A 57,671-nucleotide genomic window follows, 5' to 3' on the forward strand; every position below is an offset into this window, starting at 1 on the left:
TCGCTCGCGTTCTTCGACTACGACCGCTGGGCGAGCCTGCTGCTGTTCGTCCTGCTGCAGGTCGTCTTCATCCCCACCATCGGCGGCAGCATCGGGCACCGCCTGCTCGGGATGCGCGTCATCCGGCTCGGCGGTGGCTGGGTCGGCGTGTGGCGCCCGATCGTGCGCTCGGTGCTGCTGGCCGTGCTGGTGCCGGCGCTCGTCTGGGACTCGGATCAGCGCGGCTTCCACGACAAGGTGGCCGGGACGGTGCTCGTCCGCTACTGAGGGTGACGCAGACGGAGCAGGCCGGTCGGGAGCGATCCCGACCGGCCTGTCGTGTCGTGCGTCAGCGCGAGCGCTGCGGGCGCACCTTGAAGGGGTCGACGCCCTTCGGGATGGGCAGCGACGTGTTGAGCGAGGAGAGCCGGTTCTTCACCGCGAGGACCTCGGCTTTGGTGAGGACCTTCTTCGTCTTCGAGAGGCGGCTCGGCACCTTGTGCAGCGGAGTCGCGTCGGCGTCCGAGCCGACGTGCACGAAGGTGACGGGGACGTTCGGCAGGATCCGCGACACCTTGCGCCGCTCGTCCTCGAGCATGCGCTTGGTGCGGGAGGCGGGGCCCTCCGCGATCAGCACGACGCCTCCGCGGCCGACAGCACGGTAGACCGCGTCCTGGGTCTTGCCGTTGACGGCGACGGGCATCTCCCCGCCGGTCCAGGTGCCGCGCAGGCCGCTGCGCAGTACGGCGCCGACCGCGCCGGGCTGCCCGGCGATCTGGCCGTAGGCGGCGCGCTCGGCGCGACGCGAGAGCACCGCGAGTCCGGCGACGAGTCCGGCCATCACGCCCACGACGATCCACAGCGCGATCACGAAGCCGTTGCCGTTGCCGAGCAGGACGCCGAGGAGCACGCCGAGCAGGATCGGGAGCAGGAGCGCGAGGAGGATGATCCAGACGGCGCTGCTGTCGTAGCGGCGGGTCATCTGGAACACCTGCCACATCTGCTTGAGACGTCCGGGTTCCTTGACCGCCTTCGTCGACGGTTCCGTGCTGCGTGCCATGATGTCAAGGATACCGAGCGGGAGCGCGGCGGCGGACCCCGGACGCGGATCCGGCTCCTCCACAGAGGGCGCGTGCGCCGATCCCTCCACTGATCGGGATCGGCGCGCATCCTCCGCCGCGGTCTGCGGTCAGGCTCCCCTCATGACGAGCAGCGGGACGGTCCAGCGCCGGAGGAGCGGCGGAGTGCGGACGGGGAGGCGGCGGACGCCTGAGCCGGACGCCCCACCGGCGGTCGAGAGGACGATGCGGCCCCGGGACGGCGAGGCGCTGCAGGCCTCGCCGGTGGCTCGTCTCGCCGAGCACCGCCACCGCGAGCGCATCGTCCGAGTGGAGTCGTCTCCGAGGAGGTGCGTCGTCTCGACCGCTCCTCCCGTCGTCGCCACGCTCGAGAGGTTCCTGCGGGTCGAGCGGGGGATCGGACTCGGCGCCGCGGTCACCCTGCTCGCCCCCGTGGTCGGAGCCGTCCGCTCGGCCGCACTCGAGGGAGCCTGGCTGGGTCCGACGACGGACGACATCGGCCTGACGGAGGAGGGCCGGCCCCTGCTGCTGCTGACGACGTCCGCCGTCGACACCCCGCGTGCGGCGCGCGACGCGCTGCAGCGGGTCCTGGAGCGCCTCGGGATGCTCTGCCCGGAGCTGCCGGTCGCCGCACTCGCGCGGCACCGCGACCTGCTGGCGCTAGAGGGCGGCCTCTACGGACTCGCGGATCCGCAGGGGATCGGCGAGGCGGTCCGGGCGCTGCCGACGTCCGGAGCGGATGCACCTGGTCGGGAGGCGGTGCTCACTCCTGCTGCCCGGCATCGGCGCGTCCATCCGCTCGACGGATGGCAGGACCGCCTCCGGGTGTTCGTCGTCCGGCGTCGGGGACCGCTGTCCGTCGGGACGGCGATCGTGCTGGGAGCGGTGCTCGCCGGTTCGCTCGCGGGCGGGCCCGGTCGGCAGGTGCAGGACGCGGAGGCGTCCACCGGAGCCGCGCCCGTCCCGACACGGTCGACTCCGCGGGCGGAGGCGACGACCGCGGCATCGCCGGCTCCGGTCGCGTCGGCCTCGCTCGACGCCGAGCAGGCGGCGGAGGTGCTGATCGACGCGGTGCGCCTGTGCGGTGACCGGGAGTGCGCCCGCGGGCTGGTCACGGCGGACTCGCCGCTCGACGACGCGGCTGGCGGCCCCGCCTCCGCTGTCCCGACGACGGGAGAGGTCTCGGCGGTCCTCGTCGACGTGTACGGGGCGTCGGCCGTGGTGCACCTCCGGACGACCCCGGGAACGACAGCGGCCTCCGTCCTGATCATCAGGACGGAGGCCGGCTGGCTCATCCGCGACGTCTACGCCGGAGCACCCTCGTGAGAGGCGCGCTCAGGAGGAGCGGCTCAGATGCCGAGGTCGTTCTCGAACGAGCCCTCCTCGAGGCGCTCCTTGATCGCGACCAGGAAGCGCGCCGCGTCGGCTCCGTCGACCGTGCGGTGGTCGTACGAGAGCGCGAGGAAGACGGTCGAGCGGATCGCGATGGCGTCAGCGCCGTCCACCTGCACGACGGCCGGCTTCTTGGTGACGATGCCGGTGCCGAGGATCGCGGTCTGCGGCAGGAACACGACGGGCGTGTCGAAGAGGGCTCCGCGCGAACCGGTGTTGGTCAGCGTGAAGGTGCCGCCGGCGAGCTCGTCCGGCTTGAGCTTGTTGTTGCGGGTGCGCTCGGCCAGGTCGCCGATGGTGGAGGCGATCTGCGCGAGGTTCAGCTCGGAGGCGTTCTTGAGGACCGGGGTCAGCAGGCCGCGCTCGGTGTCGACGGCGATGCTGATGTTCTCGTGGTCCGGGTAGACGATCGACTCGCCGTCGAGCGTCGAGTTGATCACCGGGTAGGCCTTGAGTGCCTCAGCCGCTGCGAGGGCGAAGAACGGGAGGAAGGACAGCTTGGCGCCGGTCTTCTCCTGGAAGCTCTTCTTGACCGAGTCGCGGAAGCGGGCGACCGCCGTGACGTCGACCTCGATGACCGAGGTGAGCTGAGCGCTCGTCTGCATGGACTCGACGGCGCGCTGAGCGAGGACCTTGCGCAGGCGCGACATCGGCTGCGTGGTGCCGCGGAGGGGCGAGGTCTCGAGCGGGGTGCGCGCGGCCTTCGCGGCTGCGGCGGCGGGCGCCGAGACCGGGGCGGCCGGAGCCGACTTGGCGGCCTCGACCGCGTCGAGGACGTCCTGCTTGCGGATGCGGCCACCGACTCCGCTTCCCGTGAGGGTGGAGAGGTCGATGCCGTTCTCGCCCGCGAGCTTGCGCACGAGCGGGGTGACGTAGCCGGGGTTGGAGTCGGTGGGCTCCGGGGAGGCGGCGGGCGCGGCGGCAGCGGGGGCCGGCGCGGCGGCGGCCGGCGCGGGAGCCGACGGAGCGGGGGCCGCGGCCTCGGGCGCGGCGGGCTTCTCGGCGGCCGGGGCGGGCTCGGGCTCGGCGGGGGCGGGAGCCTCGGCGTCGCTCTCGGCGTCGACCGACGGGGTCGCCTCGTCGGTGGGCTCGGTCTCGGCGGCCTGGACCTCGGGGGCCTCCTCGGCGGGAGCCTCGGGCTTGGACGCCGACGCCGCTCCGGAGCCGTCGCCGATGCGCACCAGCTCGGCGCCGACCTCGACGGTCTCGTCCTCCTGGACGAGGATCTCCTCGATCACGCCCGCGACGGGCGACGGGATCTCGGTGTCGACCTTGTCGGTCGAGACCTCGAGCAGGGGCTCGTCCACCTCGACGCGGTCCCCGACGTTCTTCAGCCAGCGGGTGACCGTTCCTTCCGTGACACTCTCTCCGAGTGCCGGGAGGCTGACGGATTCGCTCATGAGCCTGTCTCCTTAAGACGCTTGTGTTTCGATGTCCAGCTTACTGATGCGGAAGCGGCGGGTCGCCGCACCGCAGTGGTTCTACAGGGCGTGCAGCGGCTTCCCGGCCAGAGCGAGGTGCGCCTCGCCGAGCGCCTCGTTCTGAGTGGGGTGCGCGTGCACGAGGGGCGCGACGTCCTCGGGGTGCGCCTCCCAGTTCACGATGAGCTGAGCCTCGCCGATCAGCTCGCCGACGCGGGCTCCGACCATGTGCACGCCGACGACGGGGCCGTCGACCAGGCGCACGACCTTCACGGAGCCGGTGGTCCCGATGATCGTGCTCCGGGCGTTGCCGCCGAGGCCGTAGTCGTGCACGGCGACGCGCTCGGCGCCGTACTCGGCGATCGCCCGGGCCTCGCCGAGGCCGACGGAGGCCACTTCGGGGTCGCTGTAGGTCACCTTCGGGACGTTGACGTCCGAGACGACCTGCGGGCCCAGGCCGGCGATCTCCTCCGCGACGAAGATCCCCTGCTGGAAGCTCCGGTGCGCGAGCTGGAGTCCCGGCACGATGTCGCCCACGGCGTACACGCCGGGGACGGAGGTCTGCAGGCGCTCGTCGGTCAGCACGTAGCCGCGGTCGAGGCGGACCCCGGCCTCCTCGAGGCCGATGCCCGCGGTCACCGGGCCGCGGCCGACGGCGACCAGCAGGATCTCGCCCTCCGCCGTGGCGCCGCTCTCGAGCACCACGGAGACGCCGCCCTCGCTCTGCGAGACCGACGCGACGCGGGAGCCCAGCTGGAAGGCGATGCCCCGCTTGCGGAAGGCGCGCTCCAGCTGCTTGCTGACGCTCTCGTCCTCGTTGGGGACGAGGTGGGGGAGTGCCTCGATGATCGTGACCTCGGCGCCGAACGAGCGCCAGACGCTCGCGAACTCGACGCCGATCACGCCGCCGCCGAGGACGACGACGCTCGCGGGCACGTGGTCGAGCTCGAGAGCCTGGTCGCTCGTCAGGATGCGGCCGCCGATCTCGATCCCGGGGAGGGTGCGGGAGGCGGACCCGGTGGCGACGACGACCGATGCTCCGTGGAGCACGTGCTCGCCGACCGTCACCGTGCCGGGCGCGGTGAGGCGGCCCTCGCCCGCGACGACCGTGATGCCGCGCGAGGACACGAGGCTCTGCAGCCCCTTGTACTTGCCGGCGACCACTCCTTCGCGGTAGCGCGTGACGCCTGCCATGTCGATCCCGGCGAAGCTCGAGAGCACGCCGTACTTCTCTCCCTCACGGGCGCCGTCCGCCAGTTCGGCGGCGTGCAGGAGTGCCTTGGTGGGCACGCACCCGCGATGCAGGCAGGTGCCGCCGAGCTTGTCGCGCTCCACGAGCGCGACGCTCATCCCGAGCTGCGTCGCCCGGAGGGCCGCCGCGTACCCGCCGCTGCCACCTCCGAGCACGACCAGGTCGTAGCGCTCTTCCGACACCCAGTGACTCCCTCGCGACGTGCGGTCCCGCTTCCCGGCCGACCGGCTCCGGCGCTGGGCGCCGAGCGGATCGGGAGGGGGGACGAGGCGGGATCTCCCGCCCCGTCGACCCTACTACGCGCTCGCGAAGCCCTCGGCCAGAGCGATCAGGGCGCGCACCGAGACGCCCGTGGCGCCTGCTCCGGTGAAGCCGTGGCCGGCGCCGCCGTTGCTCGACGGACCGGCGATGTCGAGGTGCGCCCACGGGATCGTGGCGGCGTCCTCGCCCTCGCCGCGCTTCCCGACGAACTCGCGGAGGAAGTGGCCGGCGAGGAGCATGCCCCCGGCGGTGTTGCCCGGCTTGACGTTCGCGATGTCGGCGATGTCGGAGTTGAGCAGCGGCCGCAGCTCCGCGGGGAGGGGCATCTGCCAGAAGGGCTCTCCCGCCGCGCGGGCGGCGTCGAGGACGCGCGAGACCAGCTCGTCGTCGCCCAGGGCGCCGACGGTCCGGTTTCCCAGGGCGACCACGGAGGCGCCGGTCAGCGTCGCGACGTCGATGATCGCGTCGGGCTGCTCCTCGCTGGCGGCGACCAGGCCGTCCGCGAGCACCAGCCGGCCCTCGGCGTCGGTGTTCAGCACCTCCACCGTGGTCCCGCCGCGCACGGTCAGCACGTCGTCCGGGCGGATCGCGGTCCCGGAGGGGAGGTTCTCGGCGATGCAGAGCCAGGCGGTCGCGCGGAGCGGGAGGCCGAGCTCGGCGATGGCGCGCACCACGGCGAAGACGGTCGCCGCGCCCGCCATGTCGGTCTTCATCCCGATCATCGAGGCCGGCGGCTTGAGCGAGAGTCCGCCGCTGTCGAAGGTGATGCCCTTGCCGACCAGGGCGAGGTGGGTGCTCGCGCCCTCGGGCGCGTAGGCGACCTTCACGAGGCGGGGCGGACGGGAGGAGCCGCTGCCGACTCCGAGGATGCCCCCGAACCCCTCCTCCGCGAGGGCCTTCTCGTCCCAGACGGTGACCTCGAGGGGCAGGCCCTCTGCGCCGGTCTGCACGGCCTCGGCCAGCGTCTGCGGGTAGAGGTGCGACGGGGGAGTGTTGACGAGGTCCTTCACCGTGCCGACCGCGCGGCCGAGCACGAGCGCGCGGTCCAGGACGGCGGGGTCGGCCGACTCGCCGCCGCCCAGCAGGACGACGTGCTCGACGGGCGCCTTCGCGGCGGCGGCGGTGCTGCCGCGGAAGGCGGTGAAGGAGTAGGAGCCGAGCGCGGCGCCCTCGGCGACCGCGGCGAGCGTGCCGTCGGAGCCGGCCGGGAGGGAGAGGGCGACGGAGGCGGACCCCGCGAGCAGGCGGACGGCGGCGCCCGCGGCGTTCCGCAGCGCGGCGTCGTCGGGCTCCGCCGAGCCGAGGCCGACGAGGACGATCACTCCGGCACGGACCGAGGACGGCACGCGCACGAGCGTCTCGGCTGCGCCGGTCGCGCCGAGCGCGCTCAGCGCGGGGGCCAGCTCCTCGAAGCCCTCCGCGCCGACGAGCCGGGGACCGTCGGGTCCCGGTGCGACGCCGAGGACGAGGGCGTCGGTGTCGATGTCGGAGGCGGGAACGGTCGAGTACTCGAGAGAGGAGAGGGGCATGGCGGCAATGCTAGGCGCTGTTCGCTGAGGGCTCAGCGGACCCGGCCGGGGCGCCGGGACCCCCGTTTAGACTGGACGCATGCTGGATCCGGAAGACCTGTTCGAGATCCCGCGCGGGCTGCACCTCGTCGCGGGCCTCACCGGCTCGGCCGACGCCGGTGGAGCCGTGGGGCAGCTGGGCGAGTACCTCTTCGAGACGCTCGAGCACCGCGACGTCGCGGTCTTCGACCAGGATCAGCTGCTCGACTACCGGGCCCGCCGCCCCATCATCACGTTCGACCAGGACCATCTGACGGACTACCGTCCGGCGATGCTCCGGCTCTCGCTCGCACACGACGAGCTGCACCAGCCGTTCCTCCTGCTCACCGGCTTCGAGCCCGACTTCCAGTGGGAGCGCTTCACCCGCGCGGTGGTCTCCCTCCTCGAGCGGCTCGATGTCGCCTCGACCACGTGGGTCCAGGCGATCCCGATGCCCGTGCCGCACACCCGGCCGGTCGGCGTCACCGTGAGCGGCAACCGCGAGGACCTGATCGAGGCGATGTCGGTCTGGAAGCCGCACACGCAGGTGCCCTCGAACGTCCTCCACCTGCTTGAGCTGCGCCTGTTCGAGCGCGGCCTGACCGTGGTCGGCTTCGCCCTGCTCATACCCCACTACCTGTCGGACACCGAGTACCCGCAGGCGGCGGTCGCGGCGCTCGAGAGCATCTCGGCGTCGACCGGCCTCATCTTCCCCACGGACCGCCTGCGCGAGAGCGGGCGGGACTTCCTCGGCAAGGTCGACGAGCAGGTCGGCGGCAACGACGAGCTGCGGAAGCTGGTCTCGGCCCTGGAGGCCCGTCACGACACCTACATGGAGGGGACGAGCCTCCGCTCGCCGCTCACCGACGAGGACGGCTTCGTGCCCAGCGCCGACGCGATCGCCGCCGAGCTCGAGAAGTTCCTCGCGATCCGCCGCCCGGGCGAGGAGCCCACCGCCCCCTGAGCGGCCGTAGGATCGGACGAGTGCGTGATCGTCGAGCCTGGTTCGTCTTCGGTGCCGGAGCGTTCGCCTACCTCGTCGCGGTCCTGGACCGCACGACGCTGGGCGTCGCGGGAGTGGACGCCGCGGAGCGGTTCGGAGTGGCGGCCGCCGTCCTCTCGTCGCTCGCCGTCGTCCAGCTGATCGTCTACGCCGGGATGCAGATCCCGGTCGGGATCCTCATCGACCGGTTCGGCCCGCGGACCCTGATCCTCTCGGGCACGGCCCTGATGATGGCGGGTCAGATCGTGGTCGCGATCGCACCGAGCATCGGCGTCGCGATCGTCGGGCGGATCCTGCTGGGAGCGGGGGACGCCGCGATCTTCACCTCCGTCATCCGCCTCACAGTCACCTGGTTCAGAGGACCGATCGTGCCGCAGCTCTCGCAGTGGATCGGCAACATCGGCCAGGTGGGCCAGATCCTCTCCGCACTCCCGTTCGCGGCGATCCTCCACACGTTCGGCTGGGAGCCCGCGTTCCTCAGCGCCGCCGCCCTCGGGGCCGTGTCCTTCCTCGGCGTGCTCCTCCTGGTCGCCGACGTCCCGCCGCGCACCGAGCCGATCACCGTGGTGCCGCCGACGCTCCGGGCGACGATCGCGCAGCTCGGAGTGAGCCTGCGCCGGCCCGGCACGCAGCTCGGGTTCTGGTCGCACTTCGTCACGCAGTCCTCCGGGACGGTCTTCACCCTGCTCTGGGGCTACCCCTTCCTCGTCTACGCGATCGGCCTGCCTCCGACCGTCGCCGCGCCGACCCTCACGATCGTCGTCATCGCGGGGATCGTCGTCGGGCCGGTGCTCGGCGTCCTGACCGCGCGCCACCCCATGCGCCGCAGCAACCTCGTGCTCGGGATCGTCTCGGCGATGGCGGCCGCCTGGACCGTCGTGCTGCTCTGGCCCGGCGTCCCGCCGTACTGGCTCGTCGTTCTGCTCCTGATCGTGGTCGGAGCGGGCGGCCCCGGCTCCATGATCGGATTCGACTTCGCCCGCACGTTCAACCCCTCGCGGAGCCTCGGCGCGGCCAACGGAGTCGTCAACGTGGGCGGGTTCCTGGCCAGCTTCACGATGATGTTCGCGATCGGCCTGATCCTCGACGCGCTGGCCGGTCCCGGCGCCTCCTCGGAGCAGACCTACTCGCTCGAGCACTTCCGCCTGGCGTGGTGCGTGCAGTACGTGGTGGTCGGCGCCGGAGTCGTCGGACTCGTCGTCGCGCGCCGCCGGACCCGCCGCCGCCTGGCCGAGGACGAGGGAATAACAGTGGCCCCCCTCTGGGTTGCACTGAGTGACCGGATGCGCCGCGGCCGCGCGGGGCGCTGACGGTCGTCCCCGTCGATCCGCCCTTCTGCAGACGCGATGTCCCAGCTGAGCGGCCCGGATCCCGTCGGATCGAGCCCCACTCGCACCGCACCGCACGGCTGCACTACTCAGACGTGCAATAATTGTCAATAGGACCCGTTCGGGTCGAGGAGCACCAGGCCCACGTCGGGCGTGCGACGTCCTCGACTTGACATGGGTCCTCGTAATGCCCACCGACGGACGACGCCCTCCCGCGCCGCCCGCCCCCGGGACGCAACGGATGGAGAGGTGCCGCCATGGCCACCAGAGCTACCAAGACCGCAACGCTCGACGCCGTCGACGACGACGTGACGACGACCACCAAGAAGCCCGCGACGCGCAAGCCCGCGGCGAAGGCCACGGCGGCCAAGACCACCGCGGCCAAGACGACCCGCTCGCGCGCCACGACCAAGGCCGCCGCTCCCGCCGACACCGAGGAGGAGCCGACCGACGCCGACGAGGCCGCGGAGGACGAGGAGACCGAGGTCGTCGCCGAGGACACCGAGACCGACGCGAAGGACGACGCGGAGACGCCGGAGGCCCCGGCCGCCGCTGCCGTCGCCGCTCCGGCCGAGCCGCTCCCGAGCGGCGCGCTCGTGCTGTCCTTCGGCGGGGAGGACGACGAGGTCCCGGTCTACTCGACCGCGATCACCGGCGCCACCGCCGACCCGGTCAAGGACTACCTCAAGCAGATCGGCAAGGTCGCGCTCCTGAACGCGGCCGAGGAGGTCGAGCTCGCGATGCGCATCGAGGCCGGCCTGTTCGCCGAGGACAAGCTCGCCAACTCGACCGACCTCAGCCCGGAGCTCGTCCGCGAGCTGCGCTGGGTCGCGAAGGACGGCCAGCGTGCGAAGAGCCACCTGCTCGGAGCGAACCTCCGCCTCGTCGTCAGCCTCGCCAAGCGCTACACCGGTCGCGGGATGCAGTTCCTCGATCTCATCCAGGAGGGCAACCTGGGCCTCATCCGTGCGGTCGAGAAGTTCGACTACACCAAGGGCTTCAAGTTCTCGACCTACGCGACGTGGTGGATCCGCCAGGCGATCACCCGTGCGATGGCCGACCAGGCGCGCACCATCCGCATCCCGGTGCACATGGTCGAGGTCATCAACAAGCTGGCCCGCGTGCAGCGCCAGATGCTGCAGGACCTGGGCCGCGAGCCCACGCCCGAGGAGCTCTCGCGCGAGCTCGACATGACCCCCGAGAAGGTCATCGAGGTGCAGAAGTACGGGCGCGAGCCGATCTCGCTGCACACGCCCCTCGGCGAGGACGGCGACAGCGAGTTCGGCGACCTCATCGAGGACACCGAGGCGGTCGTCCCGGCCGACGCCGTGGGCTTCACCATGCTGCAGAAGCAGCTGGAGTCGCTGCTCGACTCGCTCTCGGAGCGCGAGGCCGGCGTGATCCGCATGCGCTTCGGCCTCGGCGACGGCATGCCGAAGACACTGGATCAGATCGGCGACACCTTCGGCGTGACGCGCGAGCGCATCCGTCAGATCGAGTCCAAGACGATGGCCAAGCTCCGCCACCCGTCCCGCTCGCAGTCGCTCCGCGACTACCTCGAGTAGGCCGGTGATCCGCTACGCGCCGGCGGTCCTCCTCGGGAGGGCCGCCCGGTTCGCCGCGCGGGTCCGGAAGCCCGGCGGGGGATCCGCCGTGCCCGGACTCGTGGTGAACCGCGTCGCGCCGGGGTTCCTGCCCGCGGTGCTCGACGGGTTCCGGGATGGCCTCGTGGTCGTCACGGGATCGGCGGGCAAGTCGACCACGACCAAGATGCTGGTCGCGGTCCTCCGCGCGCACGGGCTCCGGGTCTTCACCAATCCCTCGACGGCCAACATCGCGCAGGGGCTGACGTCCGCGCTGCTGGAACGGGCCGACCTCCGCGGACGGATCGACGCGGACATCGCCGTTCTCGAGATGGACGAGGGTCACGGCGCGCGCCTCGCGCCCCGGATGCACCCCCGCGTCGTCCTTCTGACGAACGTCGTGGTCGACCAGATCGACCGCTTCTTCGATCCGGCGATGGTCGCCCGGATGCTCGGCACCATCGCCTCCCGCGCGACCGGTCCCGTCGTGCTGAACGCCGACGACCGCCACGTCGCCGACGTCGCGACCACCCTTCCCGACGAGCGGATCCGCTGGTACGGCGTCTCCTCCTCCGTCCGCGAGTCCGCGTCCGGTGGCCTGGGCTACGCCGCGGAGGCGGAGGCCGGAGCCGACCGCGCCACCACCGTCGTCGAGAGCACGACGGGAGCGGCCGCGCGCATCGTCAGCGACGGCGACCCGCTCGAGGTCCGGCTCCCCGCACGGGGCGTCCACTACGCGGTCGACGCCGCGGCCGCCGTCTCCACGGCCCGCGCCGTACTCGCCGAGCGTTTCGACCCGGCTCTCGCCGCCTCCGCGCTCTCGAGCATCGACCCCGTCTTCGGGCGGGGCGAGATCGTCACGGTGCGCGGCCAGGAGGTCGAGTTCGTCCTGGTCCAGAACCCGGCGAGCTACCGTCTGAACATCGCGGAGATCCCCGAGGGGACCGATCAGATCATGCTGGCGATCGGCTCCGACGTCCGAGACCCCTCCTACTTCTGGCCCGTGGACACCTCCGTGCTCGGGCATGTCAGGGTCGTCTCGGGGTCGAAGGCGCACGAGGCGGCGCTGCACCTGCGCTACGACGGCGTGCGCGTCGATTCCGTCGACGAGGACCTGGGTCGCGCGCTCGACGCGTTCCTCGCTCTGCCGACCCCCGCCTCCGGCCGGAAGACCATCGTCTTCTCGGCCGATTCGATGCGCCGCACGCGTGCGCACCTGCAGCTCGTCACCAACCGCGAGGAGACCGCGTGACCACCCTCCGCATCGCCGTGCTCTCTCCCGATGTCCTGGACAGCAACGGCGACGCGGCGAACGCCCGGGTCCTCGCGGCTCGGGCGCGCTGGTCGGGCGTCGAGGCGGAGGTCGTGCCGCTGGCGACCGCCTCCGACGCCGAGGTCCGTCCGGACGTCTTGGTCGCCGGAACCGGAGCGGACGAGGACCTCCCGGGCGTCCTGGCGCTCCTCCACCAGATCGCGCCGACGCTGCGCGCCTGGGTCGATCGGGGCACCCAGGTGATCGCTGTCGGAGCCGGTTGGGAGATGCTGGCCGGCGCGATCAGCACGGCCGCGGGCGGTGCCCGGGGGATCGGACTGTTCCCCGGCGACTCGGTCACGGGTGAGCGCGCGACCGACGACCTCGTCGTCGAGACTCCGGGCGGCGTCCTCGTCGGCTTCGAGAACCACGAGCGCCGGATGACCGGGGTCGCGCCCGAGCATGCGCTCGGCCGAGTGCTGCACGGCACCGGCGACGGTGCCGGCCACGAGGGCTACGCAGTGGGGGGCCTTCTCGGCACGCACCTGCACGGCCCCGTCCTCGCGAAGAACCCCTCGCTCGCGGATGCGATCCTGCGGCGCGCCCTCGGCGACGCCTACTCCCCGTCGGACGAGCGGTTCCGCCTGGTCGATGAAACGGCACGAGCCGCTCGCGAAGTGATCGCGAAGCGGCTCGGTGTCGGTCGGTAGGGCGCTGACGCGCCGTCCGGGCTGATCGGGGACGCGCTAGGGGCGCTGCTCCTCGAAGAGCCGGGCGGACTCGTCGTGCCAGCTCTGGGCGATGCTGGAGAGCTTCTCCTGGTACTTCTTCCCGTGGTGTGCGCAGAACAGCAGCTCTCCGTTGTTCACGACCACTCGGATGTACGCCTGCGCACCGCAGCTGTCGCAGCGGTCGGCGGCGGAGAGCTGGTGGGCACCGGCGAGCTCGTCCACGCCGTTCTGGGTTGCTGTGGTCGACATGACTTGGCCTCCTGCACTCGGTCTTCGATCTCTGCTTAGTGGAACCCATCCAAGCACGCGATTGTTTCCGCACGGAGTCGATCGGTCGGCATTTCGCTCTGCGCGTAGGGGCCCCGCGCCGAGCGGCCATCGTGCTGTCGCCGAGTGCCGCGCCACCGCGGCCGGAGCGGTTCCCGAAAGTAGACTGGGCGGATGGCCTCCACCGACTACAACGCCCGTCACCTCTCCGTCCTCGAGGGTCTCGAGGCGGTCCGGAAGCGGCCCGGCATGTACATCGGGTCGACCGACTCGCGCGGCCTCATGCACTGCCTCTGGGAGGTCATCGACAACTCCGTCGACGAAGCGCTGGCCGGGCACGGGACCGAGATCAGCGTGCTCCTGCACGCCGACGGCAGCGTCGAGGTGCGCGACCGCGCCCGCGGGATCCCGGTGGACATCGAGCCGAAGACGGGGCTCTCCGGAGTCGAGGTCGTGTTCACGAAGCTGCACGCGGGCGGCAAGTTCGGCTCGGGGTCCTACGCGGCGTCCGGCGGTCTGCACGGCGTCGGCGCCTCCGTGGTCAATGCGCTCTCGGAGCGCCTGGACGTCGAGGTCGACCGCAACGGCCGCACCTACCGGATGTCGTTCCACCGGGGGGAGCCCGGTCGCTTCGCGGACGGGGGCGAGCCCACGCCCGACGCTCCGTTCACGCCGTTCGAGAACGGGTCGGAGCTGACCGTCGTCGGCAAGGTCGCCAAGGGCGTCACCGGCACGCGCGTGCGCTACTGGGCCGACCGGCAGATCTTCACGAAGGGCGCGTCGTTCCAGACGGACGACCTCGTGACGCGCGCCCGGCAGACCGCGTTCCTCGTCCCCGGCCTGACGATCGACATCGTCGACGACCGCGCGGACGAGCGCCGCGCCGAGATGTTCCGCTACGACGGCGGCATCTCGGAGTTCGTCGAGTTCCTCGCCCCCGACGCGCCCGTGACCGAGGTGCTGCGCCTCACCGGCTCGGGCACCTTCACCGAGACCGTGCCGGTGCTGACCCCCGGCGGCGCGATGGTGCCCACCGAGGTGGAGCGCACCTGCGAGGTCGACATCGCCCTGCGCTGGGGAACCGGCTACGAGACGGTGATGCGCAGCTTCGTGAACATCATCTCGACGCCCAAGGGCGGCACGCACCAGACCGGCTTCGAGCAGGGCCTGCTGAAGCTGCTCCGCTCGCAGGTGGAGGCGAACGCCCGCCGCCTCAAGGTCGGCTCGGACAAGCTCGAGAAGGACGACGTGCTCGCCGGGCTCAGCGCCGTGCTGACGGTGCGGCTCCCGGAGCCGCAGTTCGAGGGCCAGACGAAGGAGGTGCTGGGCACGCCCGCGGTGCGCGCGATCGTCGCCTCCACCATCGCCTCGACGCTGGGCGCTGTGTTCTCCTCGACGCGCCGCGAGGACAAGGCGCAGACCTCGCAGCTCCTCGAGAAGGTCGTCGCCGAGATGAAGTCGCGGATCTCGGCCCGTGCGCACAAGGAGACGCAGCGCCGCAAGAACGCGCTGGAGTCCTCCTCGCTGCCGGCGAAGCTGGTCGACTGCCGCAGCAGCGACGTCGAGAACAGCGAGCTCTTCATCGTCGAGGGCGACTCCGCCCTCGGCACCGCCAAGCTCGCCCGCAACAGCGAGTACCAGGCCCTGCTGCCGATCCGCGGGAAGATCCTCAACACGCAGAAGGCGAGCATCGCCGACATGCTCTCGAACGCCGAGTGCGCCTCGATGATCCAGGTGATCGGAGCAGGCTCCGGCCGCTCCTTCGACCTCTCGGCCGCGCGCTACGGGAAGATCATCCTGATGAGCGACGCCGACGTCGACGGCGCCCACATCCGCACCCTGCTGCTCACCCTCTTCTTCCGCTACATGCGGCCGCTCGTCGAGGCGGGGCGCGTCTTCGCCGCCGTGCCTCCGCTGCACCGGCTCGTGGTGATGAACGCGGGGAAGAAGCCGAACGAGACGATCTACACCTACTCCGAGAAGGAGCTGCAGAGCGTGCTCGCGGCCCTCGGCAAGGCGGGCCGCCGCTACCAGGACCCGATCCAGCGCTACAAGGGGCTCGGCGAGATGGACGCGGACCAGCTGGCCACGACGACCATGGACCGCTCGCGCCGCACCCTCCGCCGGGTGCGGGTCGCCGACGCCGAGAACGCGGGCCGGGTGTTCGAGCTGCTGATGGGCAACGACGTGGCACCCCGCAAGGAGTTCATCGTCCGCGGGTCGGAGTCGCTGTCGCGCGACCGCATCGACGTCTGAGACGCGGGGCTCAGAACACCTCGGGCGCCGCTCCGATCGTCGCGATCGGCGCCGCGAGCGCCACTCCGGAGCCGTCGCGCTTCATCCCCGAGTCGGGCAGCGCGGCGACCGAGCCGTCGGCCTCGAGGGCGTGCGCGGGACCGGGGCCGACCCAGGCCACCCCGAGGGCCGTCTCGCCCTTCAGGAAGCGCTGCGCACGGACTCCGCCGGTGGCCCGGCCCTTGGCGGGGAACTCCGAGAACGGCGAGACCTTCGCACTGCCGGTGTCGGTCCCCGAGAGGGCCCAGCTGTCGACGGCGACCGTCGCCACGACGGCCTCGTCCCGGTCCTCGGCGGCGACGACGGCGAAGTGCACGACGTCGTCGGTCTCGGCGAGCTTCACCCCGGCCATCCCCGCGGCCGTCCTGCCCTGAGGGCGGACGGCGGACGCGGAGAAGCGCAGCAGCTGGGCCTCGCCGGTGACGAAGACCAGCTCGTCCTGCTCCGCCGACGCGGCCGCGCCCACGACCGCGTCCTCGGGCTTCAGGGCGATGAGCTCGATGTCCGGGCGGTTGGGCAGCTCGCCCGGCGCGACGCGCTTGACGACGCCCTGCTGGGTGCCGAGGGCGATCGGCCGCTCGTCGTCGAGAGCGACGAGCGCGAGCACCCGCTCGTCCTTCGCCAGGTGCGGGAGGTAGTCGCTCATCCGCACGCCCGCCCCCAGCTGCACCGAGGAGGAGGGGACGGCGGGGACGTCGACCGGCGAGAAGCGGAGGAGCCGGCCGGCGCTGGTGACCGCGCCGATCTCCGTCCGGCTGGTCGTGTCGAGCACACTGAGCACGGCGTCGTGCTTCGAGCGGCGCGTAGCGCGCTCGGGGTGGGGAGCGGCCTCGGGGTCGCGGTCGACCCGGACCATGCGGCCGGTGGTGCTCAGCAGGACCCGGCAGGGCACGTCCGCGATCTCGAGGACCGCGGAGGCCTTCCGCCCGGTGGTGGCGACGGAGGGGCGCGCCTCGGTGAGCAGGGTGCGCCGCGGGGTCCCGAGGCGCTGGGCGACCTCGTCGAGCTCGTCCGAGACCAGCTCGTCGATCCGGGAGCGGCTGGCGAGGAGGGCCTCGAGCTCGGCGATCTCGGCGAGGAGGGTGTCGCGCTCGGTCTCGAGCTCGATGCGCGAGAACTTCGTGAGCCGGCGGAGCTGGAGCTCGAGGATGTAGTCGGCCTGCAGGGTGCTGAGGTCGAAGACCTCGATCAGCCGGGCCCGCGCCGCCGCGGTGTCGTCGCTCCCGCGGATCAGCTGGATGACCTCGTCGATGTCGAGGATCGCGATGAGCAGGCCCTCGACCAGGTGCAGGCGCTCCTGGCGCTTGCGCAGGCGGTAGCGGGTCCGCCGGGTGACGACCTGCACCCGGTGGCCGATGTAGACCTGCAGCAGCTCCTTCAGGCCGAGGGTGCGCGGGCCGCCGTCGACCAGCGCGACGTTGTTGATCGAGAACGCGTCCTCGAGGGGCGTGTAGCGGTAGAGCTGCTCGAGGACGGCGTCCGGGCTGAAGCCGGTCTTGATCCCGATGACGAGCCGGAGGCCGTTGTCGCGGTCGGTGAGGTCGGTGACGTCCGAGATGCCGCTGAGCTTCTTGTTCTGGACGCCGTCCTTGATCTTGTCGATGACCTTCTCGGCGCCGACGAGGTAGGGCAGCTCGGTGACGACCAGGCCGGACTTGCGCGCCGTGATGCTCTCGACCGAGACGCGGGCGCGGGTCTTGAAGCCGCCCCGCCCGGTCGCGTAGGCGTCGCGCACGCCGGCGAGGCCGACGATCGTGCCACCGCTCGGGAAGTCGGGGCCCGGGACGAACGACATCAGGTCGTCCAGGGACGCGTCGGGGTGGGCGATGAGGTGCCGGGCCGCCCCGACCACCTCGACGAGGTTGTGGGGCGCCATGTTCGTCGCCATGCCGACGGCGATGCCGCTGGCGCCGTTGACCAGCAGGTTCGGGAACGCGGAGGGGAGGACCTCGGGCTGGTCGTGCGAGTTGTCGTAGTTCGGGACGAAGTCGACGACGTCCTCGCCGAGGTGCTCGGTCATGGCCGTGGCGGCCGGGGCGAGGCGGGCCTCGGTGTAGCGGGACGCGGCCGGGCCGTCGTCGAGGGAGCCGAAGTTGCCGTGCCCGTCGACGAGGGCGACCCTCATCGTGAACGGCTGGGCGAGGCGCACGAGGGAGTCGTAGATCGAGGCGTCGCCGTGCGGGTGCAGCTTGCCCATCACCTCGCCGACCACGCGGGCCGACTTCACGTGGCCGTGATCGGGCCGCAGCCCCATCTCGCTCATCATGTAGAGGATCCGACGCTGCACCGGCTTGAGGCCGTCGCGGGCGTCGGGCAGGGCCCGCGAGTAGATGACGGAGTACGCGTACTCGAGGAAGGACCCCTCCATCTCGGCCGAGACGTCGACGTCCTCGATGCGCTCGGTGAGCGAGGATCCGGAGGAGGGGGCTGCAGCGTTCATGACTCGATTCGGTGGCGGGCGCGGGACGGCGGCGGGGGACTGCACCGCCCTGCGGCGCCCGGCGGGACGGGCGGAGCGGGGACGGCGCCTCGCGGACGGGACCGGCCCTCCCGTGCACGCGGACGCTCCGCTGCACCGGCCCGGCGGGGACGGCGGCGCTGTGCGAAACTGGGCGCGATGACCCACATGCTACCGCCAGCCCCCGACGGGCGGCGGAGCCTCGCCGACGTCCTGCCGGGCGCCCTCGACGCGCTCCTCGGCCGCCCGGGCCTGTTCGGCTCGCCCCGCGTCGAGCGGATCGTGGTCGTCCTCGTCGACGGACTGGGAGCCGCGAACCTCCGCCGGCGCGCCGGACACTCGCGCACGCTCGCTCCGGCCCTCAACCGCGGCACCACGCTCGTCTCGGGCTTCCCGACGACCACCGCTGCGGCCCTCGCGAGCCTGACGACGGGCCTGCGCCCGGGCGGGCACGGGATGGTCGGCTACCGCGTGCTCGACCGCGCGTCCGACCGCCTGGTCAACCAGCTCTCCGGCTGGGACGAGGGCATGGTGCCCGAGACGTGGCAGCCCCACCCCACGCTCTTCGAGCAGGCCTCGGCCGCCGGTGTCCGGGCCGGAGTGATCGGCCCCGCGCGGTACGCCCGCTCCGGTCTCACTCGGGCGATCCTGCGCGGCGCCGAGTACCACTCCGCCGGCGGCGTCGCCGAGCGCTTCACGGCCGCGCGCGCCCTGCTCGACGAGGGCGGCCGCCAGCTCGTGTACCTCTACGTCCCCGAGCTCGACCAGGCGGCGCACGCGCGCGGCTGGGAGTCGCCGGAGTGGACGGCGGCGCTCGAGCTCCTCGACGGCGAGATCGGCGGAGCGGTCCGCGGGCTCTCCGCCCGGGAGAGCGTGCTGGTCACCGCCGACCACGGCATCGTGGACGTCCCGGCGTCCTCGCACGTGCTCGTCGAGCGGGGACCGCTGCTCGAGGGCGTCCGGCACCTCGGTGGAGAGCCCCGCTGCCTGCAGCTGCACCTCGAGCCGGGCGTGGACCCCGACCAGGTGGCGCGGCGGTGGATCGAGGCGGAGGGCGCGCGCGCCTGGATCGCGACGAGCGACGAGGTGGCCGCGAGCGGCTGGTTCGGCGAGGTCTCGCCGGCGGCGGCCGAGCGGATGGGCGACGTCTTCATCGCGGCACGGAGGACCATCGCGTACTACGCGGCGGACGACTCCTCCGGCCGCTCGATGATCGGGCAGCACGGGTCGCTCACGCCGGAGGAGACGCAGGTTCCGCTCCTGCGCTTCGGCGCGCTGGCCTGAGCCGCGCCCGAGGGCCTGTTTCCGACCGCACGGTCCGCCTCGGCGGAGCCGCGCGCCCGCGGAGGGTCAGTCGTCGCTGCGCGCCCCGAAGACGATCTCGTCCCAGCTCGGCATCGACGCCCGTCCCCGGCGGAGGCTCCCGCGCACACCCGACGGCTGCTCGGGGACCGGGGGAGCGGTGCGCGGCGGCTCCGGCGCCTTCTCGACCGGAGGAGCGGCCTCGGCCTCGGGCTCCGGCTCCTCGCGGACGCGGAGGCTCGAGGCGTGGTCGCGCTCGCCCCGGCGTCGCCGCAGGGCGTCGAGCAGGTCGGCGGTGTCGTTGAGGTTGCGCTCGCGCTGCTCCGTCGTGCTGGTGACGGGGCGGGGGAGCGTGGAGATCGGCCGCGGGGAATCGGAGAGGGCCGGCTGCGGCTCCGTGTCGGAGGGGCGGACGGCGGCCGGACGGGCGTGCGGCATCGCGGCGGGGCGGCCGGCCGTGGGGTGGTCGGCCCGGGCGGAGCGGGTCGGCGCCTCCGCGGACTCCGGGTCGAAGCGCGTGGCGAGCTCGTCGACAGCGGCGGGGATGACGGCGCGCAGGCGCGGGATGAGGGTCGGCCGGATCTCGCCCTGCTGCGAGAGCGTGATCGCCTCGGAGGTCAGCGGCGACAGCAGTGCCTTCCGCGGGTCGAAGCGCCATCGGGCGTCGTGGTCGATCTCGTCCGAGCGGAAGAGGAGCTTGACGACCCAGCCCTCCTCCTCCTTCCAGCTCGACCACTGCTCGCCCTCGGCGCCGAGGGACGCGAGGCGGTCGCGGATGACGTCGCCGAACGGCGTGCCCTCCTCGAGGGGATCGGGGTCGGTGGTCGTGTAGACGCGCACGGCGAGAGCCGAGGCGACGATGTGCTCGCGCTCGGCCGTGACGGGTCCCTCGAAGCGCTGGACGTAGCCCAGGTCGGCGCCCGTGAGCTCGGCGACCTCCTCGGCGGAGAGCCCGGAGCGGATGTGCGCCTGGATCTCGCGGGGGGAGACGCGCTTCTCGCGCGGCGGGAGGGTGTGGACCCGGGGCCGCAGCTGGCTCTGCAGCGTCTCGTCGATGCGGACCGAGAAGCGCTCGCCGCCCTCGGACACGAGGACGAGCGATCCGCCCTCGACGCCGATCACCTTCAGTTCCATCATCGTGGGGACCCTCCTTCTGGACGCGGACCGGGCAAGGATGCCACGCGCCCGGGCGATCGGCCGGGAATACCCCGGGCGGGTCGAAAGTTGGTGCGGAAGGAGGCGGGGCGAGCGGGTGTCAAGAGCCGTTCGAGGTGGTTTGCGAATCGATGCGTCGTGATGCACACTGACCCCGCCGATTTGTTGAACAGCAGAAATAAGAAGTGGATGGGAATGGCTACGGACTACGACGCCCCCCGCAAGACCGATGACGACTCCGAGTCGATCGAGGCCCTGAAGGAGCGAGTCCCCGACAAGATGTCCGGAGTCGTCGACGTCGATGACGCCGACAACCCGGGCGGATTCGAACTGCCCGGTGCCGATCTGTCCGACCTCGATCTGGACGTCGTGGTCCTTCCGCCCCAGGCGGACGAGTTCACGTGCGTGAGCTGCTTCCTCGTGAAGCACCGCTCGCAGATCGACCACGAGGAGAAGCTCGGACCGATCTGCCTGGAGTGCGCCGCTTAAGCGCCTCCCGGCCCCGAAGGACGACCGCTCCGTCGCCGTGATCCCCGGATCGCGGCGACGATGTCGTCCGGGCGGCGGGTCGAGACCAGCCAGTACGGCGTCGGGTCGGCCGGATCCTCGATCGGGACCCGCACCACGTCCTTCACCCAGCCGCGGATGACCAGGTAGGCCCGCGCGTCCAGGCGCGTCCCCCGCTCGGCGAACGCCTGGTCCCCCGTGTAGGAGGACGGCTCGCCCACGAGGTCGAGCGGGATGTGAGCGCGGCCGGCGCGCAGCTCCCCCTCCGCCACCTCGATCACGGGGGAGAGGGCGAGCAGCGACAGCACGCAGCCCGCGTACAGCACGACCGCGACGATCACCCCCACCGCGAAGTCGATGGGCGCGAACACCAGGATGCTGGCGGGGATCACGAGGGCGGTGGCGACGAAGAGCCAGGGCGCGGGCCACAGCCTCTCTCGGTAGGACGGCATGACCCTATTGGATCAGACGTTTGGTCTACCCTCGTCACGTGCCTGCAACCGTCGACGTCCCGATCACCGCGGACCGGCTCCCCTCCTACGCCCGTCCGGGCGACGCGGGAGCCGATCTCCACTCGACGGAGGACGTGGTGCTCGCTCCTGGCGAGCGCGCGTCCGTCGGCACCGGAGTGGCCGTCGCCCTCCCGGACGGCCACGCCGGCTTCGTCGTCCCCCGCAGCGGGCTCGCCTTCGCGCACGGCATCACCGTCGTCAACGCCCCCGGCACGATCGATGCCGGCTACCGCGGCGAGATCCGGGTGGCGCTGCTGAACACCGACAGCCGCGAGACGTACCGCGTCTCGGCGGGGGACCGGATCGCGCAGCTCGTGATCGTCCCCGTCGTCCAGGCGAGGTTCACGGCCGTCGACGAGCTTCCCGAGTCGGTCCGCGGTACGGGCGGCTTCGGATCCACCGGGTACGCCGCCGGCGCCCAGGAGACCAGAATCCACGAGGAGAGCGCATGAGCGACATCCAGCCCACGGCCGGCGAGGCCGCCGAGCCGGTCCAGCAGGACTACGAGAAGTCGGCGCCGGAGGACCGCGCGGAGGCCGGGCCCCTGGACGAGCGCGAGGCCAACCCGGTCCGCCCCTACATCGACCTCGGCGGAGTGAAGGTGCTTCCCCGCGAGGGCATGCACATCCGCCTCGAGGTCGAGGAGGGGACCAAGCGCGTCATCGCCGTCGGCCTCGACTACGCCGGATCGACGCTGCAGGTGCAGCCCTTCTCCGCGCCGCGCTCCTCGGGGCTCTGGCACGAGATCCGCGGACAGATCGCCGAGCAGATCGGCCGTCAGGGCGGATCGACGACGGAGCGCGACGGCGTCTTCGGTCCGGAGCTCGTCGCCGAGCTCCCGATCGCCGGCGGCCAGACCCGCGTCGCCCGGTTCGTCGGCGTCGACGGTCCGCGCTGGTTCCTCCGCGGCGTGATCGCCGGAGCCGGAGCCGTCGACGAGGAGGCCGCGGCCTCGGTCGAGGAGCTCTTCCGCAGCATCGTCGTGGTCCGCGGCAGCGGCCCGATGCCTCCGCGCGACCTGATCCCGCTGAAGGTGCCGACCGGCAGCCAGACCCAGCAGAGCGCGAGCTGACCGGCATGGAGCCGGTGCGGCCCGAGGACCCGGCCCGCCCGGAGGAGCCGGTCCGGCCCGAGGTGGGCGACGCGATCGCGAAGGCCGCCCGCCGCTCGGGCCTCGGCGCGGTCGCCGACGGCGAGCCGTTCGACGGGAAGGCGCTGCTGCGCACGATGGGCGGCGTCCGCGGGATCCTCGAGGCCGTCGTGCCCGGCATCGCCTTCGTCCTGCTCTACACGGTCACCTCGGAGCTGGTGCTCTCACTGGTCGCGTCCGTCGGGCTCGCCGTGGCGTTCACCGTGGCGCGGGTGCTCGGCCGGACACCCGTGATCCAGGCCGTCGGCGGACTGCTCGCCGTGGTGGTCTCGGCCGCGTTGGCGCTGTTCACCGGGCGGGGTGTCGACAACTTCGCCCTGGGGCTGCTCACCAACCTCGTCTACGGGCTCGTCTTCCTGATCTCCGTCCTCGTGCGCTGGCCCCTGATCGGCGTCGCCGCCGGCTTCCTGATGGGGGACGGCACCTCCTGGCGGTCCGATCGGCGCAAGCGCCGCCTCTTCGGGGCCCTGACCCTCGCGTGGGCGGGGCTCTTCCTCCTGCGCCTGGCCGTGCAGTACCCGCTGTTCCTCGCCGAGGACACCACGGCGCTGGGCATCTGGAAGCTGGCGCTGGGCCTGCCCTTGTACGCGCCGCTGCTGGTGCTCACCGTGCTCGCCGTCCGGGCCGAGTACCGCGGGGCCGGCGAGCGCGCCGATGCGGGCGATGCTCCGGATCGGGCATAGAATTGTCTCGACGTCGAGATAAATAGCGCTCGCCTCCCCGCACCGTCGCGGCGAGGTCGACCGGGCGCCTCGGCGTCGAGGAGTTAGGTCCTCCTTGGTGGCAGGCCGCTGTGCGCGGTCGTCAAGATGAGGACGGAGAGCGGCTCCGCCCGTCGGCGGACGCTGCAGTCAGCGAAGGAGAGGGCGACGTGTCCGCGGTAGACAGCTTTGGATCGAAAGACACCTTGAAGGTCGGCTCGACCGACTACGAGGTGTTCCGCATCGACCGGGTCCCCGGTCACGAGAAGCTCCCGTTCAGCCTCAAGGTGCTGCTCGAGAACCTCCTCCGCACGGAGGACGGCGCGAACATCACCGCCGACCACATCCGCGCCCTCGGCGAGTGGGTCCCGGAGTCGGAGCCCGACACCGAGATCCAGTTCACGCCGGCCCGCGTGGTCATGCAGGACTTCACCGGCGTGCCCTGCATCGTCGACCTCGCCACCATGCGCGAGGCCGTCGCGGCCCTGGGCGGCGACGCGAACCGGATCAACCCGCTCGCGCCCGCCGAGATGGTCATCGACCACTCCGTCATCGCCGACCTCTTCGGCACCGAGGACGCGCTCGAGCGCAACGTCGAGCTCGAGTACGAGCGCAACGGCGAGCGGTACCAGTTCCTCCGCTGGGGCCAGACCGCCTTCGACGACTTCAAGGTCGTCCCGCCCGGAACCGGCATCGTGCACCAGGTCAACATCGAGTACCTGGCCCGCGTCACCATGACCCGCGAGGTGGGCGGCGCGCTGCGCGCCTACCCCGACACCTGCGTCGGCACCGACTCGCACACGACGATGGTCAACGGCCTCGGCGTGCTCGGCTGGGGCGTCGGCGGCATCGAGGCCGAGGCCGCGATGCTCGGCCAGCCCGTCTCGATGCTCATCCCGAAGGTCGTCGGCTTCAAGCTCACCGGCTCGATCCCGACCGGCGTGACCGCGACGGACGTCGTGCTCACCATCACGCAGATGCTGCGCAAGCACGGCGTGGTCGGCAAGTTCGTCGAGTTCTACGGGGCCGGCGTCGCCGCGGTGCCGCTCGCGAACCGCGCCACCATCGGCAACATGAGCCCCGAGTTCGGCTCCACCGCCGCGATGTTCCCCATCGACGACGTGACCCTCGACTACCTGCGCCTCACCGGCCGCAGCGACGAGCAGATCGCCCTCGTCGAGCAGTACTCCAAGCTGCAGAAGCTCTGGCACGACCCCGCGGTCGAGCCGGTCTTCAGCGAGTACCTCGAGCTCGACCTCGGCACGGTCGTCCCCTCGATCGCCGGCCCGAAGCGCCCGCAGGACCGGATCGAGCTCTCGTCCGCCAAGACGCAGTTCGAGTCGGACCTGACCAACTACGCGGACGTCTCGCACGACATCGTCGATCTGACCATCGCGGAGTCGTTCCCCGCCTCCGACCCCGGAGAGCTGCAGCCGCAGGACGAGCACAGCAGCCACGAGCACACCCACCGCTCGCACGCGCCGTCGACCGCCTCCAAGCCGACCACGGTCGAGCTCGGCGAGGGCGGGACCTTCACCATCGACCACGGCGCCGTCGCGATCGCGGCGATCACCTCGTGCACCAACACGTCGAACCCCTCCGTCATGCTCGCTGCCGGCCTGCTGGCCCGCAACGCGGCGCAGAAGGGCCTGAAGGCCAAGCCGTGGGTCAAGACCACGCTGGCGCCCGGGTCGAAGGTCGTCACCGACTACTACGAGAAGGCCGGCCTGACCGAGTCGCTCGAGGCGCTGGGCTTCTACACCGTCGGCTACGGCTGCACGACCTGCATCGGCAACTCCGGCCCGCTGCTCGAGGAGATCTCGGCCGCGGTGCAGGACAACGACCTCGCCGTGACCGCCGTGCTCTCGGGCAACCGCAACTTCGAGGGCCGCATCAACCCGGACGTGAAGATGAACTACCTGGCGAGCCCCCCGCTCGTCATCGCGTACGCGCTCGCCGGCTCGATGAACTTCGACTTCGAGGTCGACGCGCTCGGCACCGACTCCGACGGCAACGACGTGTTCCTCAAGGACATCTGGCCCGACGCGGCCGAGGTGCAGGCGACCATCGACTCGTCGATCGACAAGTCGATGTTCGACACGCAGTACGCGGGCGTGTTCGACGGCGACGAGCGCTGGCGCGCGCTGCAGACCCCCGAGGGCTCGATCTTCGAGTGGGACGAGTCGTCGACCTACGTGCGGAAGCCCCCGTACTTCGACGGCATGACGATGGAGACGACCGCGGTCACCGACATCGCCGGTGCGCGCGTGCTCGCCAAGCTCGGCGACTCCGTCACGACCGACCACATCAGCCCCGCCGGCTCGATCAAGGCCGACAGCCCCGCCGGCCGCTACCTCGACGAGCACGGCATCGACCGCAAGGACTACAACTCCTACGGCTCGCGCCGCGGCAACCACGAGGTGATGATCCGCGGCACGTTCGCGAACATCCGCCTGCGCAACCAGCTGCTCGACGGCGTGGAGGGCGGCTACACCCGCGACTTCACGCAGCCGGACGCCCCGCAGTCCTTCATCTACGACGCGTCGCAGAACTACCAGGCCGAGGGCACCCCGCTCGTCATCCTGGGCGGCAAGGAGTACGGCTCCGGCTCGTCGCGCGACTGGGCGGCCAAGGGCACGAGCCTGCTGGGCGTCAAGGCGGTCATCGTCGAGAGCTTCGAGCGGATCCACCGCTCGAACCTCATCGGCATGGGCGTCGTCCCGCTGCAGTTCCCCGCAGGCGAGAGCTGGGAGTCGCTGGGCCTGGACGGCACCGAGTCGATCAGCATCTCGGGCATCGAGGAGCTGAACGAGGGCGTGACCCCCAAGACGGTGCACGTCGTCGCGGAGCCGACCGAGCACTCGGCCGAGGGCAGGCAGACTGTCGAGTTCGACGCGGTCGTCCGCATCGACACCCCCGGTGAGGCGGACTACTACCGCAACGGCGGCATCCTGCAGTACGTGCTGCGCTCGCTCGTCTAGATCGGCCGCAGAACGTGTGCGCCTTCCCTCCGGGGGAGGCGCACACGCGTTCCCGGGGGCCCCGTGCGTAGACTCGGAAGACGTCCTCACCTCGCTCACGACCCCGGAAGGCGGCGCGCATGGCTGTTCTCGAGACCATCGGCGGTCCTCGCGATCTCGATCGCCTGACCGCGGCCGAGCTCGAGACGCTGGCGCAGGAGATCCGCGACTTCCTCGTGCGCGAGGTCTCGAAGACCGGCGGCCACCTAGGCCCGAACCTCGGCGTCGTCGAGACGACCATCGCGATCCACCGGGTCTTCGACTCGCCGCACGACGCGATCGTGTTCGACACCGGCCACCAGTCCTACGTCCACAAGCTGCTCACCGGCCGCCAGGACTTCTCGAAGCTCCGGCAGCGCGGCGGCCTCGCCGGCTATCCGCAGCGGCGGGAGTCGCCGCACGACATCGTCGAGAGCTCGCACGCCTCCAGCTCGCTGTCCTGGGCGGACGGCATCTCCCGCGCCTTCACGATGACCGGCCAGACCGACCGCCACGTCGTCGCGGTCGTGGGCGACGGCGCCCTCACCGGCGGCATGACCTGGGAGGCGCTGAACAACATCAGCGACGACAACTCCCGCGGCCTGGTCATCGTGGTCAACGACAACGGGCGCTCCTACGCCCCGACCATCGGCGGCATGGCCCGCTTCCTCAACGGCGTCCGCACGCGGCCGACCTACCGCACGATGCACCGCGGCTCCCGGGCCGTCTCCGAGCGGCTGGGCGGCCCCGCCGCCGCCGTCTACCGCGGGGTCCGCGGCGGTCTCCACGGCTTCCTCAGCCGCTTCATCAACAACGAGGCGCTCTACTCCAATCTCGACATCAAGTACCTGGGTCCGATCGACGGGCACGATCTCACCGCGATGGAGGAGGCACTCCAGCAGGCGAAGGACTACGGCACGCCGGTCATCGTCCACGCGATCACCCAGAAGGGCAAGGGCTTCGGCCCGGCCGTGCACGACCTCGCCGACCAGTTCCACGCCGTCGGGCAGATCGACCCCGAGACCGGCGAGCCGCTGAGCGCGGCCGGTGCCCGCTCGTGGACGTCGGTGTTCGCCGAGGAGATCGTCACCCTGGCCGACGAGGACCCGACCATCGTCGGCATCACGGCCGCGATGCTCCGGCCCGTCGGTCTCGACCGCCTCGCCGAGAAGTACCCGGAGCGCGTCTTCGACGTCGGCATCGCGGAGCAGCACGCCGTGACCTCGGCCGCCGGTCTCGCCTTCGGCGGGCTGCATCCGGTCGTCGCGCTGTACGCCACCTTCGTGAACCGCGCCTTCGATCAGGTGCTCATGGACGTCGCGCTGCACCGCGCGGGCGTCACCTTCGTGCTGGACCGCGCCGGGGTCACCGGGCCCGACGGTCCGAGCCACCACGGCATGTGGGATCTGGCGATCCTCCAGGTCGTCCCGAATATCCGCCTCGCCGCTCCGCGGGACTCCGTGCGCCTGCGCGAGGAGCTGCGCGAGGCCGTCGGCGTCACCGACGCGCCGACCGTGGTGCGCTTCTCGAAGGGGAGCGTCGGCGACGAGATCGACGCCGTCGAGCGCCTCGGCGACGGGGTCGACGTGCTCGCCCGCGCCGAGCGCAAGGACGTGCTCCTCGTCACGGTCGGGCCGATGGCCGAGATGGGCCTCGAGGTCGCCCAGCGGCTCGCGGCGCAGGGCATCGGCGCCACCGTCGTCGACCCCCGCTGGGTCGTGCCCGTGCCCACCAGCATCATCGAGCTCGCCCGCGAGCACCGCATCGTCGTCTCGATCGAGGACGGGGTGCGCGTGGGCGGGATCGGCACGCGCATCCGCCAGGACCTGCGCGAGGCCGGCGTGGACACCGCGGTGACCGAGCTCGGGCTGCCCGATCAGTTCCTCGACCACGCCAAGCGCGAGGAGATCCTCGAGGACGTCGGGCTCACTCCCCAGCACATCGCCCGCGACGTGGTCGCGCAGGTGCTGGGCAGCAAGATCCCGGTCGCCCGTCCGCTCCCGGACGAGGTCGAGGCCCGGGACGACGCCCGCAGCGACTGATCGGCCGCGGTCGGTATGCGGGCGGCGGGTGGACCGGGCCCGGTCGCCGGGCGCGCGCGCTGAGGGCGGACGCTGAGGCGGCCGGTCGCGAGCGGTTTGCAGTCCCGGGTGTCCTCTGAAGGCGCGTGTGCGATCTGCAGGGGTTTGTGCCGCCCGCAGGGGATTGGTCCCGTCCGCAAGGGACCCTGCCGTCTGCAGGGGACCGTCTCGTCTGCTCGAGTCTGTGCCGTCTGCAGGGGTCTGTGCCGTTTGCAGGCGGCCGTCTCGTGTGCAGGTGCGATCTGCAGGCGTTCCGGGCCGCAACGGAGCTTCTGCCGCGCGAACCGATCGCTACAGGGTCGATCCCCTGCATACCGAACGTTCCCCTGCAGATCGCACGGCGGCCTGCACACGGCACGTTCGCCTGCAGATCGCACGTGTCCCTGCAGACGGAACGGTCCCCTGCAGATCGAGGGGGCGGCACGAGCGGGCGGGCGGCGATAGGGGCGGACGCGGAGAGGGGGACGCGGACTGCGGGTCGGCGTCCCCACTCCGCGTCAGTCGACGCCGCGGATCGCGGGGTGGTGGAACGTGTCCCCGAACGCCCGCTCGCTCGCACCGACGCGGTCGAGGTAGGGCGTGAGCCCGCCCATCTGGAACGGGTAGCCCGCGCCGAGGATCAGGCAGAGGTCGATGTCCTCGGCAGCGTGCACGACGTCGTCGTCCAGCATCCGCTTGACCTCGTCCGCGAGACCCGTCTCGACGCGCAGCCGCAGTTGCTCGGCCGTCATCGGCTCCGTTCCGCCGGCGACGATGGCGACCGCGCGCTTGTCGACGCCCTTCACCCGCCCCTTCGCGTCGCGCTCGAAGACATGGCCGAGCTCGGCGAGGCGGTGCAGGTTGGGGCTGTCGAAGAAGCGGTCCGGGAACGCGGCGTGGTGGGTGTCGAGCACGTGCGCGCCGACCTTGAGGCCCACCAGCTCGAGCAGCTCGAACGGGGTCATCGGCAGGCCGAACGGAGCCAGCGACTGCTCGACGACCTCGAAGGGAGTGCCCGTGTCGACCGCGTGCATCGCCTCGCCCAGGACCTTCGCCAGCACGCGGTTCACCACGAAGCCCGGGGTGTCGCGCGTGATGACGGCGTTCTTCCTGAGCTTCGCGGCGGTGACCATCGCGGTCGAGAGCGTCTCGTCGTCGGTGTGCGGCGTCCGGACCACCTCGATCAGCGGCATGACGGCGACCGGGTTGAAGAAGTGGAACCCCACGAGGCGCTCCGGGTGCTGCAGCCGCTCGCCGATGCGCTCGACCGAGAGCGACGAGGTGTTGGTCGCGAGGACCGCTGTGGGCGAGACGTAGCGCTCGATGTCGGCGAACACCTCCTGCTTCACCGACAGCTCCTCGAAGACGGCCTCGATCACCCAGTCGGCGTCGGCGAAGTCGGAGCGGTCGGTCGTGCCGGTGATCAGCGCGCGGAGGCGGTTCGCGTCGTCGGGGGAGACGCGTCCCTTCGCCAGCAGCGCGTCGATCTCGGCGCGGATGCCCGCGACGCCCTTGTCGACCCGCTCCTGGTCGAGGTCGGTGATGACCACCGGTACCTGGAGGCGGCGGAGGAAGAGCAGCGCGAACTGCGAGGCCATGAGGCCCGCGCCGACGACCCCGACCTTGGTGACGGGCTTGGCCAGCGCCTTGTCGGGTGCTCCCGCGGGGCGCTTGGCCCGCTTCTGCACCAGATCGAACGCGTAGATGCTCGCGCGGAACTGATCGCCCGAGATCAGATCGGCCAGCGCCTCGTCCTCGGCGGCGAAGCCCTCGTCGCGGGTGGTGTTCTTCGCGGCCTTGAGCAGATCCAGCGCTCTGTACGGCGACGCCGCGACCGTGCCGATCCGCGACTCCAGCTGCTTGCGCGCGATCGAGATCGCGACGTCCCACTTGACCAGCCGCTCCAGCTTGCCGGGCGCGTTCGGCCGCTCCACCTTCACGGAGCCGCCGATCACGCCGTCGGCCCAGCGGAGGGAGTCCTCGAGGAAGGCGGCGGGCGGGAAGATCGCGTCGGCGATGCCGAGGTCGAACACCTCCTGGCCCTTGAGGGTGCGGTTGTTCTTCAGCGGGTTCTCGACGACGACCGTGAGGGCGTTCTCGATGCCGATCAGGTTCGGCAGCAGCCACGCGCCGCCCCAGCCGGGGATGATGCCGAGGAAGACCTCGGGGAGCCCGAGCGCGGGGATGGAGGAGTCGACGGTGCGGTAGTCGGCGTTCAGGCCGATCTCGGTGCCGCCGCCCAGGGCGAGGCCGTTGATGAAGGCGAACGACGGCACTCCCAGCTCGGCCAGCATCCCCAGCGTGCGGTGGCCCAGGCGCGCCAGCTGACGGCCGAGCTCACGGCTGGGGATGGCCCCGACCTTGCTGAGGTCCGCTCCCGCGGCGAGGATGAACGGCTTGCCGGTGATGCCGACCGCCTGGATCTCGCCGCGCGAGGCGCGCTCCTTCTGCGCCAGGAGGACGTCCGCCAGCTCGAAGAGCGACGCCGGCCCGAAGGTGTTGGGGCGGGTGTGGTCGCGGTCGTTGTCGAGCGTGATCAGGGCGAGCGTGCGGCCGCTGGGCAGCGGCACGTCGCGGACGTAGGAGTGGGTGACGACCTCGCCCTCGGCGAGGTCCACGAGGTTCTCGAATCCGTCGAGCATGGGTCAGCGTCCCTTCCGTCGTCCGCGCTTGCCGTCGTAGTGGGGGTTCTCCCAGATCACCGTGCCGCCCTGGCCGAGGCCGACGCAGAGGGCCGTCACTCCGTAGCGCACCTCGGGGTGCGACTCGAACTGCCGCGCCAGCTGGATCATCAGCCGGACCCCGGAGGAGGCGAGCGGGTGCCCGATCGCGATCGCTCCGCCGTACTCGTTGACGCGCGGGTCGTCGTCGTCGAGGCCGAAGTGGTCGAGGAAGGAGAGCACCTGCACGGCGAACGCCTCGTTGAGCTCGAAGAGCCCGATGTCCTCGATGCCCAGGCCCGCCTTGCGCAGGGCCTTCTCGGTGGAGGGGACCGGGCCGAGCCCCATGATCTCGGGCTCGACGCCGGCGTACGCGAAGCTCACCATCCGCATCTTCGCGGACAGGCCCAGCTCCCGCGCGGCCTCGGCGCTGGCCAGGAGCGACACCGTCGCTCCGTCGTTGAGACCGGAGGAGTTGCCCGCGGTCACCCGGCCGTGGGGGCGGAACGGGGTGCGCAGGCCCGCGAGGCCCTCGAGGGTCGTCTCGGGGCGCGGCGCCTCGTCGGCGGTCGCGAGCCCCCAGCCCGCGGCGCTGCGCGTGGCGACGGGGACGAGGTCCGGCTGGATGTCCCCGGCGGCGTACGCGGCGGCGAGCTTCTGCTGGCTCCGCAGGGCGTAGTGGTCGGCGCGCTCCTTCGTCAGGTGCGGGAACCGGTCGTGGATCCGCTCGGCCGTGCGGCCCATGTTGAGCGCGTCCTCGCCGACGAGGCGCTCGGAGAGGAAGCGCGGGTTCGGATCGGCGCCGAAGCCCATCGGGTGCCGGCCCATGTGCTCCACGCCGCCGGCGAGCACAACGTCGTAGGCGCCGAACGCGATGCCGCCCGCGGTCGCGGTGACCGAGGTCATCGCTCCGGCGCACATGCGGTCAACGGCGAAACCGGGCACCGACTTCGGCAGCCCGGCGAGCAGCGCCGCCGTGCGGCCGAGGGTCAGGCCCTGGTCGCCCTGCTGGGTGGTGGCGGCGATCGCCACCTCGTCCACCCGCTCCTTCGGCAGCGCGCCGTTGCGCTCCAGCAGACCGATCATCGCCTTGACGACGAGGTCGTCGGCTCGGGTCTGCCAGTACATGCCCTTCTCGCCGGCACGCCCGAACGGAGTACGGACTCCGTCGACGAACACGACTTCGGATCTCTCGGCCACAATGCCTCCCAGGAACTCACGGTCGCCGTCGATCGTAGGAACCGGCACCGCGCGGCCGGAATCCTTTGCCGCTTCCTACGAAGGGGTTTCGGTGCCCTCGGCCGCCGCTTGGGCCGCTTCGACAAACGCGGTGGCGATCGAGCCCGATGTGGCCTCGACCTGCCAGGCGCGGGCGCCGGCGCGGGTGAGCTCGGCGGCGACCGAGTCACCGGTCAGCGGCTCGGGTGGGTTCCAGGCCACCCGGCGCAGCAGCTCCGGCGTGAGCAGGTTCTCGACCGGGAGCGAGAGCAGCTCGGCGATCTCGGTGACCACGGCGCGTCCCGCCTTCAGGCGAGCGTCGGCGGCCGGGTTGCGATCGCCCCACGCGCGTGGCGGAGGGAGCGTGTCGGCGGCCGGGCGGGTCGGGCTCGGCAGGTCCTCGGTCGTCGTCCCGCGCTCGATCGCGGCCCACCAGCGCTCGACCTCGCCGCGGCTGGCGCGGCCGGTGAAGTCGCGGCGGCCCGAGAGCTGGCCGATGCTGGTCGGGATGTTGCGGGCGACCGCGATGATCGAGGAGTCGGGGATGAGCCGGCCGGGTGCGATGTCGCGCTCGCGGGCGAACGCGTCGCGGGCCAGCCAGAGCTCGCGCGCCACGGCGAGGGGGCGCGGGCCGCGGAGCGAGTGCATGCCGGAGAGGCGGCGCCACGGGTCCGGGGGGACCGCCTTGGGAGCGCGCGCGAGCGTCGCCTCGAACTCCTCGCGGGCGATGCGCGTCTTCCGCGCGGCGATGAGCATCTCCTCCATGCGGTCGCGGAGGTCGACGAGGAGCTCCACGTCCTTCGCGGCGTAGACGAGCCAGCTCTGCGGGAGGGGGCGGGTCGACCAGTCCGCGGCCGAGTGCTCCTTGGCCAGGTGGATGCCGAGGAGGTCCTCGACGACGGCGCCGAGCCCCACCTTGGGCAGTCCGAGGAGCCGGGCGGCGAGCTCGGTGTCGAAGATCCGCACCGGGTTCAGGCCCACCTCGCGCAGGCAGGCGAGATCCTGACTGGCGGCGTGGAGGATCCACTCCTCCTGGCCGATGACCGCCTGCAGGGCGTCCATCCGGCCGATGGCGGGGGGATCGAAGAGGAACGCGCCTGCGCCGCGCCGGTAGACCTGGATCAGGTAGGCGCGCTGCGAGTAGGTGAAGCCGGAGGCGCGCTCGGCGTCGACGGCGACGGGACCCTCGCCGGCGGCGAGGGCGTCGACCGCGGCGAGGAACTCGTCGGGCGTGGAGAGGACACGGTAATCAGTCACGGTTGTTCCGTCGGAAGGCGAGCGGGGTCACACCGTCGCTCGATACGGGCGGGAGACCCGCGAGCATGCACAACAGCTCCCCCCACCCTTCCACGTGAGCGGCGAGCTCCGCATCATCGGGACTCCAGGAGGCGCGGATCTCGATCTGCGCACCGTCCCCCTGAGCGGCCAGCTCGCCGAAGCCGGTGGAGAGCACCTTGGTGGCCGTGCCGGACGCGGCCGAGTAGGAGGCGCCCCGCGCCCCGAGGGCGTCGATGAGCCAGGACCAGGCGACCTCGGCGAGGAACGGATCGGTGCCGATCTCGACCTCGAGCGGAGCCTGCGCGAAGCAGACGACACGGAAGGGGCCGCCCCACTGCTCGGGCTCCTCGGGGTCGTAGAGCAGGATGAAGCGCCCCGTGCCCAGCTCGGAGTCGCGTCCGTGCGCGTGCGGCGCGACGTCGCCCGACAGGGCGAGGGCCCAGGGCGCGAGACCCGACGGCGAGGCGATCTCGGACACGGTGAGCTCGTCGCGCGTGGCAGCGGCGCGGATCGACTCCGTCGCGACCCGGAACTCCTCGGGGAGCTGGGACGACGCTGGGAATTCGGGCACGATCGCAGACTAGGGTTCCGACGCGCCCGGGACGCGGAGGCACGCCGGGTGGGCGGCTCTCAGCGCGTGCGGCTCCACCGGGTGTACACGGCCCCGGAATCGTCGGCGGCCAGCAGCGTGAGGGCGTAGGCGTCGTCGACGACAGCGGTGCCCGTCGCGACCGGGAGGCCCGGGAGGACGACCCGCGGGGAGGTGGTGAGGCACAGCTCGTCCACTCGGCCCGAGGCGAGGAACTGGCCCGAGAGCGAGGCGCCGCCCTCGCAGACGACGCGACGCAGGCCGAGCCCGGCGAGAGCGTCCAGGAGCTCGTCGACGCCGATCCGCTCCGAGGAGGACGGGATCCGGACGACCTCGACGCCGGCGGGGAGCCCCTCCACCGCGCCGCGCGACTCCGGCACCAGCAGCAGGACCCGGGAGCCCTCCTGCAGCTCCAGGCGGTGCCCGGCGAGATCGCCCGAGGCGGAGACGACGGCGAGCGGGACCCGCCGGGGCACGCGGTAGCCCTCGGCGCGGACGCTGGCGGCTCCGACGAGGACGACGTCGGCCTGCTCGCGGATCACTCCGAGGATCGTGCGGTCGACGCGGTTGGTGAGCGTCTCGCTGGTGCCGTCGGAGCCGGTGCTGGAGCCGGTGACGCTCGCGATCATGTTAAGGCGCACGCGCACCGCCCCGTCGGGGCGCCAGGCGTCCGCGACCGCCGCTCGCGCACCGTCCTCACCGATCACGATCGGCGGACCGGGGGGGACGAGCGGCCGGAGGATCATGCGGCCAGGTGCGCGCGGACCTGCCGCTTGGTGCGGCCGAGCAGCGCGGTCATGCCGCGCAGGCGCAGCGGCGAGACCGCCTCCGAGAGGCCGATGGTCTGCGGGAAGTCGTCGGGGACGGCGAGCACCTGCTCGGGGGTGAGCCCGGCCAGGCCCTGCGCCAGGATCGACGCGAAGCCGCGCGTCGTGGGCGCCTCGCGGGGAGCCGTGGCGTGCAGGTGCACGATCCCGCCCTCCACGTCGACGACGATGAAGACGGGCGCCTGGCACTCCTCCACGCGCTCGAAGAGGTCCGGGTGGTCGCGGTAGCGCTCGGGCAGGTCGGGGAGCTCGTTCGAGAACTCGAGCAGGAGCTGCAGGCGCTCCGGCTTCTCGAGGGCGAGGAACTCCTCGCGGATGTCGCGCAGAGCGTCGGGGAGCGTGGTGTCGGTCATCGGTTCCAGTGTCTCATCGGGAGTCGGTCGGAGGGCCCTCACGACGAAGGCCGAGAGCCCCGATCCGGGCCCTCTCGGGGCCTGTCGGCGCTCTCGGCCTTCGTCGTGACGGTCAGCGGGCGGCGGGGGCCTCGCCGGCCTCGGCACCCTGCACGATCGGGACGCGGACGGCGCTGCCCCACTCGGTCCAGGAGCCGTCGTAGTTGCGGACGCCCTCGAAGCCGAGGAGGTGGGTCAGCACGAACCAGGTGTGGGCGGAGCGCTCGCCGATCCGGCAGTAGGCGATGACGGAGTCGCCGTCCTTCAGCCCCGCGCCCTCGCGGTAGACGCCGTTCAGCTCGTCGAGGGGGCGGAAGGTGCCGTCCTCGGCGGCGGCCTTGCCCCAGGGCACGTTCTGCGCGCTCGGGATGTGACCGGCGCGCAGGGCGCCCTCCTCCGGATAGGCCGGCGCGGTCGTGCGCTGCCCGGTGAACTCCTCCGGGGAGCGGACGTCGATCAGCGGGTTGCCGAAGTGCGCGAGGACGTCGTCCTTGAAGGCGCGGATCTCGGCGTCGCTGCGCTCGACGACCGGGTACTCGGCGGGCTCCGGGGAGGAGGCGTCGGTGGTCGTCGGGCGGCCCTCGGCGAGCCACTTGTCGCGGCCGCCGTCGAGCAGACGGACGTCCTCGTGGCCGAAGAGGGTGAAGACCCAGAGCGCGTAGGCGGCCCACCAGTTGTTCTTGTCTCCGTAGATCACGACGGTGGTGTCGCGGGCGATGCCCTTGCCGCCGACCAGCGCGGCGAACGCGGCGCCGTCGATGTAGTCGCGCTGCACCGGATCGTTGAGGTCGGTGTGCCAGTCGATCTTGACGGAGCCGGGGATGTGGCCGGTCTCGTAGAGCAGGACGTCCTCGTCGGACTCTACGACGACGAGACCGGGAGTGCCGAGGCGCTGCTCGAGCCAGTCGGCGCTGACGAGCCGTTCGGGGTGCGCGTAGGAGGCGAACTTCGGCGACGGATCGGTTTCGACGGACAAGGAGGACCTCCAGGATGGTGCGCGGAGCGCGGGCGTGATTCCACGGCGGGCTACGCTGGAGCCCGCCCTTCAGCGACAGTACGCGTCCGCGGACGACGCCGCACGGAGGGCGCCGTAAGAGTTCGACACAGAACCGCGGCGGGTCCGTTCCCGGTGCGGCCGCCGCCACTGAGCGCACAGGCCCCCGCCGTGTGCAGGATGCGAGACGCGAGTGAGCCCCGACGACGTCCGATCGACGAGCAGCCTGACCGCCCGCTCGCCCCAGATCAGCGGGCACGAGATCGCGTCGACGCTGGTGCCCCCGCGCCAGTTCGAGGGCGCCACCTTCGAGAGCTACCGTCCCGACCCGGAGTACCCCTCGCAGGCCGACGCGGTGGAGGCTCTCCGCGCGTTCGCCGCCGGCGGCGGGTCGAAGGGCGGCGGAGGCGGCTTCCTGGGCTTCGGCCGGAAGAAGGCCCCGGCGGTCAAGCCGGGCGTGTACCTCGACGGCGGCTTCGGCGTCGGCAAGACCCACCTGCTCGCGGCGATCTGGCACGCGGTGCCGGGCCGCACCTACTTCGGGACGTTCATCGAGTACACCGCGCTCGTCGGCGCCCTCGGCTACGCGGCGACCGTCTCGCTCCTCAAGGGCTCGGCGCTGCTGTGCATCGACGAGTTCGAGCTGGACGACCCGGGCGACACGATGCTGATGACCAGGCTCCTCGGCGAGCTCGTCGCCTCCGGGACCCGCATCGCCGCGACCTCGAACACCCCGCCCAACGCGCTGGGCGAGGGGCGCTTCGCCGCAGCGGACTTCCTCCGCGAGATCCAGTCGATGGCCGCCCACTTCGAGACGATGCGGATCGACGGCACCGACTACCGGCGCCGCGACATCGAGGGCCACGCCGTGGTGCGCAGCGACGAGGAGATCGACGCCCTCGTCGCGGCCGCCCCCGCCGGCTCCGTCGTCACCGACGACCCGTTCGCGGACGCCGTGCACCACCTGGGCACCGTGCACCCCTCCCGGTACATCAAGGTGATCGACGGCGTCGACACCATCGTGCTCCGGGGCGTCACCGCTCTGACCGACCAGACCGACGCCCTGCGCCTCGTGGCCTTCATCGACCGGGTCTACGACGCGCAGATCCCGGTCCTCGCCTCCGGGACGCCCCTGGACGAGGTCTTCGGTGGCGACATGCTGAGCGGCGGCTACCGCAAGAAGTACCTGCGCTCGATGTCGCGGCTGATCGCGCTCACGTCGATGGCGCCCCGCTCCTAGGAGCCGATCCTCCGAGGAGCCGATCCTCCGAGGAGCCGATCCGCTCTCCTCCCGGCGTTCCCGGGGTCGTCGTCGTGCCGTTCGCCAGCGTGCCGTAACGCGCTTTTTACACAGGGGCCTCGGCCGTAACCTCCCCGAAACGCGGTGCCTCACGGAACGAAACCTCGCGCCACCAGACTGTCGGCTACCCGAGGTGACCCGACACCCGCGTGTCTCCAGGCCGTGCTCCGACGCAGCGTCCTCGCTCCGGGCTTTTCTCTGCACACTCACGAGAGGTTCAACAATGGATCAAGGCAATACCGCGTTCCTGCTCATCGCAGCCGCGCTGGTCCTGCTCATGACCCCCGGGCTCGCCTTCTTCTACGGCGGCCTGGTGCGTGCGAAGAGCGTCATCAGCATGATGATGCTCAGCTTCGGAGCCATGGGCCTCATCGGGGTCCTCTGGGTCCTGTACGGCTACGCGATCGCGTTCGGCAACGGCCCGTCCGGCCCCGCCGGCACCGACACCTTCGTCGGCATCGACGGCGTCCTCGGCATCGACACCGCTCAGATCGGCCTGCAGGGCATCTACAACGACGCGCTCGGCGAGCAGACGTCGGCCTACCCGACGCTGGCCTTCGCCGCGTTCCAGGCGACGTTCGCGATCATCACCGTCGCGCTCATCTCCGGCGCCATCGCGGACCGCGCGAAGTTCGGCGCCTGGATGGTCTTCGCCGGCGTCTGGGCCACCGTCGTCTACTTCCCGGTCGCCTCGTGGGTCTTCAACTTCACCCTCGGCGACGACGCCACCGTCGTCGACGGCGGCTGGATCGCCTACAACGTCGGAGCGATCGACTTCGCCGGAGGCACCGCGGTGCACATCAACGCCGGTGCGGCGGCCCTCGCCCTCGCCCTGGTGCTCGGCAAGCGCGTCAACTTCACGAAGGGCGCGCACCAGCCGCACAACCCGCCGTTCGTGCTCCTGGGCGCCGGACTGCTCTGGTTCGGCTGGTTCGGCTTCAACGCCGGCTCCGAGCTCGCCGCCGACGGCATCGCGGCCGTCGCCTTCCTCAACACCATCGCCGCTCCGGCCGCCGCGATCCTCGGCTGGCTCGTCGTCGAGAAGATCAAGGACGGCAAGCCCACCTCCATCGGCGCCGCCTCGGGCGCGGTCGCGGGCCTCGTCGCGATCACCCCGGCCTGCGCCAGCCTGTCGCCGTTCTGGGCGATCGTCCTGGGTGTCATCACCGGTGCCGTCTGCGCCCTGGCGATCGACCTCAAGTACCGCCTCGGCTACGACGACTCGCTCGACGTGGTCGGCGTGCACCTCGTCGGCGGCCTCATCGGAACGCTCTACATCGGCTTCTTCGGCACCGGCGTGGGCCTGTTCCTCACCGGCGACGCGAGCCAGCTCGGCAAGCAGGCCCTCGCGGCCTTCACCGTCCTCGCCTACTCCTTCGTCATGACGCTCCTCATCGGCTGGATCATCCAGAAGACCATGGGCTTCCGCGTGAAGAACGAGGACGAGATCGCCGGCATCGACACGGCCATCCACGGCGAGGCGGGCTACGTCCTGGCGGACTGACCTCGCGCTCCTCGCAGCATCCGACGGGGTGCCGACTCTCCGGAGCCGGCACCCCGTCGGCGCGTCCGCGAGGCACGGGCACTCGGGGCGGCGGGGACCTGATCCGGGCTAGGGTTCCGGGGTGCCCTCCTCGCGCTCGGTCGTGTCCCTGCTCCTCCGACTCCTCGGCCGCGCGGTCGCCCCGCGGCCGGACGCCGGGCCCCGCCCGCAGCGCCCGTACCTGAGCACGACGGCGCCGACGCCGGGCGCGAGCGGAGTGGGCCGCACCGTCGAGGTCGACCCGTCGCGGCTCCGCGGCGTCCGCCTGGGCTACGCGCCCACGCCCGACGGCGACCCGGACCCGGGCGAGGTCGTCTGGACCTGGGTGCCCTACGAGGAGGACGACGGCCGCGGCAAGGACCGCCCGGTGCTCGTGCTCGCGGTCGAGAAGTCGGGGACGGTGCTCGCCGTGCGGCTGAGCTCGAAGGAGCACTCCGACTACCTGGCCGTCGGCACCGGCGGCTGGGACCCGGACGGACGTCCCAGCTGGGTCGACCCGGAGCGCGTGTTCCGCGTGCATCCCGCAGGGATGCGCCGGGAGGGCGCCGCCCTGGATCGTCCCCGGTACGACGCCGTCGCCCGGGTGCTCTCGGCGCGGTACGGCTGGCACTGAGCGCTCGACGCCGCCGAGCCGCCGCGAGAGATCGCCGCTGAGCGCCTCAGGAGGAGATCCCGGCCCGACGGACGTGGGCCGTGCTCCTCGGAGGAGGCGTCAGGCCGGGTCGATCGGCACGAAGCCCGCGTACTTCGCAGCGCGACCGTCCCCGGAGGACGTGCCCGTGAGCCTGCGCTGCACCCATGGCGCGACGTGCTGCCGGTAGTACTGGACCGTTCCGCCGTGCCGGAGTGCGGTCTCGGGGGCGTCCGGCAGCGCGGCGGGCGGCGTGAGCCCGAGCGCCCGGAGGACCCGGTCGGCCACCCGCCGGTGCCCCCGCGGGCCGAGGTGCAGGCGGTCCTCCGACCACAGCGCGGGATCGGCGAAGGCCGGGTCGTGCCAGTTGTCGGCCACCACCACGTCGGTCCGGTGGCTCGTCCGACGCAGGACGGCGTCGGTCAGCGCGTCCCCGCGGCGGCGGATGAGCGACCCGAGCGGGAGCCGGGGGGACGGGTCCGCGCCGGCCAGGGCGATCAGCACGACGCCCTGCTCGTCGCAGCGCTCGAGGACGCGGAGGTAGGCGTCGGCGATCCGCTCGATGTCGGCCCGCGGGCGCAGCATGTCGTTGCCGCCTCCGTTGAAGGAGAGGTGGGTCGGGCCCAGGGCGAGCGCGGGCTCGAGCTGCTCGGCGAGGATCGGCGCGATGAGCCGGCCCCGGATCGCGGTATTGGCGTACTCGACCCGCTCACCCGTGGCCGCCGCCCATCCCGCGGCCGTGAGGTCGGCCCAGCCTCGCGGGGTGCCGTCCGGCCGCTCGTCGCCGACCCCCTCGGTGAAGGAATCGCCGATCGCGACGTAGCGGACGGCCGTCATCGGCGGGTTCCGGAGGTGCGCATCGTGGCACTGTACCGCTCCGCGGCAGGGCTCAGGCGCGGCGCCTCAGGGGGGTGACCGGTGCCGAGCGGACGCTGCTGAGGCGGGCCGGCGTCGTGGCGCCCGGCGCTGCGGCGAGCAGCTCCTCCTCGGGCCGGGTGCCCGGACGGGGGTCGCGCTCGGGACGCGGGGCGGCCCGGAACCAGGCGCCCAGCGCGGAGGACCGGCGGTGCCTCCGGTGATCGCGGTCCAGCTCCGCGGTGCCGCGGTAGCCGGAGCACCGGGCGATGCGGTCGAGGCCGCCGAGCCCCACGGGGGTGCTCGCCATCAGGACGGCGGCCAGCTCGAGTCGGCGGAGGGCGAGGTGCTCGTCGAGGCCGAGCCCGTAGCAGCGGCGGAACCGCAGCCGCAGCAGCAGGGCGGGCATCCGCAGCTCGGCGGCGAGGCGGGGGACGGTGAAGCGCCGATCGAGGTAGCGCTCGTTGACGAGGGCGGCCGCCGCGATGGCGAAGACGTCGAGCGGCCGGCGGGACGCGGCGGGGCGGGGGGCGGGGGTTCGGGTGTTCAGGGTAGGCATGCAGAGGAGACGCGCGAGGTCCCTGTTCGTGACGCGGAGGCGCGGAATGCGCTCGGGTGGCGCGGTGATCGGTGTCGGAGAGGCTCGACCGTCGGGGGCTGTGCCATCGTCGGGTGGGAGCGGACTCCCCGCCGATCCGGAACAGACACCCCAGGAGACGACCGCATGGCGCACGCCGCGCTGATCATCCACAGCGCACGGAAGGTCGACGCGGCCGGGTCGGTGGAGGACCACTGGCTCCTCGCGCGGGACGGCGCGATCACGGCGACCGGCACCGGCTCCGGTTGGCGCCGGTCCGCGGAGGGGGCGGAGCTGCACGACGCGCGGGGCCTCACCGCTGTCCCGGGCTTCATCGACCTCCACGTGCACGGCGGCGGCGGTCACGGCTTCGACGGGGGAGTGGAGGCGATCCGCGCAGGCCTCGCGCTGCACCACTGCCGCGGCACCACGCGCTCGCTGGTCAGCCTGGTCTCGGCGCCGCTGGAGCAGCTGGAGGCCTCGCTGGACGCCGTCTCGGCCCTCGCGGCCGTCGACCCGCTCGTGCTCGGCGCGCACCTCGAGGGCCCGTTCCTCGCGCCCTCGCGCAGCGGTGCGCACGACCCCGCGGCTCACGCGCACCCCTCCTCCGGCGCGGTCGACCGGCTGCTGGACGCCGCCCGCGGACGGCTCGCGCAGATCACGCTCGCGCCCGAGCTGCCGGGAGCCCTCGCAGCAGTGGAGCGGCTCGCCGGCGCCGGCACGGTGGTCGCGGTGGGCCACACCGAGGCGGACGCCGACCAGACGCGGGCCGCGTTCGACCGCGGAGCCCGGCTGGTCACGCACGCGTTCAACGCCATGCCCGGGATCGGCCACCGCTCCCCGGGCCCGATCCCGGTGGCCCTCGGCGACGAGCGGGTCGCGCTCGAGCTGATCCTCGACGGCAGGCACGTGGACGTCGAGGTGGCGCGGCTCGCGTTCGCGGCGGCTCCCGGGCGGATCGCACTCGTCACCGACGCGATGGCGGCGGCAGGGGCGGGCGACGGTGCGCACCGCCTCGGCCCGCTCGACGTCGAGGTGCTCGGCGGAGTCGCCCGGCTCGCGGGCACCGCCGTCCTCGCCGGATCCACGCTCACGCAGGACGAAGCGCTGCGGCACGCCGTCGGGCCCGGCCGGCTCGGGCTGGAGGCGTCCGTCGCCGCCCTCACCGCCGTTCCCGCCCGGGTGCTCGGCCGTGGCGACCTCGGCCTGCTGGCTCCCGGGTACCGCGCCGACGTCGTCCTGCTCGACGCGTCACTCCGCGTGCGGCGGGTCTGGGCAGACGGGGCGCCCGTCCCCTGACTCCGCGGTCGGTGCGTCGCGACCCCGGGTCAGGGCGTCGGTGTGACGGTCCAGGTGCCCTCGGTCTGGACGGCCATCACGCCGGGGAGATCGGCGTCGAACACCTCGGAGAAGGCACCGGTGTCGCCGAACAGCTGCGGCTGGTCGGAGGTGGTGAACACCCGGCCCGAGAACGAGTCGTCGGGTCCGGCCGGGGTGTACTCGACCGTCACGCGCGGGACGTCGTCCGAGAAGAAGAGGACGGCCGGGCCGGTGCCGGACTGCGCCCCGCTCACCGTCGCGAGGTCGTTCCAGCTCTGGAGGCCGAGCGTCCACGGCCCCTCCGCCCGGACGATCACCTGCTGATCGACGGGGTCGTCGCGGAAGACGCCGGTCAGGAACGAGCCGGTCATCGGGGCGGCGGCCTCGCCGAAGGGCGACATCCGGCCCGCGGCGGTGACGATCGCCGTGCCGGTGCAGGCCGAGCAGTCCAGGCTCAGGACGACCGCGAACTCGCCCTGCCGCTGGAACGACACGTCGGCCGGCCCCGTGCCCGAGACGGTAGCGGGGACTCCTTCGCCGACCGGCCCCGCGTCGACCACGGTGCCGACCGGCTCGGCGGTCGCCGGAGCGGAGGAGGTCGGGCTCGGAGTGATCAGGTCGGTGATGGCGGGTCTCGGCGTCCGCGAGGCGGGTGCGGACGCCGTGGCGCCCGTGTCGGCCCCGCCGCCGGCGGTGCACCCGCCCAGCAGCAGGAGCCCCGCCGCTGCCGTCGTCACCAGTGCCGCTGTCGTCCCCCGTGCCCTCATGCCTCCAGCCTGCCAGGGCCGGACCCGATCATCGCCCCCGAGGGAGTCAGAGGAGGAGGGCGCCGAGGCCCGCGGCGGCGAGGACGACGATCCACGGGGGCACGGTCCAGCGCGTCAGCGCCACGAAGGCGCCGATCGCGAGCGCCAGAGCACCGGTCGAGCCGATGCCCTCGGTCAGCACCGGGTCGTAGAGGGCCGCGCCGAGCAGTCCCACCACGCCGGCGTTCACGCCGGCCAGCGCCCGCTGCGCGACCGGCAGGTGCCGCAGCCGCTGCCAGAACGGGAGCACGCCGATCACGAGCAGCGCGCCCGGCAGGAAGATCGCGACCAGCGCGATCGACGCCCCCGCGACGCCGTCCGGCGTCCCCGCGCCCACCGCGCCGAGGAACGCGGAGAAGGTGAAGAGCGGGCCGGGGACCGCCTGCGCCGCTCCGTAGCCGGCCAGGAACTCGCTCTGCCCGACCGCGCCGGCGCCGACCGTCTGCGCCTCCAGCAGAGGGAGCACGACGTGCCCGCCCCCGAACACCAGAGCGCCCGCGCGGTAGAAGACGGAGGCGAGACCTGCCGCTCCCTCGCCGGTGAGCGCGGCGGCCAGGGGGAGGCCGGCCAGGAGGAGTCCCCAGAGGGCGAGAGCCGAGACCGCGAGCGCCGTCGGGATCCGGACCGCGAAGCCCGGGCCGTCGTCCGGAGCCGCCTCCTCGCGGCGCAGCCACAGGACGCCGGCCAGGCCCGCCGCCGCGATCACCGCCACCTGCAGCGAGGGCTCCGGGGCGAGGAGCACGGCGACGGCCGCCGCGCCGGCGATCGTCGCGCGGCGGCGGTCCGGTGCGAGTGTGCGCGCCATCCCGAGCACGGCCTGCGCGACGACCGCGGCCGCCGCTGCCTGGAGGCCCAGGAGCCGGCCGGCGGCGGCGACGTCGCCCGCGCCGACGACGACACCGGCGACGAGGACCAGGGCGATCGCCGAGGGGAGCGTGAATCCGCACCACGCGGCGACGAGTCCTGCGAGTCCCGCGCGCTGCAGGCCGACCGCCATCCCGACCTGGCTGGACGCGGGTCCGGGGAGGAACTGGCACAGCGCCACGAGGTCGGCGTACGCGCGATCGGTCAGCCAGCCGCGGCGCACCACGAACTCCTCACGGAAGTAGCCGAGGTGCGCGATCGGCCCGCCGAACGACGTCAGCCCGAGGCGGAGGAACACGAGGAGCACGGGGAGGGCGCCGCCCCGCTGCGGCCGACCCGTCTGCGACACGGGGGCATCCTGCCAGACAGCGGTGTCCGGCAGGAGTCGTGTCACCGGAGAAGGGACGATAAGCGACCGGACAATCGACTCCTCGCGCATTCTCTTTTCGATGGATGAAGCGGTGGGTATAAATACTGAACCGCTTCTCGATCCCCCTGTTAGCCTGGTCCGGCTTCCCTTTCCTTCTCGAGGAGAAGGCGATCCGCATCAGCAGCGCGAGCACTGCCGCTCGTTCACTGAACGCCTTCTCCTCCTCTTTCGATCGGTGTACCCGGAACGGTGACGATCGGAAAGGCGTTCTCTTCCGTGACTCCTCAGGACACTGCCGTCGGCGACTCCGCCGACTCCTCCCGCACCGGCTCCCGATCGGGCGCGAAGGCCCTCTCCGCTCTCTCCCGCCGCACGATCCTCGCCGGATCCGTCGCGGGCGCGGGCGCGATCGCCTTCGCGACGCCGGCCCTCGCGGCCGGCGACCTCACCGCGGTGCCCCGGCTGCCCGGCGAGGTCTCGCGCCTGTCCACCGCCACGTCGAAGACGGGCGGGAAGCGCTACGAGATCATCGACGTCGTCGTCGCGGGGGACCGGGCGCGCCTGTTCGTGCCGCACGCGACACCTCCGTCGCAGACCAGGGGCGCATCGATGCTCTGGTACTACCACGCCCGCAACGGCACCCACACGGCGCTCTCGAGCGCCTTCGCCTACTCCGCCGACCTCGCCGTGGACCGCGGCATCGTCAGCATCTGCCCGACCTACGGCGGCAGCATCTGGTCGAGCCCTCGGGCGATCGAGCTCCAGGCCGCGGTCGCCGCCTGGGCTGCGTCGGTGTGGCGGATCGACGCGAGCCTCCTGCGCTCCGACTCCGGGGGCGGACCGCTCCTGGCCTGGGCCTACGGGAAGCGGATGGTGCCGAACATCCGGGGCGCGTACCTCTGCAACAGCTCCTACGACATGGAGGAGCGGGCGGCGAGCGAACCGGACCGGATCGGCCCCGAGTACGCCGACGCCGCGGCCATCGCCGCCACCAACCCGGCGCGGCTGCCCGCGTCGGTGTGGCGCGGTGCGCGGCTGAGGATCACCGGATCGCCCGATGACAAGGTCGTGCCGTTCGCCCTGCACGGCGCCGCCCTCCATGCCGCGGCCCTGCCCCTGGCGAAGGAGGCGACGGTCCGCACCCACCCGGGGGAGGGCACCGACGGGCACAAGGTCCCGAGCTTCACCAACAAGGAGATGATCGACACCTTCCAGCGCTGGATCGCCGAGGGCCCCGTGCCGCAGACGGAGCCCGAGCCCGAGACGCCACCCGTGTCCACGCTTCCCGGCGCGGGCACCTACGAGAACGGCGCCGCGCAGATCGTCACCACCGGCACCTGGACGACGCTGAAGGCCACCGCGGACAGCGGCGGGAGCATCGCCTACTCGACCAGCTCCGACGCCTCCGCGACGCTCGCCTTCACCGGCACGAGCATCGCCTGGATCAGCCGACTCACGTCGTCCTCCGGGATCAACGACGTCGAGCTCGACGGCGTGAAGGTCGCCTCCGTCGACCGCTACAGCGCGTCCACCCGCTCGAAGCAGACGGTGTGGAGCAGCGGACAGCTCGCGGCCGGGCCGCACACGCTGACGATCCGCCGGGGGAGCAGCCGCAATCCGGCCTCGACCGGCAGCAACCTGCTGCTCGACTCCTTCGTGGTCGGCGACGCGACGCCTCCGCCGGCGACGACCCTGCCCGGAGCGGGCACCTACGAGAACGGCGCCGCCCCGATCGTCACGACCGGCACGTGGTCGACGCTGAAGGCGAGCACGGACAGCGGCGGCAGCATCGCCTACTCGACCACCGCGGGCGCCTCCGCCACCCTCGCCTTCACGGGCACCAGCGTGAGCTGGATCAGCCGCCTCACCGGCTCGTCCGGCATCAACGACGTCGAGCTCGACGGAGTCACGGTCGCGTCCGTCGACCGTTACAGCGCCGCGACGCGGTCCAAGCAGACGGTCTGGAGCAGCGGTCAGCTCGCGGCCGGGCCGCACACGGTGACCATCCGCCGCGGAAGCGGCCGCAATCCCTCCTCGAGCGGCACCAACCTGATCCTCGACGCGTTCGTGGTCGGCGACGCCGCTCCGGTCCCCACGGTCACCGTGCCCACGCCGATCGCGGAGTGGTCCTTCGCCGAGAGCGCCGCCCCCTTCGCCTCGGCCGTCGCGGGCGCTCCGGCGCTCCGGCAGGGTGCGGGCTCCTCCGCCCGCGCCGTCGCCACGCCGTTCGGCACCGGAGTCGCCCTCAACGGGACGACGGACCACCTGGTCGTCCCCAAGGGCGAGGTCGGCCCGCTCAACCTGGGCGCCTCGACCGGCCAGGTGACGATCGCGGTGTGGGTGCTCAACTCCGCCGCGGACGGCGCCTGCATCGCGGGCGTCTGGGAGGAGTCGACGGTCGGGCCGCTGCGCTCCTACGCGCTGTTCAACAACCTCCCCGAGTACGGCGGCTGGGAGCGCGTGTGCATGCACGTCTCGAAGCTCGGCGGGCCGACGCCCGGCTACCCGTACTCGCGCGACTACTCGGTGGAGCCCCGCCGGATCACGCGCGGGACGTGGCAGCTGCACGTCGGGACGTACGACGGCGCAGTCGCGGTCTCGTACCTCGACGGCGCCGCCACCGCGTACCCGGTCTACACCGACAAGCTCGGCGCGACCTACGCGAAGAACCCCTACGTCTATCCCGACGGCCTCAACGCGGCTCCGGGCGACTTCGTGGTCGGAGCGGTCGGCCGGGACGGCACGATGATCAACCGCTTCGCCGGCTCCCTCGCTCGACTGCGGGTGTGGGACCGGGCGCTGACCGCGGAGCAGGTGAAGCAACTCTATTCCGCCGAGAAGGGCGCCCTCGGCTGATGTCCCGAATGCCGTGACACGAGTCCGAGAAGCGGATGTTCCGCTTATCGGATCACGCCGTGTGGTCGATGAAGCATGTCCCTCTTCCGGGGAGGGTGCGCCGGGTGGCCACAGCCGGTCCAGTGACCGGATCACGATCGTCCCGTCGTTCTCCGCCGCCTTTCCGAGGAGGGCGGGAGTCCGGTGCCTCTCTCTCTCCGGAGAGGCACCGGATCCGGTCCGGAATCACGTGGACGTGCATTCCCGGAGGGACGATCGGCGGAGGAGCTGAATCCGGCGACCGAGCCGCCCGGTCGTGGGCCTCAGAGTGCGGCTCCGCGCCAGATGCGCACCGGCGCGACCACCTCCCACCCGAGGGCGAGGTAGAGGGAGCGGCCGTCCGTGCTCGCGACGAGGAGACCGCTCCGGGCGCCCTCGACGCGGGCCCAGGCGGTGAGGGAATCGACGACCTGCCGCCCGAGCCCGCGCCGGCGGAACCGCGCATCGGTCTCGATCCGGTCCAGCACCGCCACCGTCCCGTTCACGGCGGCGCTGCCGCGGGCGGCGACGACTCCCTCGACCAGCAGCCGGACGGTCGCCACTTCGTCGGCGGCCTCGAGCACGGCTCCCTCGACGGTGCGACCCGGGCCGAGGAGCGCCGCCATCAGGCTCTCGTCGCCCGCGACGAGCTCCAGCCCGGCGGCGGGCGCGAGGCGGGCGTCGTCGCCCACTCCCACGATCGTCAGCCACTCCGCGGGGCCCGCTGTCCGCTCGGCGCCCTGCTGCAGCGCGGAGGGCGACGGATCGACCAGGATCCGCTCCCGCGTGCGGGACTCCGCTCCGACGTCGACCAGCCAGGCCCCGTCCTCGCGGACGCGCTGCACGCCGCGTGCACGGCACCAGCCCCCGATCCAGTCGTCCACCCGCTCCGTCGTCGTGATCACGCCCCGAGAGTAGCCGCGACCGGACGGGTGCGGGCACGGAAGCAGGCTCCCCGGGCGGTGGTCGTCCGCCGACGCCACGACCGCCCAGGCCAGGACCGCCCACGCCAGGACCGCCCCCTCCGCACGGCGATCCGCCGGGCGCTCCCGTTGTCAACCTCAGTGCCACGGCGCCGTCCCCGGCCCTACCGTCGGCGCGAGACATCCGCTGCACCGCCGGGACCCTGACGGCCGTGCCGAGAGTGAGGGGCCGATCCGATGCCCAGGCAGAAGGGCGACCCGCGGAGCACCACCCGAGTGCTGCGCGAGCTGGTCGCCGCGTTCGAGGACCCGGGAGCCGTGCACCCGGCGCTGGCCCGGCAGGTGCGGAGCGCCGCCCGCGAGCTGCTCGGCCTGGAGGAGCGGGAACCGCTGCGCCTGCGCGTGCGGATGCCGACCCTGATGGTCCCTCGCTCGGTCGTGGACGAGGTGCCCGATCCGCCCCCGGTGCCGCCTGCCGCGCTCTGACCCGACTGCGCTCGTACACTCGGACGATGCGACACGGCATCGTCATCCTCCCGCAGGACCCGTGGGCCGAGGCCCGCCGGAAGTGGCAGTCGGCCGAGGGCCTGGGCTTCGACCACGCGTGGACGTACGACCACCTCTCCTGGCGCTCCCTCGCCGGCGAGCCGTGGCACGCGACCGTCCCCACCCTCACCGCTGCTGCGATGGTGACCGAGACGCTCCGGCTGGGCACGTTCGTGGCCTCCCCGAACTTCCGCCACCCGGTGCCGTTCGCCAAGGAGATCGCGACGCTGGACGAGATCTCGGGCGGTCGGACGGTCCTCGGGGTCGGCTCGGGCGGCACGGGCTTCGACGCGCGCGTGCTCGGACAGCCCGAGTACTCGCCCCGGCAGCGGCACGAGCGCTTCTCCGAGTTCGTCTCGGCCCTCGACGCGCTGCTGCGCTTCGAGGAGCCCGGCTCGGGCGGCGTGGACCTCGAGGGGGAGTGGTTCACCGCCCGCTCGGCGCGCATGGTGGGCGAGCCCGTGCAGCGCCCTCGCGTCCCGCTCGTCCTCGCCGCGAACGGGCCGAAGGGCCTCGCGCTCGTCGCCGAGCGCGGGCAGGGCTGGGTCACCACCGGCCCGGAGGGAGTGTCGAGCGAGGAGTGGTGGCGGGCGATCGCGTCTCTCTCCGGGCGGCTCGACGCAGCGCTCGAGACGGCCGGGCGCGACCCGCGCACCGTCGAGCGCCACCTGTCCCTCGACTCCGGGAGCGACTACTCCCTCGAGAGCGTCGCCCGGTTCGAGGACATGGCCGGCCGGGCGGAGGAGCTCGGCTTCACGGACGTCATCGCGCACTGGCCGCGCCGGGACGGGATCTACGCGGGCGACGACGAGGTCCTCTACGAGGTCGCCTCGCGCTTCTGAGCGGCCTCGGGCGCCTCGGAGCGGTGCTCAGACCGCGCGGGCGCTCCCGCGGTCGACGAGCCGGGCGGGCAGGAGGCGGATCGACGGCTCCTCGCCGCGGGACGGCTGCTCGATCCGCTCGACGAGGGTGTCCACCAGGTGTGCACCGAGTTCGGCGGGGCCGGTCTCGACATAGCTGTAGGGGAGTGAGAAGTCGCGGGCGAACTCCGCCGAGTAGAGGCTCACGACCGAGAGCTGCTCGGGCACGACGACGGCCCGTCGGCCGAGGATCGCCGGGAGCATCGCGATCGTGCGGTCGCTATGGACGACCAGCGCCGTGAGACCGGGGTGGTCACCGAGGAACGCCGCGACCATCGGCTCGACGGCGTCGGCGGCGGTGGCGGCCGGGCGCAGCACCAGCTCGATGCCGAGCCGGCCGGCGGTCTCGAGAGCCGACTCGCGGAACCGGAGCCCGTAGGTGCCTCCGCGGTCGAAGACGCGCTCAGGAGGAGTGATGAGACCGATGCTCCGATGCCCGAGGGCGCCCAGGTGCTCGATCAGCAGGCGGGCCGCGTCGCCGAAGTCGAGGTCGAAGACGTCCACCCCGGAGGCGTCCGCGGGCACGCCGAGGGCGGCACCGGGCCGGCGCGAGGCGCGCAGGACGGGCAGCCGGTCGTCGTCGTCCGCGACGCTCAGGAGGATCAGTCCGTCGACCTGGCCGGAGCGCGTGAGCCGGCGGACCGCAGCCGCCCCGTCGGACTCGGTGGCCAGCAGCACGTCGTAGCCGAGCTCGCGGGCGCGGGCCGTGATGGGGAGCACGTACTCGACCATCGCGGGTGCGAACTCGTCCGGGTCGAAGTGGACGAGCAGGCCCAGCGCCATGGTGCGGCGCGTGGCGAGCGCTCGTGCTCCGGCGTTGACCGTGAAGTCGAGCTCGGCGATCGCGTCCTCGATCCGCTTGCGCGTCTCGGGGGAGATGCTGCGCTTGCCGGAGAGGACGTACGACACCGTGCTGCGCGAGACCCCGGCCGCTTTCGCGACGTCTCCGATCGTGGCCATCTCCACCCCCGCTCGAACCGTGTCGAGAGTGGCAGTGCGGCGCGGCGCACGCAACTCGGGCGCCGCGTCCGCTGCCCGAGGACCGGACGCTCCGGCTCCGGCGCTCTGCTCGTCCACGGCGCGCTCGTCCCCGTCGCGGCCCGTCCGGTCCCGACGGCACGCCGACGCGGCCGGGCGCACGAGGAGCCCGGCCGCGTCAGCGCGTTCTGGACGGATCAGCCGCAGCGCGCCGCACCGTAGGCCGGTGCCGTGGATCCGCTCGCCGCAGCGCCGTCGACAGTCCCCGCGATCCGCACGTCGAGAGCGCCGGCTCCGACGCTCGCAGCGCGGGTGCTGAAGGCGGCCGAGACCGTCTTGCCGGGAGCGACCCCGGTGAAGGTCTTCGTGCCCCAGGCCGAACCGATCGTGATGTCAGCGGCGACCGCGCTGGTGTTGGTCGCCGTCCCCGTGATCGTGACCTTCCCCGCCGTGCAGCGCGAGGCCGCCGTGCCGGTCACCGTCAAGCCCGCGGTCCGTCCGACGAAGGGCGTGACCGAGATCCTGTCGATGTTGGGCGCGTACTGCGAGGTGAGCAGGACGCCGGGGAAGGTGTCGGAGAGGTAGGTCGTCCCGTCGAAGCCCGGGAGCTCCTTCGAGGTGATCGCGATGGTGTTCGAGCCCTTCCTGAGCGTGACCGGCACGCTCAGGTCCCACAGCTGGTTCTGGTGGAACGTGTGCGGGAAGAGCACGCGCTGCGTCACTCCGTTGACCGTGATGTCCGCGTGGCGGGCGAGCGGGTCGGGGTTGTAGTGCGTCGCGGGGGACTGCTCCTCGTTGGAGTAGCGCAGCGTGAGCGCGTACGTCCCGTCCTGCTCGGCCTTCACGTCGCCGAAGGTCAGGGTCGAATCGCCGTCGCGTCCGCCGCCGATGTTCCCGACGGCCTTGCCGCCCGACGCGAAGGACAGGTCGCGGACAGTGGCGGGGCCGGTGATCGTGGCCGCCTCCGCTTCGTAGCTCGTCGTCGCGGGCGGGTTCGCGCTCGCTCCGATGACGATCCGATCGACGAGGAGCGTGCCGCTCGTGCCGACGACCTCGATCTTGTTCACGCCGCCCGAGAGGAAGACCTGACGGGTCGAGCTCGCGCCCACCGGCCCGACCTTCACGTCGTTGACGTAGAGGTCGCCGGTGCCGCCGCCCAGGGTGTCCACCGTCACGGAGGACGGCGCGTCCTTCGCGGAGTAGCCCCAGACAGTGGTGGAGGCGCCGCTGGTGAGCATCGCCGTGCCCGATCCGGAGACCCCGGTGCGGGAGTAGTCGGCCGTCGCTCCGTTCTCGAGCGTGCCGGTCTCGGCCTCGTGGATCGAGGTCGCGGCGGCCGCGCTGGGGAGGGAGAGCTCGATCTTGTCGACGATCGCGTCGCCCACGGTCGACTTCGTGCCGGCGAGGTTCTTCGCGGCGAGCGAGATCGTGTGGGTGCCGGCGGTCAGCTTCACCTTCGTGTCCGCGTGGTCCCAGACCACGAACTTGTAGGCCAGCGGAAGGAGGATCTCCTGCTCCGCAGCGCCGTCGACGCTCAGGAACGCGTTGATCGGGCCCTGCTGGGCGTTGGCGGCGTAGGTGTTGAGGGAGTTGGCGAAGACGCTGAGGTCGTACTCGCCGTCCTTCGGGACGGTGACCGCGAAGTCGAGCTTCAGGTCGCCGCCGGTGCGGATCCCGCCCACGTTGCGTCCACCCGAGGTGTAGAAGCCGCCGACGTTGGTCGGCGAGCCCTCGGGTCCGTTGAGGTTCCGCGATCCGGTGTAGCGAGCGTCCTCGGCCTCGTACTTCTGGCGGAAGTCGACGGGCGAGGCGGACGGCGACGACGCGTTGGCGCCCGGGGTCAGGACGACCTCGTAGGCGGAGTCGATGTCGAGCGCGGGGAGGGATCCGCCGAAGTCCAGCGAGAGGGCGCCGTCCACGACGGACGCGTCGAACTCCTTCACCGTCTGCGGGGCTCCCGAGTCGCCGACCTGGCCGGTCCAGCGGATCTCGCTGACCTCCACGTGGACCTTCGAGCCGAAGGTGGCGGCCGGGACGCTCTCGAACGCGACCTTCTGCGAGCCGCCGACGCCTCCGAAGAGGGCTCTCGCCTGCTTGGCGGCGGTGTCGAGGGTCGCGACGCCCTGGAGGGTGTAGCTCTGGCCGGGCTTGGGCGGCGTGACCGCGACAGTGTCGCCGGTCATCGAGGCGTAGGCGTTGAGGAGCCACCACTGGCCGTTGGCGCGGTTGGCCTGCACCGCGGAGTCGGAGAGGTTGCCGTCGATGTTCCAGTAGGCGATGTCGCCGTCGACCTTCTTGTCCTCGAGCGCGCTGATCCACTGGACCATCTGGCCGGGCACGGAGGTGTGGTAGTTGAAGGCGTACTCGTTGAGGTTCACCGGCAGGTGCTTCCCGGCGTAGGACGTGCCCGCGTACAGCTCGTCCTCCCAGGCCCGGAAGCGGTCGACGTTGGTGCGGATCTCACCCGGGGCGCTCAGCTCGTGCCAGGTCATCACGTCGGGGACGGTGTCCTGCTCGAGCGTGTGGGTCATGAACCCGCGGACCTGGTCGTAGAGGACGCTGGTGTTCGGTCCGGCGATGCGGGCGTCGGGCATCCTGTCGCGGATCAGCGCGTAGGTGCTGTCCCAGGCCGCGAAGAACGCGGTCGGGTCCTCCAGCCAGCTCTTCCCGTCGTAGCTCCACTTCCCGTTGCCGAACATGTTGCCCTCGGGCTCGTTGAACGGCACGAACACGATGTTGTCCTGGTACTCCTCGGGGAGCGCGAGCACCTGGTCGACCTGCGTGGCGATCTTCGCCTGGTAGTCGGCCAGCTTCTCCTGGGGAGTGCTGCCCGGCCACTCGTAGGGGAAGCCGCGGTAGATGTCCGTCATGTAGATGTAGGTGTCGCCGTCCGAGGTGTCGGCGACGGCTTTCGCGACGCTGAGCGCGTCGGCGCCCGGGTGCTGCGGCCCGTCCTGCGCCTTGGTCGAGACCGTGCGCAGGTCGATCCCCTCGAGGAGGTTGTCGGAGGGGAGGCCCTCGCCGTAGACCCCGTAGAGGGTGCCGGACGCGCCGCCCATGAACTCTCCGGTGCTCGTGCCGAGGTCGATGGTCATCTCGTCGAGTGCGCGCACCGTGACGGTCGCCGTGACCGCGGTGCCGAGGCCGGTGACGGTGCCCTTCACGGTGAAGGTTCCGCGCTTAGCGTAGGCGGCAGCGGGGACGCTCTCCCAGGTGACCGGGGCGTCGCGGTTCACGCCGTCGGAGTAGGTGGCGGGGACCCCCGGCAGGGCCGGCGCGACGCCGATGCCGGTGGTCACCGCGACGCTTGTCGAGAGAACGCCGGTGACGGCCGGTGCGGCGTCGCCCGCCAGCCCCCGGACCTGAGCGGCGGTCAGGGCGCGGTTGTAGACGCGGAAGTCGTCGATCGCTCCGTCGAAGTAGGGGTGCACGTTCCAGAGCGCCCGGCCGATGTTGCCGCTCTTGGAGGCGGAGGCGGAGTAGAGCTGCTTCGCGAGATCGACGGAGGCGGGAGCCGTCGCGACCTGCAGACCGTTGAGGTAGAGGGTCACGGTCGTGCCGTCCATCGTCGCGGTGACGTTGACCCACTGGTCCTTCTGCAGCGGCGAGGAGCTGGAGACCCCGGTCTCGCCGCCGTCCTTCAGCTGCTTGATGATCGCGCGGGCGCTGCCGCCGTCGAACGACGGAGCGAAGGCCGACGCGGCGTCGGGGCTGATGCCCAGGCACCACAGCCACTGGAAGCCCCCGGTGCCGGACCACTTCGTCCAGGCGGAGACGGTGGTCTGCGTCACGCCCTGGAAGAGCCCGTTCGGCACGGTCAGGTAGGGCGCGGAGGTCGAGTCCGCCGCGCCCCCGGGAAGGTCGATCGCCGTCGTACCGGCCTTCCGACCCGCGACGTACGTCGCTCTCGCGCTGTTGACGACGGTGCCGTCGAGCTTCTTCGACGAGAGGTCGGCGACCGTGGATCCGGACACCTGCCCCTGCTCGAAGTCGTACTGGAGGATGAGCGCGTCGGCGGGGACGGTGGTGTCGGCCGCGGAGGCGGACTCGGCGCTCGGGAGAGCGACGGCGAGGGCGGCGAGTGTCGCGGCACTCAGCGCGAGGGCGAGGGAGCGGGTGCCGCGCCTCGGGGAGGACATCGTTGTCACGCTGGTCACTTTCTGTGGGGACAGCCGGCCGGACGACGGCGGGCGTCGGTCCGGGGTCGGAGCAACAGTGCTTCGAACCGGTTCGACAAAACTAGGTTCCGGGCCTGCGACACGCAAGAGGACCTGAGAAGTTCCTCGTCCGGCTCGCAGGTGACGGCGGTCGCTCAGGCTCTCGACGGGACTCGTCCGTCCGCCGGACCAGGACGAGCGCTCGACGGATCTGCTCCTCCGCCTGGGCCTGTGCCGCGTGCGGGAGGATGAGGGCATGACGCTCCCTCGGCCGACGCTCCTCTCCCCGCCGCTCCAGGACCGGCTGGCTCGGTGGTTCGACGAGGAGGCGCCGCCGGCCCCCTCGCTGAGCTGGGCCCTGTTCGACCGCACCGGGCTGCTCGTCCACCACGGCCGCGGCGAGCACCGCCTCGACGGGGCCGCTCCCGGGCCCGGGACCGTGCACCGCATCGCCTCCATGTCCAAGAGCTTCGAGGCGGCGGCGGTGCTGATCCTGCGCGACCGCGGGCTGCTCCGCCTCGACGACCGCATCGCCGATCACGTTCCCGAGTTCACCGATCCGGTCGACTCCGCGGGCCGGACGCTGCCCGTGACGATCCGGATGCTCCTCAGCAACTGCTCGGGGCTCCCGGAGGACAACGGCTGGGCCGACGACGTCATGGCTCTGACGCGGGAGGAGTTCCTCGAGGTCGTCGGCCGCGGGCTGACCTTCACGGAGCGGCCGGGCGAGGTCTACCAGTACTCCAACATCGGCTTCTGGCTGCTCGGCGTGCTCGTCGAGAACGCGACCGGCGAGGACTTCCCCTCCTTCGCGACGCGGACGATCCTCGAGCCGCTCGGTCTCCACGACACGCGCTACGACAGCGGCCACTACCCCGACGGCACCGACCTGGCGGCCGGCTTCAGCACCTTCGACGATGGAGCGACCTGGGTGCCCCGCCCCGTCACCGGCACCGGAGCGGGCGCCTGCGCGGCGAGCATGTTCAGTACGGTCGGCGACATCGCCCGCTGGAGCGGCTGGCTCTCCTCCGCGTTCGAGGGCGAGGACGGCGCGGACGACGATCCGGTGCTGAGCCGCGCCTCCCGCCGCGAGATGCAGCGCGGCTGGACGCCGGTCCCCGCGCTGAGCCCTCGCGCCGTCGAGAGCACGCTCGACGGCTCCGCCTACGGGTTCGGCCTGGTCGTCGAGCACGACGTCCGCTTCGGCGGGATCGCCCACCACTCCGGCGGCCTGCCGGGCTGGTCGTCGAACATGCGCTGGCATCTGGAGTCGGGCCTGGGGGCCGTGGTCTTCGCGACCGCGAACGGGGCGAAGCTCGCCGCCGCCGCGACGGGACTGCTCCGCGCCGCCCTCGAGGACACCGCTCCGCCGGCGCGGACCATCGCCCTCCTCCCGTCGACCCTCGCCGCGGCCGCCGCCGTCGAGGCCGCGATCGTCGCGGGAGACCTCGCCCGGGCGGGGGAGCCGGGCAGCGGCGCCCTGTTCAGCCCCAACCTGCTGAGCGATGTGCCGGCCGACGTGCGCGCTCGCCGCCTCGGCACGGCGATCGCGGAGATCGGCGGGCTCGCCGAGGACCCGACCGCGCGGCCGCTGGCAGAGCGATTGCTCTGGAGCGCCTCCGCAGCGCAGGCGGCCTTCCTCCTGCCGGGCCGCGACGGGGAGCTCGAGTGCCGGTTCGAGACCACGCCGACCGTCCCGGCCCTGATCCAGCGCCTCGAGATCGTCGTGCGCGAGACGCCGACGGCAGCCCTCCCGGTCGTGCGCTTCTACCGCCCTCAGGTCGGCTAGCGGTCGGAGACGAGGCGCGGGCGTGCCGGACCTCCACCCTCCCGGCACGCGGAACGGCGGGCGGCCCTCGAGGGACCGCCCGCCGTCACGCTCCCGCGGTCAGCGGATCGTCGTGCTCGCCGTGTCCGCATTGCTGCGGATCGACGGGTCCGGCGTCTTCGTCGAGAACGCCGCTCCCAGCGCGGTCGCCGTGCCCGGGACGGTCGCCCTCACCGTGATCTTCTCCGACACGTTCCGCCCGTCCGCCAGGCCGACCCGCTGGAACACCACGACGTTCCCGACCCTGGTGTACGAGCCGGTCGCCGAGACGAACTGCACGCCCGCGGGCAGGACGACCTGCGAGAAGACCGACGCCGACGCGGCCGGACCGGCGTTCGTCGTGATGAGGGTGTAGGTGAGCGTCCTCCCCTTCACCGCCGAGACAGGCCCGGAGAGGTCGACGCGCAGATCGGCCTTCGTCGCGACCTGCTTCGGCGAGACCGTCAGCGTGCTCGTCGCCCGTGCCGTGCCCGCCGAGTTCACGGCCCGGATGCTGAAGGTGGTGGTCCCGGCCGTGGTCGGCGTCCCGGAGAGGCGCCCGGTCGCGTCGAGGGTGAGCCCGGCGGGCAGTGCGCCGGAGACCAGGGAGACCGACGGGGCGGGCGTGCCGCTCACCGCGTAGCGGAAGTCGTAGGCCGAGCCGACGACGCCCGCCGCGACCGTCCCGGAGAGGGTCGGCGCGACCGTCTGCGACGAGACGGTGACGGTGCTGGTGGTCTCCGCGGAGGCGGTGCCGGTGCGGGCCGCCAGCGTGAACGCGAAGGTGCCCGCCTCGGACGGAGTCCCCGACAGGCGTCCGGCCGGAGTGAGGGTGAGGCCGGGCGGGAGCGCACCGGAGGAGACGTTCACCGACGGCGCGGGGAAGCCCGCGACGGTGTAGGCGAAGTCGTAAGGGGTGCCGACGACGCCCGCCCCGGGGGTGCCCGAGATCGCGGGTGCCGCGTCCGCGGGGGAGACGACGACGGTGCTGGTGGTCTCCGCGCTCCC

At 72.4% G+C, this 57,671-nt stretch carries 46 protein-coding genes (2 of these 46 running past the window's edge); 23 read left to right on the forward strand and 23 right to left on the reverse strand.

What is annotated here, in order from left to right; translation table 11 throughout:
- Positions 1-267: the 3' portion of an RDD family protein gene (locus C5D44_RS00830; protein ID WP_104223667.1), read on the forward strand. The gene continues 156 nt to the left of window position 1, outside the view; only the last 267 of its 423 coding nucleotides appear in the window; its start codon lies beyond the left edge, outside the window; the stop codon is at positions 265-267.
- A 61-nt stretch (positions 268-328) separates the two neighbouring features.
- On the opposite strand, the gene C5D44_RS00835 is transcribed toward C5D44_RS00830, so the two are convergent.
- Positions 329-1,039 carry a DUF4191 domain-containing protein gene (locus C5D44_RS00835; RefSeq protein ID WP_104276086.1) on the reverse strand — a complete coding sequence of 237 codons (711 nt, stop codon included), beginning with the start codon at positions 1,037-1,039 and terminating at the stop codon, positions 329-331.
- A gap of 244 nt (positions 1,040-1,283) precedes the next feature.
- On the opposite strand from C5D44_RS00835, the gene C5D44_RS00840 reads away from it, so the two are divergent.
- On the forward strand, positions 1,284-2,384 hold the full coding sequence (locus C5D44_RS00840; protein WP_104280562.1) for a hypothetical protein: 1,101 nt from the start codon (positions 1,284-1,286) through the stop codon (positions 2,382-2,384).
- 23 nt (positions 2,385-2,407) lie between these two features.
- Here the strand turns inward: C5D44_RS00840 and sucB are convergent, their stop codons facing one another.
- From sucB to C5D44_RS00855, 3 genes are all read right to left on the reverse strand, one after another.
- Positions 2,408-3,850, reverse strand: a complete 1,443-nt coding sequence (gene sucB / locus C5D44_RS00845; RefSeq protein WP_104280563.1) for a 2-oxoglutarate dehydrogenase, E2 component, dihydrolipoamide succinyltransferase — start codon at positions 3,848-3,850, stop codon at positions 2,408-2,410.
- An 81-nt stretch (positions 3,851-3,931) separates the two neighbouring features.
- On the reverse strand, positions 3,932-5,305 hold the full coding sequence (lpdA, locus tag C5D44_RS00850; protein ID WP_104280564.1) for a dihydrolipoyl dehydrogenase: 1,374 nt from the start codon (positions 5,303-5,305) through the stop codon (positions 3,932-3,934).
- A 114-nt stretch (positions 5,306-5,419) separates the two neighbouring features.
- Complete coding sequence (locus C5D44_RS00855; protein ID WP_104275690.1) at positions 5,420-6,913, reverse strand: leucyl aminopeptidase; 1,494 nt, start codon at positions 6,911-6,913, stop codon at positions 5,420-5,422.
- A gap of 79 nt (positions 6,914-6,992) precedes the next feature.
- Between C5D44_RS00855 and C5D44_RS00860 the strand changes: the two genes are divergently transcribed.
- The 5 genes from C5D44_RS00860 to C5D44_RS00880 all read left to right on the forward strand — a co-directional run bounded on the left by C5D44_RS00860 (position 6,993) and on the right by C5D44_RS00880 (position 12,807).
- Positions 6,993-7,895 (forward strand): proteasome assembly chaperone family protein, encoded by a 903-nt coding sequence (locus C5D44_RS00860; protein ID WP_104280565.1) that lies wholly within the window; start codon positions 6,993-6,995, stop codon positions 7,893-7,895.
- A 20-nt stretch (positions 7,896-7,915) separates the two neighbouring features.
- On the forward strand, positions 7,916-9,244 hold the full coding sequence (locus C5D44_RS00865) for a nitrate/nitrite transporter (RefSeq protein ID WP_104280566.1): 1,329 nt from the start codon (positions 7,916-7,918) through the stop codon (positions 9,242-9,244).
- A 275-nt stretch (positions 9,245-9,519) separates the two neighbouring features.
- Positions 9,520-10,827 carry an RNA polymerase sigma factor gene (locus C5D44_RS00870; protein ID WP_104280567.1) on the forward strand — a complete coding sequence of 436 codons (1,308 nt, stop codon included), beginning with the start codon at positions 9,520-9,522 and terminating at the stop codon, positions 10,825-10,827.
- Between the two features lie 4 nt (positions 10,828-10,831).
- Positions 10,832-12,097, forward strand: coding sequence for a Mur ligase family protein (locus C5D44_RS00875; protein ID WP_104280568.1), 1,266 nt, complete (start codon positions 10,832-10,834; stop codon positions 12,095-12,097).
- Entirely contained in the window at positions 12,094-12,807 is a 714-nt protein-coding gene (locus C5D44_RS00880) for a type 1 glutamine amidotransferase (RefSeq protein WP_146086045.1), read from the forward strand. The genes C5D44_RS00875 and C5D44_RS00880 overlap by 4 nt, the downstream gene beginning before the upstream one ends.
- 36 nt (positions 12,808-12,843) lie before the next feature.
- Here C5D44_RS00880 and C5D44_RS00885 read toward each other — a convergent pair whose 3' ends face one another.
- A complete protein-coding gene (locus tag C5D44_RS00885; protein WP_068212876.1) occupies positions 12,844-13,077 on the reverse strand; it encodes a hypothetical protein in 234 nt (77 codons plus the stop codon).
- Between the two features lie 192 nt (positions 13,078-13,269).
- Between C5D44_RS00885 and C5D44_RS00890 the strand changes: the two genes are divergently transcribed.
- On the forward strand, positions 13,270-15,351 hold the full coding sequence (locus C5D44_RS00890) for a type IIA DNA topoisomerase subunit B (protein ID WP_104232564.1): 2,082 nt from the start codon (positions 13,270-13,272) through the stop codon (positions 15,349-15,351).
- Between the two features lie 10 nt (positions 15,352-15,361).
- Here the strand turns inward: C5D44_RS00890 and C5D44_RS00895 are convergent, their stop codons facing one another.
- Positions 15,362-17,830, reverse strand: coding sequence for a DNA topoisomerase (ATP-hydrolyzing) subunit A (locus tag C5D44_RS00895; protein ID WP_104280569.1), 2,469 nt, complete (start codon positions 17,828-17,830; stop codon positions 15,362-15,364).
- Between the two features lie 177 nt (positions 17,831-18,007).
- On the opposite strand from C5D44_RS00895, the gene C5D44_RS00900 reads away from it, so the two are divergent.
- Positions 18,008-19,132 (forward strand): alkaline phosphatase family protein, encoded by a 1,125-nt coding sequence (locus C5D44_RS00900; protein ID WP_258067835.1) that lies wholly within the window; start codon positions 18,008-18,010, stop codon positions 19,130-19,132.
- A gap of 66 nt (positions 19,133-19,198) precedes the next feature.
- On the opposite strand, the gene sepH is transcribed toward C5D44_RS00900, so the two are convergent.
- Positions 19,199-20,287, reverse strand: a complete 1,089-nt coding sequence (gene sepH / locus C5D44_RS00905; RefSeq protein ID WP_104280570.1) for a septation protein SepH — start codon at positions 20,285-20,287, stop codon at positions 19,199-19,201.
- 213 nt (positions 20,288-20,500) lie between these two features.
- Between sepH and C5D44_RS00910 the strand changes: the two genes are divergently transcribed.
- A complete protein-coding gene (locus C5D44_RS00910) occupies positions 20,501-20,794 on the forward strand; it encodes a DUF4193 domain-containing protein (RefSeq protein WP_055792269.1) in 294 nt (97 codons plus the stop codon).
- Here the strand turns inward: C5D44_RS00910 and C5D44_RS00915 are convergent.
- The gene (locus C5D44_RS00915) at positions 20,791-21,264 is read right to left on the reverse strand and encodes a DUF3093 domain-containing protein (RefSeq protein ID WP_104275681.1); all 474 of its coding nucleotides are present in this window, start codon (positions 21,262-21,264) and stop codon (positions 20,791-20,793) included. The genes C5D44_RS00910 and C5D44_RS00915 overlap by 4 nt on opposite strands.
- A gap of 38 nt (positions 21,265-21,302) precedes the next feature.
- Between C5D44_RS00915 and dut the strand changes: the two genes are divergently transcribed.
- The 5 genes from dut to dxs all read left to right on the forward strand — a co-directional run bounded on the left by dut (position 21,303) and on the right by dxs (position 28,216).
- Entirely contained in the window at positions 21,303-21,776 is a 474-nt protein-coding gene (dut, locus tag C5D44_RS00920; protein WP_104275680.1) for a dUTP diphosphatase, read from the forward strand.
- Positions 21,773-22,396: a DUF3710 domain-containing protein gene (locus C5D44_RS00925; RefSeq protein WP_104275679.1), complete on the forward strand. Its 624-nt coding sequence runs from the start codon at positions 21,773-21,775 to the stop codon at positions 22,394-22,396. Before dut ends, C5D44_RS00925 begins: the two co-directional genes overlap by 4 nt.
- 5 nt (positions 22,397-22,401) lie before the next feature.
- Entirely contained in the window at positions 22,402-23,157 is a 756-nt protein-coding gene (locus tag C5D44_RS00930; protein WP_104280571.1) for a DUF3159 domain-containing protein, read from the forward strand.
- Positions 23,158-23,345: 188 nt separating this feature from the next.
- Positions 23,346-26,156 carry an aconitate hydratase AcnA gene (gene acnA / locus C5D44_RS00935; protein ID WP_104280572.1) on the forward strand — a complete coding sequence of 937 codons (2,811 nt, stop codon included), beginning with the start codon at positions 23,346-23,348 and terminating at the stop codon, positions 26,154-26,156.
- A gap of 119 nt (positions 26,157-26,275) precedes the next feature.
- Positions 26,276-28,216 (forward strand): 1-deoxy-D-xylulose-5-phosphate synthase, encoded by a 1,941-nt coding sequence (gene dxs / locus C5D44_RS00940; protein WP_104280573.1) that lies wholly within the window; start codon positions 26,276-26,278, stop codon positions 28,214-28,216.
- 536 nt (positions 28,217-28,752) lie between these two features.
- Here the strand turns inward: dxs and C5D44_RS00945 are convergent.
- From C5D44_RS00945 to C5D44_RS00975, 7 genes are all read right to left on the reverse strand, one after another.
- On the reverse strand, positions 28,753-30,876 hold the full coding sequence (locus C5D44_RS00945) for a 3-hydroxyacyl-CoA dehydrogenase NAD-binding domain-containing protein (RefSeq protein WP_104280574.1): 2,124 nt from the start codon (positions 30,874-30,876) through the stop codon (positions 28,753-28,755).
- A 3-nt stretch (positions 30,877-30,879) separates the two neighbouring features.
- Positions 30,880-32,094: a thiolase family protein gene (locus C5D44_RS00950; protein ID WP_104275674.1), complete on the reverse strand. Its 1,215-nt coding sequence runs from the start codon at positions 32,092-32,094 to the stop codon at positions 30,880-30,882.
- Positions 32,095-32,169: 75 nt separating this feature from the next.
- Positions 32,170-33,369 carry a ribonuclease D gene (locus C5D44_RS00955; RefSeq protein WP_104280575.1) on the reverse strand — a complete coding sequence of 400 codons (1,200 nt, stop codon included), beginning with the start codon at positions 33,367-33,369 and terminating at the stop codon, positions 32,170-32,172.
- Entirely contained in the window at positions 33,362-33,961 is a 600-nt protein-coding gene (locus tag C5D44_RS00960) for a DUF3000 domain-containing protein (protein WP_104280576.1), read from the reverse strand. The genes C5D44_RS00955 and C5D44_RS00960 overlap by 8 nt, the downstream gene beginning before the upstream one ends.
- A 59-nt stretch (positions 33,962-34,020) precedes the next feature.
- Positions 34,021-34,725, reverse strand: coding sequence for a dihydrofolate reductase family protein (locus C5D44_RS00965; protein ID WP_104275671.1), 705 nt, complete (start codon positions 34,723-34,725; stop codon positions 34,021-34,023).
- Positions 34,722-35,159, reverse strand: a complete 438-nt coding sequence (locus tag C5D44_RS00970; protein WP_104222086.1) for a SufE family protein — start codon at positions 35,157-35,159, stop codon at positions 34,722-34,724. Before C5D44_RS00970 ends, C5D44_RS00965 begins: the two co-directional genes overlap by 4 nt.
- A 112-nt stretch (positions 35,160-35,271) precedes the next feature.
- Positions 35,272-36,174, reverse strand: coding sequence for a sulfurtransferase (locus tag C5D44_RS00975; protein WP_104275670.1), 903 nt, complete (start codon positions 36,172-36,174; stop codon positions 35,272-35,274).
- A gap of 211 nt (positions 36,175-36,385) precedes the next feature.
- Between C5D44_RS00975 and zapE the strand changes: the two genes are divergently transcribed.
- The 3 genes from zapE to C5D44_RS00990 all read left to right on the forward strand — a co-directional run bounded on the left by zapE (position 36,386) and on the right by C5D44_RS00990 (position 39,648).
- Positions 36,386-37,432: a cell division protein ZapE gene (gene zapE, locus C5D44_RS00980; RefSeq protein WP_104280577.1), complete on the forward strand. Its 1,047-nt coding sequence runs from the start codon at positions 36,386-36,388 to the stop codon at positions 37,430-37,432.
- 283 nt (positions 37,433-37,715) lie between these two features.
- Positions 37,716-38,996, forward strand: coding sequence for an ammonium transporter (locus C5D44_RS00985; RefSeq protein WP_104275668.1), 1,281 nt, complete (start codon positions 37,716-37,718; stop codon positions 38,994-38,996).
- 121 nt (positions 38,997-39,117) lie between these two features.
- On the forward strand, positions 39,118-39,648 hold the full coding sequence (locus C5D44_RS00990) for a type II toxin-antitoxin system PemK/MazF family toxin (RefSeq protein ID WP_219815138.1): 531 nt from the start codon (positions 39,118-39,120) through the stop codon (positions 39,646-39,648).
- Between the two features lie 99 nt (positions 39,649-39,747).
- Here the strand turns inward: C5D44_RS00990 and C5D44_RS00995 are convergent, their stop codons facing one another.
- Entirely contained in the window at positions 39,748-40,503 is a 756-nt protein-coding gene (locus tag C5D44_RS00995; protein ID WP_104280578.1) for an SGNH/GDSL hydrolase family protein, read from the reverse strand.
- 52 nt (positions 40,504-40,555) lie between these two features.
- Positions 40,556-41,080, reverse strand: coding sequence for a hypothetical protein (locus C5D44_RS01000; protein WP_104280579.1), 525 nt, complete (start codon positions 41,078-41,080; stop codon positions 40,556-40,558).
- Between the two features lie 165 nt (positions 41,081-41,245).
- Between C5D44_RS01000 and C5D44_RS01005 the strand changes: the two genes are divergently transcribed.
- Positions 41,246-42,397: an N-acetylglucosamine-6-phosphate deacetylase gene (locus C5D44_RS01005; RefSeq protein WP_104280580.1), complete on the forward strand. Its 1,152-nt coding sequence runs from the start codon at positions 41,246-41,248 to the stop codon at positions 42,395-42,397.
- Positions 42,398-42,426: 29 nt separating this feature from the next.
- Here the strand turns inward: C5D44_RS01005 and C5D44_RS01010 are convergent, their stop codons facing one another.
- Positions 42,427-43,185: a hypothetical protein gene (locus C5D44_RS01010; RefSeq protein ID WP_146087955.1), complete on the reverse strand. Its 759-nt coding sequence runs from the start codon at positions 43,183-43,185 to the stop codon at positions 42,427-42,429.
- Positions 43,186-43,231: 46 nt separating this feature from the next.
- On the reverse strand, positions 43,232-44,437 hold the full coding sequence (chrA, locus tag C5D44_RS01015) for a chromate efflux transporter (RefSeq protein ID WP_258067232.1): 1,206 nt from the start codon (positions 44,435-44,437) through the stop codon (positions 43,232-43,234).
- 297 nt (positions 44,438-44,734) lie between these two features.
- Here chrA and C5D44_RS01020 point away from each other — a divergent pair, with 297 nt between their 5' ends.
- Entirely contained in the window at positions 44,735-47,314 is a 2,580-nt protein-coding gene (locus C5D44_RS01020) for a LamG-like jellyroll fold domain-containing protein (RefSeq protein ID WP_146087956.1), read from the forward strand.
- Between the two features lie 302 nt (positions 47,315-47,616).
- Here the strand turns inward: C5D44_RS01020 and C5D44_RS18240 are convergent, their stop codons facing one another.
- Complete coding sequence (locus C5D44_RS18240) at positions 47,617-48,237, reverse strand: GNAT family N-acetyltransferase (protein ID WP_219812808.1); 621 nt, start codon at positions 48,235-48,237, stop codon at positions 47,617-47,619.
- A 255-nt stretch (positions 48,238-48,492) separates the two neighbouring features.
- On the opposite strand from C5D44_RS18240, the gene C5D44_RS01030 reads away from it, so the two are divergent.
- Both C5D44_RS01030 and C5D44_RS01035 read left to right on the forward strand, forming a co-directional pair.
- Positions 48,493-48,741: a hypothetical protein gene (locus C5D44_RS01030; protein WP_146082496.1), complete on the forward strand. Its 249-nt coding sequence runs from the start codon at positions 48,493-48,495 to the stop codon at positions 48,739-48,741.
- A 26-nt stretch (positions 48,742-48,767) separates the two neighbouring features.
- Positions 48,768-49,643 carry an LLM class flavin-dependent oxidoreductase gene (locus C5D44_RS01035; protein ID WP_104280584.1) on the forward strand — a complete coding sequence of 292 codons (876 nt, stop codon included), beginning with the start codon at positions 48,768-48,770 and terminating at the stop codon, positions 49,641-49,643.
- 27 nt (positions 49,644-49,670) lie between these two features.
- On the opposite strand, the gene C5D44_RS01040 is transcribed toward C5D44_RS01035, so the two are convergent.
- Positions 49,671-50,681 carry a LacI family DNA-binding transcriptional regulator gene (locus C5D44_RS01040; protein ID WP_104280683.1) on the reverse strand — a complete coding sequence of 337 codons (1,011 nt, stop codon included), beginning with the start codon at positions 50,679-50,681 and terminating at the stop codon, positions 49,671-49,673.
- Positions 50,682-50,896: 215 nt separating this feature from the next.
- Positions 50,897-54,838, reverse strand: coding sequence for a LamG-like jellyroll fold domain-containing protein (locus C5D44_RS01045; RefSeq protein WP_104280585.1), 3,942 nt, complete (start codon positions 54,836-54,838; stop codon positions 50,897-50,899).
- Between the two features lie 274 nt (positions 54,839-55,112).
- Here C5D44_RS01045 and C5D44_RS01050 point away from each other — a divergent pair, with 274 nt between their 5' ends.
- A complete protein-coding gene (locus tag C5D44_RS01050; RefSeq protein WP_104280586.1) occupies positions 55,113-56,645 on the forward strand; it encodes a serine hydrolase in 1,533 nt (510 codons plus the stop codon).
- A 99-nt stretch (positions 56,646-56,744) separates the two neighbouring features.
- Here the strand turns inward: C5D44_RS01050 and C5D44_RS01055 are convergent, their stop codons facing one another.
- A protein-coding gene (locus tag C5D44_RS01055; RefSeq protein ID WP_104280587.1) for a putative Ig domain-containing protein crosses the window boundary here: on the reverse strand, positions 56,745-57,671 show its 3' end. Its footprint extends 1,479 nt past the window's final position; the window shows 927 of its 2,406 coding nt (coding positions 1,480-2,406); its start codon lies beyond the right edge, outside the window — the gene reads right to left on this strand; its stop codon occupies positions 56,745-56,747.

The organism is Rathayibacter sp. AY1B5 (assembly GCF_002932795.1).
Classification (GTDB): Bacteria; Actinomycetota; Actinomycetes; order Actinomycetales; family Microbacteriaceae; genus Rathayibacter.

What these genes read in the sequence shown, in the direction of transcription:
- C5D44_RS00925 (WP_104275679.1), top strand. Translation starts at nt 21,773, where the DNA reads ATGAGCGACATCCAGCCCACGGCCGGCGAGGCCGCCGAGCCGGTCCAG.
- C5D44_RS00860 (WP_104280565.1), top strand. Translation starts at nt 6,993, where the DNA reads ATGCTGGATCCGGAAGACCTGTTCGAGATCCCGCGCGGGCTGCACCTC.
- C5D44_RS00870 (WP_104280567.1), top strand. Translation starts at nt 9,520, where the DNA reads ATGGCCACCAGAGCTACCAAGACCGCAACGCTCGACGCCGTCGACGAC.
- C5D44_RS01010 (WP_146087955.1), bottom strand. Translation starts at nt 43,185, where the DNA reads ATGAGGGCACGGGGGACGACAGCGGCACTGGTGACGACGGCAGCGGCG.
- C5D44_RS00985 (WP_104275668.1), top strand. Translation starts at nt 37,716, where the DNA reads ATGGATCAAGGCAATACCGCGTTCCTGCTCATCGCAGCCGCGCTGGTC.
- C5D44_RS00835 (WP_104276086.1), bottom strand. Translation starts at nt 1,039, where the DNA reads ATGGCACGCAGCACGGAACCGTCGACGAAGGCGGTCAAGGAACCCGGA.
- C5D44_RS01005 (WP_104280580.1), top strand. Translation starts at nt 41,246, where the DNA reads ATGGCGCACGCCGCGCTGATCATCCACAGCGCACGGAAGGTCGACGCG.
- C5D44_RS00840 (WP_104280562.1), top strand. Translation starts at nt 1,284, where the DNA reads ATGCGGCCCCGGGACGGCGAGGCGCTGCAGGCCTCGCCGGTGGCTCGT.
- C5D44_RS01050 (WP_104280586.1), top strand. Translation starts at nt 55,113, where the DNA reads ATGACGCTCCCTCGGCCGACGCTCCTCTCCCCGCCGCTCCAGGACCGG.
- C5D44_RS00855 (WP_104275690.1), bottom strand. Translation starts at nt 6,913, where the DNA reads ATGCCCCTCTCCTCTCTCGAGTACTCGACCGTTCCCGCCTCCGACATC.
- C5D44_RS01045 (WP_104280585.1), bottom strand. Translation starts at nt 54,838, where the DNA reads ATGTCCTCCCCGAGGCGCGGCACCCGCTCCCTCGCCCTCGCGCTGAGT.
- C5D44_RS00945 (WP_104280574.1), bottom strand. Translation starts at nt 30,876, where the DNA reads ATGCTCGACGGATTCGAGAACCTCGTGGACCTCGCCGAGGGCGAGGTC.
- dxs (WP_104280573.1), top strand. Translation starts at nt 26,276, where the DNA reads ATGGCTGTTCTCGAGACCATCGGCGGTCCTCGCGATCTCGATCGCCTG.
- C5D44_RS00890 (WP_104232564.1), top strand. Translation starts at nt 13,270, where the DNA reads ATGGCCTCCACCGACTACAACGCCCGTCACCTCTCCGTCCTCGAGGGT.
- C5D44_RS00970 (WP_104222086.1), bottom strand. Translation starts at nt 35,159, where the DNA reads ATGACCGACACCACGCTCCCCGACGCTCTGCGCGACATCCGCGAGGAG.
- C5D44_RS00910 (WP_055792269.1), top strand. Translation starts at nt 20,501, where the DNA reads ATGGCTACGGACTACGACGCCCCCCGCAAGACCGATGACGACTCCGAG.
- sucB (WP_104280563.1), bottom strand. Translation starts at nt 3,850, where the DNA reads ATGAGCGAATCCGTCAGCCTCCCGGCACTCGGAGAGAGTGTCACGGAA.
- C5D44_RS00965 (WP_104275671.1), bottom strand. Translation starts at nt 34,725, where the DNA reads ATGATCCTCCGGCCGCTCGTCCCCCCCGGTCCGCCGATCGTGATCGGT.
- C5D44_RS00895 (WP_104280569.1), bottom strand. Translation starts at nt 17,830, where the DNA reads ATGAACGCTGCAGCCCCCTCCTCCGGATCCTCGCTCACCGAGCGCATC.
- C5D44_RS01000 (WP_104280579.1), bottom strand. Translation starts at nt 41,080, where the DNA reads ATGCCTACCCTGAACACCCGAACCCCCGCCCCCCGCCCCGCCGCGTCC.
- C5D44_RS00885 (WP_068212876.1), bottom strand. Translation starts at nt 13,077, where the DNA reads ATGTCGACCACAGCAACCCAGAACGGCGTGGACGAGCTCGCCGGTGCC.
- C5D44_RS01040 (WP_104280683.1), bottom strand. Translation starts at nt 50,681, where the DNA reads ATGGCCACGATCGGAGACGTCGCGAAAGCGGCCGGGGTCTCGCGCAGC.
- C5D44_RS00915 (WP_104275681.1), bottom strand. Translation starts at nt 21,264, where the DNA reads ATGCCGTCCTACCGAGAGAGGCTGTGGCCCGCGCCCTGGCTCTTCGTC.
- C5D44_RS00930 (WP_104280571.1), top strand. Translation starts at nt 22,402, where the DNA reads ATGGAGCCGGTGCGGCCCGAGGACCCGGCCCGCCCGGAGGAGCCGGTC.
- C5D44_RS01030 (WP_146082496.1), top strand. Translation starts at nt 48,493, where the DNA reads ATGCCCAGGCAGAAGGGCGACCCGCGGAGCACCACCCGAGTGCTGCGC.
- C5D44_RS01035 (WP_104280584.1), top strand. Translation starts at nt 48,768, where the DNA reads ATGCGACACGGCATCGTCATCCTCCCGCAGGACCCGTGGGCCGAGGCC.
- sepH (WP_104280570.1), bottom strand. Translation starts at nt 20,287, where the DNA reads ATGATGGAACTGAAGGTGATCGGCGTCGAGGGCGGATCGCTCGTCCTC.
- C5D44_RS00900 (WP_258067835.1), top strand. Translation starts at nt 18,008, where the DNA reads ATGACCCACATGCTACCGCCAGCCCCCGACGGGCGGCGGAGCCTCGCC.
- C5D44_RS00995 (WP_104280578.1), bottom strand. Translation starts at nt 40,503, where the DNA reads ATGACGGCCGTCCGCTACGTCGCGATCGGCGATTCCTTCACCGAGGGG.